Origin of the sequence: Pseudomonas sp. NCIMB 10586 (assembly GCF_023127895.1) — a bacterium.
In the GTDB taxonomy this organism is placed as follows: Bacteria; Pseudomonadota; Gammaproteobacteria; order Pseudomonadales; family Pseudomonadaceae; genus Aquipseudomonas; species Aquipseudomonas synxantha_A.
On sequence record NZ_SPKQ01000053.1, the window covers coordinates 151,050 to 207,504 of the forward strand.

At 60.6% G+C, this 56,455-nt stretch carries 53 protein-coding genes, 3 tRNA genes and 1 riboswitch (1 of these 57 running past the window's edge); of the genes, 20 read left to right on the top strand and 36 right to left on the bottom strand.

Annotated elements, in window-relative coordinates:
- Window positions 1-52: 52 nt before the first annotated feature.
- From E4P01_RS27755 to leuC, 17 genes are all read right to left on the bottom strand, one after another.
- Window positions 53-128, bottom strand: a tRNA-Val gene (locus E4P01_RS27755).
- Window positions 129-235: 107 nt separating this feature from the next.
- Window positions 236-1,000 carry an SDR family oxidoreductase gene (locus E4P01_RS27760; RefSeq protein WP_032880253.1) on the bottom strand — a complete coding sequence of 255 codons (765 nt, stop codon included), beginning with the start codon at window positions 998-1,000 and terminating at the stop codon, window positions 236-238.
- Window positions 1,001-1,011: 11 nt separating this feature from the next.
- Entirely contained in the window at window positions 1,012-2,223 is a 1,212-nt protein-coding gene (locus E4P01_RS27765) for an O-succinylhomoserine sulfhydrylase (RefSeq protein ID WP_005789748.1), read from the bottom strand.
- A gap of 65 nt (window positions 2,224-2,288) precedes the next feature.
- Window positions 2,289-3,794, bottom strand: a complete 1,506-nt coding sequence (purF, locus tag E4P01_RS27770; RefSeq protein ID WP_003192537.1) for an amidophosphoribosyltransferase — start codon at window positions 3,792-3,794, stop codon at window positions 2,289-2,291.
- Between the two features lie 41 nt (window positions 3,795-3,835).
- On the bottom strand, window positions 3,836-4,393 hold the full coding sequence (locus E4P01_RS27775) for a CvpA family protein (protein ID WP_005789751.1): 558 nt from the start codon (window positions 4,391-4,393) through the stop codon (window positions 3,836-3,838).
- Between the two features lie 249 nt (window positions 4,394-4,642).
- Window positions 4,643-5,299: an SPOR domain-containing protein gene (locus tag E4P01_RS27780; protein ID WP_032880251.1), complete on the bottom strand. Its 657-nt coding sequence runs from the start codon at window positions 5,297-5,299 to the stop codon at window positions 4,643-4,645.
- Window positions 5,283-6,590: a bifunctional tetrahydrofolate synthase/dihydrofolate synthase gene (folC, locus tag E4P01_RS27785; RefSeq protein ID WP_216091817.1), complete on the bottom strand. Its 1,308-nt coding sequence runs from the start codon at window positions 6,588-6,590 to the stop codon at window positions 5,283-5,285. Before folC ends, E4P01_RS27780 begins: the two co-directional genes overlap by 17 nt.
- Window positions 6,587-7,507 (bottom strand): acetyl-CoA carboxylase, carboxyltransferase subunit beta, encoded by a 921-nt coding sequence (gene accD, locus E4P01_RS27790; RefSeq protein WP_005789754.1) that lies wholly within the window; start codon window positions 7,505-7,507, stop codon window positions 6,587-6,589. The genes folC and accD overlap by 4 nt, the downstream gene beginning before the upstream one ends.
- 244 nt (window positions 7,508-7,751) lie before the next feature.
- Complete coding sequence (locus tag E4P01_RS27795; RefSeq protein ID WP_005789755.1) at window positions 7,752-8,384, bottom strand: phosphoribosylanthranilate isomerase; 633 nt, start codon at window positions 8,382-8,384, stop codon at window positions 7,752-7,754.
- 63 nt (window positions 8,385-8,447) lie between these two features.
- A complete protein-coding gene (gene truA, locus E4P01_RS27800) occupies window positions 8,448-9,272 on the bottom strand; it encodes a tRNA pseudouridine(38-40) synthase TruA (protein ID WP_005789756.1) in 825 nt (274 codons plus the stop codon).
- A gap of 183 nt (window positions 9,273-9,455) precedes the next feature.
- A complete protein-coding gene (locus tag E4P01_RS27805; RefSeq protein WP_216091818.1) occupies window positions 9,456-11,963 on the bottom strand; it encodes a FimV/HubP family polar landmark protein in 2,508 nt (835 codons plus the stop codon).
- 161 nt (window positions 11,964-12,124) lie between these two features.
- On the bottom strand, window positions 12,125-13,135 hold the full coding sequence (locus E4P01_RS27810) for an aspartate-semialdehyde dehydrogenase (protein WP_103733783.1): 1,011 nt from the start codon (window positions 13,133-13,135) through the stop codon (window positions 12,125-12,127).
- Between the two features lie 252 nt (window positions 13,136-13,387).
- Complete coding sequence (asd, locus tag E4P01_RS27815; protein ID WP_005789767.1) at window positions 13,388-14,500, bottom strand: aspartate-semialdehyde dehydrogenase; 1,113 nt, start codon at window positions 14,498-14,500, stop codon at window positions 13,388-13,390.
- 64 nt (window positions 14,501-14,564) lie between these two features.
- On the bottom strand, window positions 14,565-15,647 hold the full coding sequence (gene leuB, locus E4P01_RS27820) for a 3-isopropylmalate dehydrogenase (RefSeq protein WP_032880245.1): 1,083 nt from the start codon (window positions 15,645-15,647) through the stop codon (window positions 14,565-14,567).
- Between the two features lie 53 nt (window positions 15,648-15,700).
- The gene (locus E4P01_RS27825) at window positions 15,701-16,465 is read right to left on the bottom strand and encodes a class I SAM-dependent methyltransferase (RefSeq protein ID WP_078821854.1); all 765 of its coding nucleotides are present in this window, start codon (window positions 16,463-16,465) and stop codon (window positions 15,701-15,703) included.
- Between the two features lie 137 nt (window positions 16,466-16,602).
- Window positions 16,603-17,247, bottom strand: coding sequence for a 3-isopropylmalate dehydratase small subunit (leuD, locus tag E4P01_RS27830; RefSeq protein ID WP_003192559.1), 645 nt, complete (start codon window positions 17,245-17,247; stop codon window positions 16,603-16,605).
- A 10-nt stretch (window positions 17,248-17,257) separates the two neighbouring features.
- Complete coding sequence (gene leuC, locus E4P01_RS27835; RefSeq protein WP_005789773.1) at window positions 17,258-18,676, bottom strand: 3-isopropylmalate dehydratase large subunit; 1,419 nt, start codon at window positions 18,674-18,676, stop codon at window positions 17,258-17,260.
- 140 nt (window positions 18,677-18,816) lie between these two features.
- On the opposite strand from leuC, the gene E4P01_RS27840 reads away from it, so the two are divergent.
- Window positions 18,817-19,707, top strand: a complete 891-nt coding sequence (locus tag E4P01_RS27840) for a LysR family transcriptional regulator (protein WP_005789775.1) — start codon at window positions 18,817-18,819, stop codon at window positions 19,705-19,707.
- A 66-nt stretch (window positions 19,708-19,773) separates the two neighbouring features.
- Window positions 19,774-23,094, top strand: a complete 3,321-nt coding sequence (locus tag E4P01_RS27845; RefSeq protein WP_248130197.1) for an EAL domain-containing protein — start codon at window positions 19,774-19,776, stop codon at window positions 23,092-23,094.
- On the opposite strand, the gene E4P01_RS27850 is transcribed toward E4P01_RS27845, so the two are convergent.
- The 7 genes from E4P01_RS27850 to uvrB all read right to left on the bottom strand — a co-directional run bounded on the left by E4P01_RS27850 (window position 23,033) and on the right by uvrB (window position 29,374).
- Window positions 23,033-24,013 carry a tRNA-dihydrouridine synthase gene (locus E4P01_RS27850; protein ID WP_005789777.1) on the bottom strand — a complete coding sequence of 327 codons (981 nt, stop codon included), beginning with the start codon at window positions 24,011-24,013 and terminating at the stop codon, window positions 23,033-23,035. The genes E4P01_RS27845 and E4P01_RS27850 overlap by 62 nt on opposite strands.
- Window positions 24,014-24,068: 55 nt before the next feature.
- Window positions 24,069-24,503, bottom strand: a complete 435-nt coding sequence (locus E4P01_RS27855) for a thioesterase family protein (protein WP_032880241.1) — start codon at window positions 24,501-24,503, stop codon at window positions 24,069-24,071.
- An 87-nt stretch (window positions 24,504-24,590) separates the two neighbouring features.
- Window positions 24,591-25,130, bottom strand: coding sequence for a TetR/AcrR family transcriptional regulator (locus tag E4P01_RS27860; RefSeq protein ID WP_005789779.1), 540 nt, complete (start codon window positions 25,128-25,130; stop codon window positions 24,591-24,593).
- A 182-nt stretch (window positions 25,131-25,312) separates the two neighbouring features.
- Window positions 25,313-25,388, bottom strand: a tRNA-Glu gene (locus tag E4P01_RS27865).
- A gap of 79 nt (window positions 25,389-25,467) precedes the next feature.
- A tRNA-Ala gene (locus tag E4P01_RS27870) sits at window positions 25,468-25,543 on the bottom strand.
- Window positions 25,544-25,690: 147 nt separating this feature from the next.
- Window positions 25,691-27,172 carry a glutamate--tRNA ligase gene (gene gltX / locus E4P01_RS27875; RefSeq protein ID WP_005789780.1) on the bottom strand — a complete coding sequence of 494 codons (1,482 nt, stop codon included), beginning with the start codon at window positions 27,170-27,172 and terminating at the stop codon, window positions 25,691-25,693.
- A 186-nt stretch (window positions 27,173-27,358) separates the two neighbouring features.
- Window positions 27,359-29,374 (bottom strand): excinuclease ABC subunit UvrB, encoded by a 2,016-nt coding sequence (gene uvrB, locus E4P01_RS27880; protein ID WP_078821857.1) that lies wholly within the window; start codon window positions 29,372-29,374, stop codon window positions 27,359-27,361.
- Between the two features lie 343 nt (window positions 29,375-29,717).
- Between uvrB and E4P01_RS27885 the strand changes: the two genes are divergently transcribed.
- Window positions 29,718-30,914, top strand: a complete 1,197-nt coding sequence (locus E4P01_RS27885; protein ID WP_216091819.1) for an amino acid aminotransferase — start codon at window positions 29,718-29,720, stop codon at window positions 30,912-30,914.
- A 102-nt stretch (window positions 30,915-31,016) separates the two neighbouring features.
- Window positions 31,017-31,226: a hypothetical protein gene (locus tag E4P01_RS27890; protein ID WP_005789784.1), complete on the top strand. Its 210-nt coding sequence runs from the start codon at window positions 31,017-31,019 to the stop codon at window positions 31,224-31,226.
- 24 nt (window positions 31,227-31,250) lie between these two features.
- Here E4P01_RS27890 and E4P01_RS27895 read toward each other — a convergent pair whose 3' ends face one another.
- A complete protein-coding gene (locus E4P01_RS27895; RefSeq protein WP_216091820.1) occupies window positions 31,251-32,123 on the bottom strand; it encodes a LysR family transcriptional regulator in 873 nt (290 codons plus the stop codon).
- A gap of 103 nt (window positions 32,124-32,226) precedes the next feature.
- Between E4P01_RS27895 and E4P01_RS27900 the strand changes: the two genes are divergently transcribed.
- The gene (locus E4P01_RS27900; RefSeq protein WP_216091821.1) at window positions 32,227-33,618 is read left to right on the top strand and encodes an aldehyde dehydrogenase family protein; all 1,392 of its coding nucleotides are present in this window, start codon (window positions 32,227-32,229) and stop codon (window positions 33,616-33,618) included.
- A gap of 18 nt (window positions 33,619-33,636) precedes the next feature.
- Here the strand turns inward: E4P01_RS27900 and E4P01_RS27905 are convergent, their stop codons facing one another.
- Entirely contained in the window at window positions 33,637-33,942 is a 306-nt protein-coding gene (locus E4P01_RS27905; RefSeq protein WP_032880234.1) for a protealysin inhibitor emfourin, read from the bottom strand.
- 29 nt (window positions 33,943-33,971) lie between these two features.
- Window positions 33,972-35,033, bottom strand: coding sequence for a M4 family metallopeptidase (locus E4P01_RS27910; protein ID WP_078821860.1), 1,062 nt, complete (start codon window positions 35,031-35,033; stop codon window positions 33,972-33,974).
- 136 nt (window positions 35,034-35,169) lie between these two features.
- Here E4P01_RS27910 and E4P01_RS27915 point away from each other — a divergent pair, with 136 nt between their 5' ends.
- From E4P01_RS27915 to E4P01_RS27930, 4 genes are all read left to right on the top strand, one after another.
- Window positions 35,170-36,099, top strand: coding sequence for a DNA/RNA non-specific endonuclease (locus E4P01_RS27915; protein WP_078821861.1), 930 nt, complete (start codon window positions 35,170-35,172; stop codon window positions 36,097-36,099).
- Window positions 36,100-36,121: 22 nt separating this feature from the next.
- Window positions 36,122-36,316, top strand: a riboswitch (cobalamin riboswitch).
- Window positions 36,317-36,430: 114 nt separating this feature from the next.
- The gene (locus tag E4P01_RS27920) at window positions 36,431-37,441 is read left to right on the top strand and encodes an ABC transporter substrate-binding protein (RefSeq protein ID WP_216091822.1); all 1,011 of its coding nucleotides are present in this window, start codon (window positions 36,431-36,433) and stop codon (window positions 37,439-37,441) included.
- Window positions 37,438-38,442 (top strand): iron ABC transporter permease, encoded by a 1,005-nt coding sequence (locus tag E4P01_RS27925; protein ID WP_032880229.1) that lies wholly within the window; start codon window positions 37,438-37,440, stop codon window positions 38,440-38,442. The genes E4P01_RS27920 and E4P01_RS27925 overlap by 4 nt, the downstream gene beginning before the upstream one ends.
- Window positions 38,439-39,203, top strand: coding sequence for an ABC transporter ATP-binding protein (locus E4P01_RS27930; protein ID WP_032880227.1), 765 nt, complete (start codon window positions 38,439-38,441; stop codon window positions 39,201-39,203). The genes E4P01_RS27925 and E4P01_RS27930 overlap by 4 nt, the downstream gene beginning before the upstream one ends.
- A gap of 153 nt (window positions 39,204-39,356) precedes the next feature.
- On the opposite strand, the gene E4P01_RS27935 is transcribed toward E4P01_RS27930, so the two are convergent.
- The 3 genes from E4P01_RS27935 to E4P01_RS27945 are packed head-to-tail and all read right to left on the bottom strand — an operon-like array spanning window position 39,357 to window position 41,207.
- Window positions 39,357-39,848, bottom strand: a complete 492-nt coding sequence (locus E4P01_RS27935) for a GNAT family N-acetyltransferase (RefSeq protein WP_078821863.1) — start codon at window positions 39,846-39,848, stop codon at window positions 39,357-39,359.
- A complete protein-coding gene (locus E4P01_RS27940) occupies window positions 39,838-40,767 on the bottom strand; it encodes an alpha/beta hydrolase (RefSeq protein ID WP_216091823.1) in 930 nt (309 codons plus the stop codon). The genes E4P01_RS27935 and E4P01_RS27940 overlap by 11 nt, the downstream gene beginning before the upstream one ends.
- The gene (locus E4P01_RS27945) at window positions 40,767-41,207 is read right to left on the bottom strand and encodes a TspO/MBR family protein (RefSeq protein ID WP_003192600.1); all 441 of its coding nucleotides are present in this window, start codon (window positions 41,205-41,207) and stop codon (window positions 40,767-40,769) included. Before E4P01_RS27945 ends, E4P01_RS27940 begins: the two co-directional genes overlap by 1 nt.
- 164 nt (window positions 41,208-41,371) lie before the next feature.
- Between E4P01_RS27945 and chrA the strand changes: the two genes are divergently transcribed.
- Window positions 41,372-42,571, top strand: coding sequence for a chromate efflux transporter (gene chrA, locus E4P01_RS27950; RefSeq protein WP_216091824.1), 1,200 nt, complete (start codon window positions 41,372-41,374; stop codon window positions 42,569-42,571).
- Between the two features lie 8 nt (window positions 42,572-42,579).
- Here the strand turns inward: chrA and E4P01_RS27955 are convergent, their stop codons facing one another.
- Entirely contained in the window at window positions 42,580-43,143 is a 564-nt protein-coding gene (locus E4P01_RS27955) for a nucleotidyltransferase family protein (RefSeq protein WP_216091825.1), read from the bottom strand.
- 430 nt (window positions 43,144-43,573) lie between these two features.
- Between E4P01_RS27955 and E4P01_RS27960 the strand changes: the two genes are divergently transcribed.
- Window positions 43,574-43,804, top strand: coding sequence for a DUF6124 family protein (locus E4P01_RS27960; protein ID WP_216091826.1), 231 nt, complete (start codon window positions 43,574-43,576; stop codon window positions 43,802-43,804).
- A 310-nt stretch (window positions 43,805-44,114) separates the two neighbouring features.
- Here the strand turns inward: E4P01_RS27960 and E4P01_RS27965 are convergent, their stop codons facing one another.
- The 4 genes from E4P01_RS27965 to E4P01_RS27980 form a co-directional block, all read right to left on the bottom strand.
- Window positions 44,115-45,488: a transposase gene (locus tag E4P01_RS27965; RefSeq protein WP_216092181.1), complete on the bottom strand. Its 1,374-nt coding sequence runs from the start codon at window positions 45,486-45,488 to the stop codon at window positions 44,115-44,117.
- A gap of 854 nt (window positions 45,489-46,342) precedes the next feature.
- Entirely contained in the window at window positions 46,343-47,503 is a 1,161-nt protein-coding gene (locus E4P01_RS27970; protein WP_216091827.1) for a hypothetical protein, read from the bottom strand.
- 48 nt (window positions 47,504-47,551) lie between these two features.
- Window positions 47,552-48,544, bottom strand: a complete 993-nt coding sequence (locus E4P01_RS27975; protein ID WP_216091828.1) for a DUF4917 family protein — start codon at window positions 48,542-48,544, stop codon at window positions 47,552-47,554.
- 256 nt (window positions 48,545-48,800) lie between these two features.
- Window positions 48,801-49,316, bottom strand: a complete 516-nt coding sequence (locus E4P01_RS27980; protein ID WP_216091829.1) for a GNAT family N-acetyltransferase — start codon at window positions 49,314-49,316, stop codon at window positions 48,801-48,803.
- 119 nt (window positions 49,317-49,435) lie between these two features.
- Here E4P01_RS27980 and E4P01_RS27985 point away from each other — a divergent pair, with 119 nt between their 5' ends.
- Window positions 49,436-49,930, top strand: a complete 495-nt coding sequence (locus E4P01_RS27985; RefSeq protein ID WP_216091830.1) for a GNAT family N-acetyltransferase — start codon at window positions 49,436-49,438, stop codon at window positions 49,928-49,930.
- 5 nt (window positions 49,931-49,935) lie between these two features.
- Here the strand turns inward: E4P01_RS27985 and E4P01_RS27990 are convergent, their stop codons facing one another.
- Complete coding sequence (locus E4P01_RS27990; RefSeq protein ID WP_003192651.1) at window positions 49,936-50,169, bottom strand: hypothetical protein; 234 nt, start codon at window positions 50,167-50,169, stop codon at window positions 49,936-49,938.
- 161 nt (window positions 50,170-50,330) lie between these two features.
- On the opposite strand from E4P01_RS27990, the gene E4P01_RS27995 reads away from it, so the two are divergent.
- The 8 genes from E4P01_RS27995 to E4P01_RS28030 all read left to right on the top strand — a co-directional run.
- Window positions 50,331-50,876 (top strand): GNAT family N-acetyltransferase, encoded by a 546-nt coding sequence (locus E4P01_RS27995; protein ID WP_216091831.1) that lies wholly within the window; start codon window positions 50,331-50,333, stop codon window positions 50,874-50,876.
- Window positions 50,877-50,988: 112 nt separating this feature from the next.
- Entirely contained in the window at window positions 50,989-51,756 is a 768-nt protein-coding gene (locus tag E4P01_RS28000; RefSeq protein WP_216091832.1) for a hypothetical protein, read from the top strand.
- Between the two features lie 201 nt (window positions 51,757-51,957).
- Complete coding sequence (locus tag E4P01_RS28005; RefSeq protein ID WP_103733754.1) at window positions 51,958-52,584, top strand: LysE family translocator; 627 nt, start codon at window positions 51,958-51,960, stop codon at window positions 52,582-52,584.
- A 28-nt stretch (window positions 52,585-52,612) separates the two neighbouring features.
- On the top strand, window positions 52,613-52,969 hold the full coding sequence (locus E4P01_RS28010) for a hypothetical protein (protein WP_216091833.1): 357 nt from the start codon (window positions 52,613-52,615) through the stop codon (window positions 52,967-52,969).
- 87 nt (window positions 52,970-53,056) lie between these two features.
- Window positions 53,057-53,437 carry a cupin domain-containing protein gene (locus E4P01_RS28015; protein WP_216091834.1) on the top strand — a complete coding sequence of 127 codons (381 nt, stop codon included), beginning with the start codon at window positions 53,057-53,059 and terminating at the stop codon, window positions 53,435-53,437.
- A gap of 89 nt (window positions 53,438-53,526) precedes the next feature.
- Entirely contained in the window at window positions 53,527-54,033 is a 507-nt protein-coding gene (locus E4P01_RS28020) for a sigma-70 family RNA polymerase sigma factor (protein ID WP_216091835.1), read from the top strand.
- The gene (locus E4P01_RS28025; protein ID WP_216091836.1) at window positions 54,030-54,992 is read left to right on the top strand and encodes a FecR domain-containing protein; all 963 of its coding nucleotides are present in this window, start codon (window positions 54,030-54,032) and stop codon (window positions 54,990-54,992) included. The genes E4P01_RS28020 and E4P01_RS28025 overlap by 4 nt, the downstream gene beginning before the upstream one ends.
- Window positions 54,993-55,088: 96 nt before the next feature.
- Window positions 55,089-56,455: the beginning of a TonB-dependent receptor gene (locus E4P01_RS28030; protein WP_216091837.1), read on the top strand. Its footprint extends 1,471 nt past the window's final position; the window shows 1,367 of its 2,838 coding nt (coding positions 1-1,367); its start codon is at window positions 55,089-55,091; its stop codon lies off the right edge, out of view.

Below are 56,455 nucleotides of genomic sequence, written 5' to 3' on the forward strand. Positions count from 1 at the left end.
CGGTGCAACCTTTAAAGTTGCGTCTTGCCACAAGTGCAAGACTCTCAAGAAGTGGTGGGTGATGACGGGATCGAACCGCCGACCCTCTGCTTGTAAGGCAGATGCTCTCCCAGCTGAGCTAATCACCCTTTGCTTCGTTGAGGCCGCGAAATTTACGCAGGTAGCGGACCTAAGTCAATAGCCTGCTTGAAGTTTTTCTGAAAAAGACAAAATCACTTCAAGACGGCTAACCGCCCTACTCGCTGTAAATCATCTTCTTGCTCATGCCACCGTCCACCACAAACTCTTGCCCGGTGACAAACCCGGCCTGACGCGACAGCAACCAGGCCACCATCGCCGCCACGTCCTCTACCGTACCGACCCTGCCCGCCGGATGCTGGGCATGATCAGCATCGGTGAGCGGCTCCGCACGGCGTGCAGCAGGATCACGCGCATCAATCCAGCCAGGGCTGACCGCATTGACCCGAACCTCTGGCCCCAGGCTCATGGCCAAGGCGTGAGTCAGGGCCAGCAAGCCACCCTTGCTCGCCGCGTAAGCTTCGGTATCCGGCTCCGATTGACGGGCCCGGGTCGATGCCAGGTTGACGATCGCACCGCCGTGGGCGCGCAGGTACGGCGCGCAATGCTTGGCCAACAGCATCGGCCCGCCGAGGTTCACCGCCAGCACGCGATTCCAGTACGCCAGATCGAGGCTTTCCAGGGTGATATTGCGCGGGTCAGCCACGGCGGCATTGCAGACCAGCGCGTCGAGTCGCCCGAACTGCCCCAACACCTCGGCAACCCCCTGGGCCACTTGCTTCTCGTCGGCCACGTCCATGGTGATGAACCAGGCGTTATCACCCAGCACCTTGGACACCTTGGCGCCGCGCTCGCGGTCAAGGTCGGTCAACACCACCTGCCAGCCTTCGCTGATCAGCCACGCGGCAATCCCCAGGCCAATGCCCCGCGCCGCGCCCGTTACCAGTGCAACGCGCCCGTTACTGGCCGCTGCGGCCTCCATGGACCACTCGATCACAAGGCCGCCAGCCCGCGGGCCAGGTCTGCCTGCAAGTCTGCTACATCTTCCAGGCCCACCGCGATACGGATCAGGCTGTCACGGATACCGGCCGCTTCACGCTCCTGCGGCGCCAGGCGCCCATGAGAGGTGGTGCTCGGGTGAGTGATGGTGGTCTTGCTGTCACCCAGGTTGGCGGTAATGGAGATCAAGCGCGTCGCATCGATAAAGCGCCAGGCGCCGTCTTTGCCGCCCTTGACTTCGAAACTCACCACCGCACCAAAACCACGCTGCTGGCGCTGGGCCAAGGCGTGTTGCGGGTGGCTCTTGAGGCCAGCGTAGTGCACCTTCTCGATACCGTCCTGCTGCTCCAGCCACTCGGCCAGGGCCTGGGCGTTGGCGCAATGGGCTTTCATGCGCAGGCTGAGGGTTTCCAGGCCCTTGAGGAAGATCCAGGCATTGAACGGGCTCAGGGTCGGGCCGGCGGTACGCAGGAAGCCCACCACTTCCTTCATCTGCTCGCTGCGCCCAGCCACCACGCCGCCCATGCAACGGCCCTGGCCGTCGATGAACTTGGTTGCCGAGTGCACCACGATGTCCGCACCCAGCTTCAGCGGTTGCTGCAAGGCCGGGGTGCAGAAGCAGTTATCCACCACCAGCATCGCACCCTTGGCGTGGGCGACTTCGGACAGCGCAGCGATGTCGACCAACTCGGCCAGCGGGTTCGACGGCGATTCGACGAACAGCAGCTTGGTATTGGCCTTGATCGCCGCATCCCAGCCGGACAAATCCGCCAGGGGCACGTAATCCACTTCGATACCGAAGCGCTTGAAGTACTTCTCGAACAGGCTGATGGTCGAGCCGAACACGCTGCGCGACACCAGCACATGGTCGCCAGCGCTGCACAGGCTCATCACCACCGCCAGGATGGCCGCCATGCCGGTCGCGGTCGCCACAGCCTGCTCAGCGCCCTCCAGGGCCGCGATACGCTCTTCGAACGCGCGCACGGTCGGGTTGGTGTAGCGCGAGTACACGTTGCCCGGCACCTCACCGGAAAAACGCGCCGCAGCGTCGGCCGCCGTGCGGAACACATAGCTTGAGGTGAAGAACATCGGGTCACCGTGCTCCCCTTCCGGGGTGCGGTGCTGGCCGGCGCGCACAGCCAGGGTATCGAAAGCTACGCCATCGAGGTCGCTGTCCAACCGACCGGCATCCCATTCCTGACTCATGCTGCGACTCCTTACTCAATACGTTATTTAAGATACAAAACCGGCCCCTCAGGGCCGGTATCTACTCAGTTGTTGTACAGGTCGATGATCGCGCTGACCGCCTGGGTCTTGATCTTGGACGAGTCGTTACGCGCCTGCTCGATCTTGTTCAGATAAGCCTCGTCGACATCTCCGGTCACGTACTTGCCGTCGAACACGGCGCAGTCGAACTGCTCGATCTTGATCTTGCCCCCGCCAACCGCTTCGATCAGGTCCGGCAGGTCCTGGTAGATCAGCCAGTCGGCGCCGATCAGGTCGGCCACGTCCTGGGTCGAACGATTATGCGCAATCAGCTCATGGGCGCTCGGCATGTCGATACCGTACACGTTCGGGTAACGCACCGCAGGCGCCGCAGAACAGAAGTACACGTTCTTCGCCCCGGCTTCGCGGGCCATCTGGATGATCTGCTTGCAGGTGGTGCCGCGTACGATGGAGTCGTCCACCAGCATCACGTTCTTGCCGCGGAACTCAAGCTCGATGGCGTTGAGCTTCTGACGCACCGATTTCTTGCGCGCAGCCTGGCCGGGCATGATGAACGTACGGCCGATGTAGCGGTTCTTGACGAAGCCTTCGCGGAACTTGACGCCCAGGTGGTTGGCCAGCTCCAGCGCAGCGGTACGACTGGTGTCCGGAATCGGGATAACCACATCGATGTCGTGCTCTGGACGCTCGCGCAGGATCTTCTCGGCCAGCTTCTCGCCCATGCGCAGACGCGCCTTGTAGACCGACACACCGTCGATGATCGAGTCGGGACGCGCCAGGTAGACGTGTTCGAAGATGCACGGGGTCAGCTTCGGCGCAACGGCGCACTGGCGGGTGTGCAGCTTGCCGTCTTCGGTGATGTAGACAGCCTCGCCAGGCGCCAGGTCGCGGATCAGGGTGAAGCCCAGTACATCCAGGGACACGCTTTCGGACGCGATCATGTACTCGACGCCTTCGTCGGTGTGACGCTGGCCGAACACAATCGGGCGGATGCCGTGGGGGTCGCGGAAACCGACGATGCCGTACCCGGTAATCATCGCCACCACGGCATAACCACCGACGCAACGGTTGTGCACGTCGATCACGGCAGCAAACACGTCTTCTTCGGTCGGCTGCAACTTGCCGCGCTGGGCCAGTTCGTGGGCGAACACGTTGAGCAGCACTTCCGAGTCGGAACTGGTGTTGACGTGGCGCAGGTCAGATTCGTAGATCTCCTTGGCCAGCTGTTCAACGTTGGTCAGGTTACCGTTGTGCGCCAGGGTGATGCCGTAAGGCGAGTTGACGTAGAACGGTTGAGCTTCGGCCGAAGTCGAACTACCGGCAGTCGGGTAACGCACATGGCCAATGCCCATGTGCCCGACGAGGCGCTGCATGTGACGCTGATGGAACACGTCACGCACCAGGCCATTGTCCTTGCGCAGGAATAACCGGCCGTCGTGGCTGGTCACAATACCGGCAGCGTCCTGGCCGCGGTGCTGGAGGACGGTTAGCGCGTCATACAGCGCCTGATTGACGTTCGACTTACCGACGATACCGACGATGCCACACATGCGACGCAACCCCTACTTAATGAATCTTGACTGAACACAGCTTACTGAGGCGTTTGCGCCGGCAAGAGGTGTTCCTTGAACGGAAGATCAGCGGGTACGCTGATTCCGCTGGCCAGCCACTGACTGCTCCACCCCAATATGAGGTTCTTGGACCAATCTGCAACCAATAGAAATTTTGGCACGAGTACAGACTCCTGCCACCACGAATCCTGCTGTACCGGCCCCAGGCTCAACAGCCCGACCGCCACAACCACCAGCAACGCGCCACGCGCGGCGCCGAAGGCCATGCCGAGAAATCGATCGGTCCCGGAGAGGCCGGTGACACGTATCAATTCGCCAATAAGATAATTGACCATTGCCCCCACCAGCAGCGTGGCGATGAACATGATGGCGCAGCCCGCGATGACGCGAGCCGAAGGTGTCTCTATGTACCCGGCCAGGTAGACCGACAGTGAACCACCGAACATCCAGGCTACGACTCCTGCGATGATCCAGGTCAGCAACGACAGTGCTTCTTTTACGAAGCCGCGGCTCAGACTGATCAAAGCGGAGATGGCGACGATTGCAACGATCGCCCAATCAACCCAGGTAAATGGCACAGTGCAGCCTACGTACGGATAAGGCGGCGCATTTTAGCAGAGCGCCGGGCTATCGGTAAGCGGTGATTGCGGCTGCTTTGCAAATCAATAGATTGGGCGGTGTGAACGCCATTTCAAGCCCACCATAAACCAATGTGGGAGGGGGCTTGCTCCCGATTGAAGTGTGTCAGTATCAGATGTACTGACTGACCCACCGCTATCGGGAGCAAGCCCCCTCCCACACTTAGATTGCGTTAATGCCTGCTTGAATCAGCCGCGCTCTGGCTGGAAGCGCACCACAAACCCATTGAGGTTCTGCTGGCGGCCCAGCAAATCGCGCAGGCGATCAGCCTCCGCGCGCTCGATCAGCGGCCCGACAAACACACGATTCTTGCCATCGGCACTGCGGATATAGGCGTTATAACCCTGGGCACGCAGCTTTTTCTGCAAGGCGTCGGCACTTTCGCGATTGGCCAGGCTGGCGAGCTGGATCGACCAACTGATCGGCAGGCCATTGGGATCAATGCGGCTCTGGCCCACATCCGGTTTACCCGGCGCAGCAGGCTGCGGCGCCACAGGCTTGGGCGTTGGCGCCGGTGCAGGCGGTTTGGCAGCGACAGCCGGTGCCGGCGTCGGCTTGACCACCGGCACACTTGGCTGCACCGGCATCGAAGGAGCCGGTTGCGTGGCGACCTCCTCCTCGACAGGTACAGGTTCTTCCGGCAACGCCTGAGGCTCGGGCACCACCACCGGCTCGACCTGAACCTGGGGCACCACCGGCGCCTGGGGCGCAGCGGGCGCCTCAACCACCACCTGGCGCTGCTCATCCTGGCGGGAAAACAGCATCGGCAGGAAAATCACCGCCAACGCCACCAATACCAGGGCTCCAACCATTCGCTGCTTGTATGCGCTATCCAGTAATGCCATGTGCAGCTTCCTCCGTGGAGCGCCGGGCCAGCCATTCGAGCGCCTCGGCAACACAATAAAATGATCCGAACAACAGGATTTCGTCCTCTGCCGTAGCCACCGCACACTGCGCTCCAAGGGCGGCAGTGATGCTTGCATACGACGTCACGGGCGCGCCAAGGTTCTGCAAGGCGGTCTGCAGCTCAACCGCCGGCCGGCTGCGCGGCGTATCCAGCGGCGCAACAGCCCAAGACTGAACACTGCCAAGCAACGGCGCAACCACCCCATCCAGATCCTTGTCGGCCAACAGCCCGAACACCGCCAGGCGACGGCCGGCCGGTGACGTGCGCGCCAGGCGCTGCGCCAAATAGTGAGCCGCATGGGGGTTGTGCCCCACATCCAGCAACAGGTTCAGGCGCTTGCCTTGCCAGTCGAGCACCCGACGATCCAGGCGCCCCACCACTTTCGTCGCCCGCAGGGTTGCGCCGATCTGCTCGGCATTCCACGGCAGATCCAGCAGCAAATAGGCTTGCAGCGCGAGCGCAGCGTTTTCCATCGGCAGGTTCAGCAGCGGCAAATCAAGCAGCTCGACCACCTTGCCACGGGCATCACGCCCGCGCCATTGCCAATGGGTCGCACCGATATCGAGATTGAATTCACGGCCGCGCAGGTAGAACGGGCAATCCAGCTCGCGCACCTTGTCCAGCAAAGGTTGCGGCGGATCCACGTCGCCACACAGCGCCGGCCTGCCCTGGCGGAAAATCCCGGCCTTTTCATAGGACACGGACTCGCGGGTATTGCCCAGGTAGTCGGCATGATCAACACCGATGCTGGTGACCAGCGCCAGGTCGGCATCCACCACGTTGACCGTATCCAGGCGCCCGCCGAGGCCGACTTCCAGTACGACCACATCCAGTTGCGCACGCTCAAACAGCCAGAACGCCGCCAGGGTGCCCATCTCGAAATAGGTCAGGGAAATATCGCCACGTCCGGCATCCAGGGCAGCGAAGGCTGCGCACAACTGCTCGTCCGTGGCTTCGACGCCATTGAGCTGTACCCGCTCGTTGTAGCGCAGCAGGTGCGGCGAGCTGTACACGCCGACCTTCAGGCCCTGGGCCTGCAACAGCGCCGCGACAAAGGCACAGGTGGAGCCCTTGCCATTGGTGCCGGTCACCGTGATCACACGCGGTGCCGGCTGGCCCAACCCGAGGCGGGCCGCTACCTGTTGCGAGCGCTCCAGGCCCATGTCGATGGCGGACGGATGCAACTGCTCAAGGTAGGCGAGCCATTCGCCCAGGGTACGTTGGGTCATAGGTTTGCAGGCACCGGCGGCACGACGATTGGCTCGACTTTAGGCGCGACGTACACAGGCGTCGGCAGGCCCATCATTTGCGCCAGCAGGTTACCCAGACGTGGACGCAGTTCGCCACGCGGGATGATCAGGTCGATAGCACCGTGCTCCAACAGGAACTCGCTGCGCTGGAAGCCTTCCGGCAGCTTCTCGCGCACGGTTTGCTCGATCACACGCGGGCCGGCAAAACCGATCAGCGCCTTGGGCTCGCCGACGATCACATCGCCGAGCATCGCCAGGCTGGCGGAAACGCCGCCGTAGACCGGGTCGGTCAGTACCGAGATGAACGGAATGCCTTCTTCGCGCAGACGCGCCAGTACCGCCGAGGTCTTGGCCATTTGCATCAGGGAGATCAGCGCTTCCTGCATACGCGCACCACCGGAGGCGGCGAAGCAGATCATCGGGCAACGGTTTTCCAGGGCGTAGTTGGCCGCACGCACAAAGCGCTCACCGACGATGGCGCCCATGGAACCGCCCATGAAGGAAAACTCGAAGGCCGAGACCACCACCGGCATGCCCAGCAGCTTGCCGCTGACCGAGATCAGCGCGTCCTTCTCGCCGGTCTGCTTCTGCGCACCGACCAGACGGTCCTTGTACTTCTTGCTGTCGCGGAACTTGAGACGGTCGACCGGCTCCAGGTCAGCGCCCAGTTCGTTGCGGCCATCGGCATCCAGGAAGATGTCGATGCGCGCGCGCGCGCCGATACGCATGTGGTGATTGCACTTGGGGCAAACATCCAGGGTCTTTTCCAGCTCCGGGCGGTACAGCACCGCGTCGCAGGACGGGCACTTGTGCCACAGACCTTCAGGAACCGAGCTTTTCTTCACCTCGGAACGCATGATCGAAGGGATCAGTTTGTCTACTAACCAGTTGCTCATGCTTTCTTTCTCCAGTACCGGTGGCTTGAACACAGCCCCGCGTATGCCCTTGAGCTAAATTCATATGTGGCGATGATGCCTGCGGGACGGGGTCAGACGTTGGACCTGCCATTTCCCGCCTGCATCCTCAGCCTTCCAGACAACCTGCCAGCGCAAGGTTGCCACTTCATTTCCGGGCCACCCACAGGCGGCGCCGGGCTGTTTTACACAGTGGTAGTTATGGACGGCGGCAGACTGCCAGCCGTCACATCCCGCCACTGCTGTTGCGCACGGCCTGCATGAATGCGCGAATCCTGTTGTGATCCTTGATGCCCTTGCCCTGCTCCACCCCACCGCTGACGTCCACGGCATACGGCCGCACCTGCTCGATGGCAGCGCCGACGTTCGCAGGGTTGAGCCCACCGGCCAGGATGATCGGCTTGCTCAACCCTTCGGGAATCAGCGACCAATCGAACGCCTCACCCGTACCACCCGGTACGCCTTCGACGTAGGTGTCGAGCAGGATCCCGCGAGCGCCGATATACGCGGCACACGCCGCGGCGATATCGTCGCCCGTCTTGACCCGCAACGCCTTGATGTACGGGCGCTGATAACTTTCACACTCATCAGGCGTTTCATCGCCGTGGAACTGCAGCATGTCCAGCGGCACCGCATCCAGGGTTTCATTGAGTTCGCAGCGACTGGCGTTGACGAACAAGCCCACGGTGGTCACGAAAGGCGGCAGCGCCGCAATGATGGCCCGCGCCTGCAGCACATTCACCGCGCGCGGACTTTTGGCATAAAACACCAGACCGATGGCATCGGCCCCTGCCTCGACTGCCGCCAGCGCGTCTTCTATGCGGGTAATCCCGCAAATCTTGCTGCGAACGGCTGACATGTCGTAGGAACCTCAGGGTTGGACCGAGAAAGTCCCGGATGTTAACAAAAGCTTTTCCGGGCGTCAGCCGCCAAGTTCACTGAAACCTGTGAGGAAGTGTGGCCCGATAAAGCGTTCCGGCAACTGGAACTCGTCGCGGTACTCCACATCCACCAAATACAGGCCAAATGGGTGCGCCGTGACGCCGCCCGTGCGACGAATGCGGCTTTCCAGCACTTCCCTGGCCCACTCAACCGGGCGCTCGCCGGTGCCGATGGTCATCAGCACGCCGGCAATGTTGCGCACCATGTGATGCAGGAACGCTCCGGCGCGAATATCCAGCACGATCATCTTGCCGTGGCGAGTGACCCGCAGGTGGTGAACTTCCTTGATCGGCGACTTGGCCTGGCACTGGCCGGCGCGGAAGGCGCTGAAGTCATGCACGCCCACCAGGTGCTGCGCGGCCTCGGCCATGCGCTCGGCATCCAGTGGGCGGTGGTTCCAGGTAATTTCTTCATTGAGATGCGCGGGGCGGATCTGATCGTTGTAGATCACGTAGCGGTAACGCCGGGCGATGGCCTTGAAGCGTGCATGAAAATGCGCAGGCATGACCTTGGCCCAGCTCACACTCACGTCGTGGGGCAAATTGATATTCGCCCCCATCACCCACGCCTTCATCGACCGCTCGGCCTGGGTGTCGAAGTGCACCACCTGGCCACACGCGTGTACGCCAGCGTCGGTACGCCCGGCGCACATCAGCGACACCGGCGAGTCAGCGACTTTGGACAGGGCGTTTTCGAGGGTTTCCTGCACCGTCAGCACGCCGGAGGCCTGACGCTGCCAGCCGCGATAGCGCGAGCCTTTGTATTCCACGCCCAGGGCGATGCGGTAAAAGCCGGCGGCCGCCATTTCGGCGGCCGCGTTATCTATATTTGCCAAGAACTGAGAGCCTGATGAGTTGCGCAAAGGCGGGCATTATAAAGGCGTCGGATGCCTGACGGGCGTTTTGTTATGGATCGATGCCAAACAAATGTGGGAGGGAGCATGTCGAATCGTCGCACCGCCCCTCCCACACTGTTATAGCGCCTGGCTTTAGATTCGGCCGAGCATTTCCTTGGCTTCGCCACGCTGGTCTTCGTTGCCTTCGACCAAGACTTCATCAAGGATGTCTTTAGCGCCATCGGCATCACCCATGTCGATGTAAGCCTGGGCCAGGTCGAGCTTGGTAGCGACTTCATCCGTGCCTGAGAGGAAATCGAAATCCGGTTCATCATCACCGCCCAGCGCGGCATCCTCGGCCGTGAAGGTCGGCTCGATCGGCGGGTGCTCCAGGCTCTGGGACAATCGGTCCAACTCGGCATTGACGTCGTCCAGTTCCGAGGCAAACGCATCGGGCTTGGCTGCCGGGGCCGTCGGCTCATCAGCCAGGGACAGGTCAAAGTCTTCCGGCAACTCGAATTCGTCCAGCGCGGCAGGTGTCAGGGTGGGCGGCTCGACAGGCGGCACGTCCTTCATCTGCTCCTCAAGTCCCGAGAGGAAGTCGTCATCGGATTTCGACGCTGGCGGATCCAGTTGCAGGTCCAGATCAAAGTCCGAGAGATCCTGCGCATCGGCCTTGGCCTCAGTCTGTTGTTGCAGCAGCGCTTCAAAGGTTTGCTGGTCCCGGGCGATCTCGGCCGGCGAGGCAGCTTCCAGCTCATCCAGGCTAAGGTCAAAATCGTTGTCGAAGGTGTCCGCCGGCTCAGGCGCGGCCGGCTTGTCATCGAGCAAATCCTTGACGTACTGCGCATCGAGAGCCGCAGCAGCCACGGCGGCGCTGACGCCCGCTGCCAGCACGGCCATGGCCGGGAAGCGGCTCTTGAGCTGCTCGACCTGGGCGTGGTTCTCACCGTTGGCGACCAATTGGCGCTCCTGGGTGACGAAGCCGTCCTTGTCGTTCTGCAGGCCGTAGACTTCCATCAGCTTCAAACGCAGGTCGCTGCGCTTGGGCTCATGCTTGATGGCTTGTTCAAGCACATCAGCCGCCTGGTTCAGGTGGCCGCGGTCGATATGGGACTGGACCTGAGCCAATGCATCGCTGGAATTCTCCTGGGCAACAGCGACGGCCAGGGGTGCGAGCACTGAAGCGACAGTCGGCACGACAACCGGCTCAGCCACCGGGGAAGGCGCTGGCGCGGCGCCCAGCTTGACGCTCGGCGGCGGCACTTCAAGGCCTTCAAAACTGTCGGGCGGCAGGTCCTGGTCAATATTGGGTGTGAACTCAGGCTCTTCGGCCAGCGCCCGCGCCATGCGCAGATGCTTTTCCTCTTCGCGGCGGGCATTGCGATGGCGCGCCCACAGCAACAGAAGCAGCAGCACCACCAGGATGCCTGCCCCGCCAATGATGCCGAGGATAATAGGGTTGGTCAGCAAGTCATTGAACTTGCCTTCGGTGGTAGCAGGTGCCGCGACCGGCTTGGGCGGTTCAGCGGCGGGTGCAGGGGTTGCAACGGGCGCCGCAGGCTCTGCTGCGGGCTCACCTGCCAGCTGCGCAGGGATTGCAGCCGTAGCCGGCTCACCGTTTTGCGCCTGCAAGCGAGCCAACTGGTCATTCTTCAACTGAATCAGCTTTTGCAACTTGTCCAACTGGCTTTGCAAGTCGGCGGCGCGGCTCTTCAGTTCTTCGTTATCGCGGCGGGTGGTGTCCAGCTCTTCCTGGGTCATCGCCAGCTTGTCGCTCAATGCGCGGTTATCACCGGCCTTGCCCTTCGTACCTTGCTTGGCGGCTTCGGCCGAGACCAGGCTCAAGTTGTCCCTGGCCTGGGTGCTCGTCGGCGCATTGCCGGCCTGGGTACGCTTGGTCGCATCCAACTGCGCCTTGCCGGCCACTTGGCCCTTGGGGGTACGACGGCCCTGACGCCATGCGGCGTTCTGCGCGCTGACTTCGGCGATCGCTTGAGGCTGCGCCAGCGCCGTACTTTGCGTGACATCTGGCAGGCGCAGGACCTGGCCGGTTTTCAGGCGGTTGATATTGCCATCGATAAAAGCGTCAGGGTTGAGCGCCTGGATCGCCAGCATCGTCTGCTGGACCGAGGCGCCGTTACGATTCTTCGCGGCGATTTCCCACAAGGTGTCGCGGGACGTGGTGGTGTGCTGGGCGGGCGTGCCGGCGGCAGGTGCGGTAATGGCCGGCGCGCTGGCAGTCGGTGCCGGCTGGTCGAACTTGGCCGGGTCGAGCAGTACGCTGTAGTCACGCATCAAACGGCCATTGGGCCATTGCACCTGCAGCAGGAAACGCACATAGGAATCGGGCAGCGGCTTGCTGGAGGTCACGCGCACCACGCTGCGACCTTCGGGGTTGATCACCGGGGTGAACGTCAGGTCGTCGAGAAACGCCTGGCGGTCAACGCCCGCATCCACGAAGGCCTGAGCAGAAGCCAGGCTCGGAGTGATCTCGGCCGCCGTGAGGCCGCCCACATCACGCAATTCGATTTCCACCGACAGCGGCTGGTTCAACTTCGACTTGAGGGTCATCTCCCCAAGTTGCAGCGCCTGCGCCATACCGGAGGACAGCGCCGAGGCGGCCGCTATTGCTAACACCAGTTTGCGAACTTGAACCATAGCCTCATCCTTTGTTTGAACGCTCCCCGCCCTGCGAGAAGGTTGGTAACCGCTGCCATAAGGCATGGCGAGCCGATAGGTCACCGACGCGCTTGTGTTTCACTTGGGACCAAGCATAGCGCCTGGCTAGAATCAATCTACAAATTGCCGCCAAGTATCTTTTACACAAGGCCTTTTATCAACAACTGCGCCAGCTCCACAGCGTTCAGGGCCGAGCCCTTGCGTACGTTATCTGACGTCAACCACAGATTTAGTTCCGCGGGGTCGTCGACACCTGCACGTACGCGTCCTACGTAAACCACATCCTGGCCGACCGCATCGCCTACAGCCGTTGGGTAATCGCCCTCCTCAACCAGCTCGATACCCGGCGCAGCATCGAGTGCACGGTTGACTGCGGCCAGATCGACCGGCGCGGCCAATTGCAACGACACTGTCAGGCTATCGCCGAAAAACACCGGGGCTTGAACGCAGGTTGCGGAAATCTTTAGCAAAGGTGTTTCCAGCACGGCACGCAGCTCGTGTACGAGGCGCTTCTCCAAGGCTGTATGACCTTGGGCGTCTGGCGTACCGACTTGAGCCAGCAAGTTGAACGCCATTTGCCGATCGAAGAACTTCGGCTCCAGTGGACGCACGTTCAATAACTCAGCGGTCTGCCGCGCCAACTCGCTGACGGCCTCCCGGCCCTGGGCAGAGACCGCCAGGTTGGCGGTGACATTCACGCGCTGGATGTCCACCAAACCCCGCAACGGCGCGAGCACTACCGCCAGGTAGGTGGCAGACGGGCTTGGGCTGGCGAGCTGGAAAGGCTTTTTCAAACCGTTCAACACCTGGGCGTTGGCCTGCGGCACCACTGGCGGCGCCTGTTCGGCAGGCAATGCACCGGACAAGTCGATCACCGAACAGCCAGCGGCTGTGGCGCGCGGGGCGAAACTCAGGGTCACCGCCGGGCCTGCTGCGAAGAACGCCAACTGCGCCTTGCTGAAATCGAACTCGTCGACCTCTTTGACCCGCACGTTCTTGCCACGAAACGGCACCGAAGCCCCCGCCGAGTTGCTGCCCGCCAGCAAATACAGTGTGCCTACCGGGAAATCCAGTTCTTCGAGGATCTGCACCAGCGTTTCACCCACGGTGCCGGTGGCACCGATTACGGCGATTTCAAAGGTCTGGGTCATGGGGGCTGCCTCGGGCATTGCAGGGGGGAGCGGCACTTTACCGGGTGGCTGGGGGTGAGGCAATTAGCCTGGGCCTTGTGGTGTGGCTGATGGCGCTATCGCAAGCAAGCCCCCTCCCACACTTGCCCTCCATTTCAAGGTTGGAACTGGGTTGAATGTGGGAGGGGGCTTGCTCCCGATAGCGCCCGACAGAACAATAAAAAACCCCGCGCCTGTCACCAGAGCGCGGGGTTCTTCAATGCAAGAAAGCGATCAACGCTCCAGCAAAATCCGCAACATGCGACGCAGCGGTTCAGCCGCGCCCCACAGCAGCTGGTCGCCGACGGTGAACGCACCGAGGAACTGGCTACCCATGTTCAGCTTGCGCAGACGGCCCACCGGTACATTCAGGGTGCCGGTGACCTTGGTCGGGCTCAGCTCCTGCATGCTGATATCGCGGTTGTTCGGCACCAGCTTGACCCAAGGGTTGTGCTGGCTGATCAAGCCTTCGATATCGGCGATCGGCACGTCTTTGTTCAGCTTGATGGTCAACGCCTGGCTATGGCAACGCATGGCGCCAATGCGCACGCAGATGCCGTCCACCGGAATCGGGTTCTTGAAGCGACCGAGGATCTTGTTGGTCTCGGCCTGGGCCTTCCACTCCTCGCGGCTCTGACCGTTGGGCAGTTCCTTGTCGATCCACGGGATCAAGCTACCGGCCAATGGCACGCCGAAGTTCTCGGTCGGGTAGGCGTCGCTGCGCATGGCTTCGGCCACACGACGGTCGATGTCGAGAATCGCGCTGGCCGGGTCGGCCAGTTGATCGGCGACAGCGGCATGGGTCGCGCCCATCTGCTTGATCAGCTCGCGCATGTTCTGCGCACCGGCACCGGAAGCAGCCTGATAGGTCATGGCACTCATCCACTCGACCAGGCCGGCTTCGAACAGGCCACCGAGCCCCATCAGCATCAGGCTGACGGTGCAGTTGCCGCCCACGTAGTTCTTGGTGCCGGCATCCAGTTGCTGGTCGATGACCTTACGGTTGACCGGATCAAGGATGATCACCGCGTCATCCTGCATACGCAGGCTGGAAGCGGCGTCGATCCAGTAACCCTGCCAGCCGGCTTCGCGCAGCTTGGGGAAGACTTCGCTGGTGTAGTCGCCACCCTGGCACGTCAGGATCACGTCGAGGGTCTTCAACTCTTCAATGCTGTAGGCGTCCTTGAGCGGGGCAATATCCTTGCCCACGGACGGCCCTTGGCCACCTACGTTCGAAGTGGTGAAAAACACCGGCTCAATAAGATCGAAATCCTGCTCTTCCAGCATCCGCTGCATGAGCACGGAACCGACCATACCGCGCCAACCGATCAGACCTACACGTTTCATCGCAACTACACCTTGTTAAAAAGTGGGCCGCCTTGCAGCAACAACTGCAAGCGGGCCCGAGAGATTACAGATTCCGCAGCGCGGCGACTACTGCGTCGCCCATTTCTTGCGTTCCGACCCTGGTGCAGCCCTGGGACCAGATGTCCCCGGTGCGCAGGCCCTGGTCCAGTACCAGGCTGACGGCTTTCTCGATCGCGTCGGCCGCTTCACTCAGGTTGAAGGTGTAACGCAGCATCATCGACACCGACAAAATGGTCGCCAGCGGGTTGGCAATGCCCTGGCCTGCGATGTCCGGCGCCGAACCGTGACACGGCTCGTACATGCCCTTGTTGTTGGTGTCCAGGGACGCCGACGGCAACATGCCGATGGAACCTGTGAGCATGGACGCCTGGTCGGACAGGATGTCGCCGAACAGGTTGTCGGTGACGATCACGTCGAACTGCTTGGGCGCACGCACCAGTTGCATCGCGGCGTTGTCGACGTACATGTGGCTCAGTTCGACGTCCGGGTAATCCTTGGCCACTTCCTCAACGATTTCGCGCCACAGTTGGCTGGAGGCCAGCACGTTGGCTTTATCCACCGAGCACACCTTTTTGCCACGCACACGGGCCATATCGAAACCGACCCGGGCAATACGGCGGATTTCGCTCTCGCTGTACGGCAGGGTGTCGTAGGCCTGGCGCTCGCCATTTTCCAACTCGCGCACGCCCCGTGGCGAGCCGAAGTAGATACCGCCGGTCAGCTCACGCACGATCAGGATATCCAGGCCCGCCACCACTTCCGGCTTGAGGCTTGAGGCATCGGCGAGTTGCGGGTAGAGGATCGCCGGGCGCAGATTGCCGAACAGGCCCAGTTGCGCGCGGATTTTCAACAGGCCGCGCTCCGGGCGGATGTCACGCTCGATCTTGTCCCACTTCGGGCCGCCCACGGCGCCGAGCAACACGGCGTCGGCCGCCCGGGCACGGTCCAGGGTTTCGTCAGCCAGGGGCACGCCGTGTTTGTCGATAGCGGCGCCGCCGATCACGTCGTGGCTCAGCTCGAAGCCCAGGCTGTACTTGGCGTTTGCAAGCTCCAGCACCTTGACCGCTTCGGCCATGATTTCCGGACCAATACCGTCGCCAGGGAGAATCAGAATCTGCTTGCTCATGGGTTCCTCATTTCATCAAGCGACCCGCCCGTGGGCAGGTCGGGAAAAATCAATCAACGCTGGGCAAAGACCACCAGCACGTCGGTGCTGAAGGTGCCGTCGGCCTGAATTTCGTAATAATCGCGCACTTCCTGGCCCATCGCCCTTTGCAGCTCAAGGATTGCCGCACGCAGCACCTCTGGCGTGCGCATGCGCTCGACCCACGAGGTGTACTCCAGGCGCAGGCGCTGGCGCAGACTGTTACGCACATGCAGACCGGACTCGCTGAGTTGCTGCATCCACTCGGCGGCGGCGTAATCTCGCACGTGGCTGGTGTCGCGCAGCACTTCGACGGTTTGCAGGTAAGTGTCCAGCAATGGGCTACCCGGTGACAAGACATCCACAAACGCCGCCACCCCGCCCGGCTTGAGCACGCGGCGCACTTCCCGCAGGGCCAGGCCCAGGTCACTCCAGTGGTGGGCCGAATAACGGCTGAACACGAAGTCGAACTCGCCATCGGCGAACGGCAGACGCTCGGCGGCGCCGTGGACGGTGCGGATATTGTGCAGGCCGCGATCTTTCGCGGCGGCGGTGACCACGTCGAGCATCTGCCGGGACAGGTCATAGGCCACCACTTCTTTAACCAGAGGCGCCACCTGGAAACTCACATGACCGGCACCGCAACCCAGGTCCAGCAGCCGTGCAGCGCCCTGCCCGGCCAGCTCGGCCTGCAGCAGCGCAAACTCGGTGCCCTGGGCGTGCACGGCACTGCTCAGGTAGGCCGCAGCCTGTTCGCCGAATTGTTTTTGCACGACTTGGGTGTGGGCGGTGGTAGTCATGGGCTTTCCTCAATGGACCTTGTGGTGTTTGTTCTGGCCCTATCGGGAGCAAGCCCCCTCCCACATGTTGATATGCGAACGCATTCAAATGTGGGAGGGGGCTTGCTCCCGATGGCGGCGGTCCTGCCTACCGCAAATCAGGCATCGCGAAACAACCAAGGCTGGCTCGCCCGATGTTTGGCTTCAAATGCCGCAATCGCATCGCCGTCCTGCAAGGTCAGGCCGATATCGTCCAGGCCGTTGATCAGGCAATGCTTACGAAACGCATCCACCTCGAAGTGATACACCTTGCCATCCGGACGGGTGACGGTCTGCGCGGCCAGGTCCACGGTCAGCTGATAACCCACATTCGCTTCCACTTGCTGGAACAGCTCATCCACTTCGGCATCGCTCAAGATGATCGGCAACAGGCCGTTCTTGAAGCTGTTGTTGAAGAAGATGTCGGCATAGCTGGGCGCGATGATGCTGCGAAAGCCGTACTCTTCCAGGGCCCACGGCGCGTGTTCACGGCTGGAGCCGCAACCGAAGTTTTCCCGGGCCAGCAACACACTGGCACCCTGATAGCGCTCGGCATTGAGCACAAAGTCTTTGTTCAGCGGGCGCTTGGAGTTGTCCTGGTAGGCGTAGCCCACATCCAGATAGCGCCACTCATCGAACAGGTTGGGGCCAAAACCGGTGCGCTTGATCGACTTCAAGAACTGCTTGGGGATGATCTGGTCAGTGTCCACGTTGGCACGGTCCAACGGCGCTACAAGACCTGTGTGCTGGGTAAAAGCTCTCATCGGGTATTCCTCAGATCAATTCGCGAACGTCGATGAAACGACCGTTGACGGCAGCGGCGGCGGCCATGGCCGGGCTGACCAGGTGGGTGCGGCCACCGGCGCCCTGACGCCCTTCAAAGTTACGGTTGGAGGTGGACGCGCAATGCTCGCCCGACTCCAAACGGTCCGGGTTCATCGCCAGGCACATCGAACAGCCTGGTTCACGCCATTCAAAACCGGCTTCGAGGAAGATCTTGTCCAGGCCTTCAGCTTCGGCTTGCGCCTTCACCAGGCCGGAACCCGGTACCACAATAGCTTGCTTGATGGTCGAGGCAACCTTGCGGCCCTTGGCGATCACCGCCGCGGCGCGCAGGTCTTCGATCCGCGAGTTGGTGCAGGAGCCAATGAACACGCGATCCAACTGGATGTCGGTGATCGCCTGGTTGGCTTTCAAGCCCATGTACTTCAAGGCACGCTCGATGGAGCCGCGCTTGACCAGGTCGGCCTCTTTGGCCGGGTCCGGCACGTTCTGGTCAACGGCCAGGACCATTTCGGGCGAAGTGCCCCAGCTGACTTGCGGCTTGATCTGCGCAGCGTCGAGTTCGACCACGGTGTCGAACACCGCATCGGCGTCGGACACCAGGTCTTTCCAGGCTTCGACGGCGGCGTCCCAATCGGCGCCTTGCGGGGCAAACGGGCGACCTTTGACGTACTCCACGGTTTTCTCATCCGCCGCCACCATGCCCACACGGGCACCGGCCTCGATGGACATGTTGCAGATGGTCATGCGCCCTTCGATGGACAAGTCGCGAATGGCGCTGCCGGCGAATTCGATGGCGTGGCCGTTACCGCCGGCGGTGCCGATCTTGCCGATCACGGCGAGCACGATGTCCTTGGCGGTCACGCCAAACGGCAATTGGCCTTCGACGCGTACCAGCATGTTCTTCATTTTCTTGGCGACCAGGCACTGGGTGGCGAACACATGTTCCACCTCGGAGGTGCCGATGCCATGGGCCAGGGCGCCGAACGCACCGTGGGTGGAGGTGTGGGAGTCGCCGCAGACCACGGTCATGCCCGGCAAGGTCGCACCCTGCTCCGGCCCGATCACATGGACGATGCCCTGGCGCACGTCATTCATCTTGAATTCGGTGATGCCGTATTCGTCGCAATAGTCGTCGAGGGTTTGCACCTGCAAACGCGAAACCTGGTCGGCAATGGCCTCGATACCGCCCTTGCGCTCAGGAGTGGTCGGCACGTTGTGGTCCGGCGTGGCGATGATGGAGTCGACGCGCCAAGGCTTGCGCCCGGCCAGTCGCAGGCCTTCGAACGCTTGGGGCGAGGTCACTTCATGGATGATGTGACGGTCGATATAGATCAGCGACGATCCATCATCGCGACGTTTCACTTCATGGGAATCCCAAAGCTTGTCGTAAAGCGTTTTGCCGGCCATCAGTCGGTCCTCATCAGCGGTGTTTCTATACGCCGGGCTTTTCAATAACCCTTTGGCTTGTGAGGCTGATGGTATGGCGCTACATTAAATAACTCAAATTCATATTTTTTATGCTTTGGATTACCAACTGGAATAGCACCATGGATCTGGCCAACCTCAATGCTTTTATCGCCATCGCCGAGACCGGCAGCTTCTCGGGGGCCGGCGAACGCCTGCACCTGACGCAGCCCGCCATCAGCAAACGCATCGCGGGCCTGGAGCAGCAATTGAAAGTGCGCTTGTTTGATCGCTTGGGCCGTGAAGTCGGCTTGACCGAAGCCGGCAGGGCCTTGCTGCCGCGCGCTTATCAAATCCTCAACGTGCTGGACGACACCCGCCGCGCCCTGACCAACCTTACAGGGGAAGTCAGCGGGCGCCTCACTCTGGCCACCAGTCACCATATAGGCCTGCACCGCCTGCCACCGATCCTGCGCACCTTCACACGGCAATACCCAAACGTGGCACTGGATATTCAGTTCTTGGATTCAGAAGTGGCCTACGAAGAAATACTCCATGGTCGCGCCGAAGTGGCGGTAATCACCCTGGCGCCCGAGCCCCACCATCTGGTGCGCGCCTCGCCGGTATGGGATGACCCGCTGGACTTTGTGGTAGCGCCGGAACACAGCCTGATCAGCAACGGCTCCATCAGCCTGGCCGATATCGCCAGGCACCCGGCGGTGTTTCCCGGCGGCAACACCTTTACGCACCATATTGTCAGCCGCCTGTTCGAAGCCCAGGGGCTTGCGCCAAATATTGCGATGAGCACCAACTACCTGGAAACCATCAAGATGATGGTGTCCATCGGCCTGGCCTGGAGCGTGTTGCCGCGCACCATGCTCGATGATCAAGTGGCAAGTATCGCTTTGCCGGGCATACAACTCAGTCGCCAGCTAGGCTATATCGTGCATACAGAAAGGACGCTATCGAACGCTGCGCGGGCTTTCATGAGCCTGCTGGATGCACAGGTCGATCTGCCAGGGTTACCGGCATGACACTGTGCGGCCTCGGGTTTCAAGGAAAACCGCGCTGTCTTCTCACCGAGCCAAGGCCCATTGACAATGCGCAACCCCGGCGACCCCGTACCCCCCCTGCCCCGCATCTACGCCCTGGACCCCCAAGCGGCGGAGCAAAGCTGGGACAGTGCCCCGCAATTGCTGGCAGCCCTGAATGCCGCCCGGCTGGGCGCCTGGTGCTGGGAAATCGACACGGGAAGAATCAGTTGGTCACGGGGTACTCAAGCGTTATTCGGCTTTGACCCGCATCAACCCTTGCCCAAGGACCTCGACTACCTTGACTTGCTGGCCCCGCAAGACAGCGCACGGGTGGTGCGTGGTTTTCACGCGGTCCTGGCAGGAGAGCCGTTCGAACGGGCCATGCACCATCGCATCCAGTGGCCCGATGGCAGTCTGCACTGGCTGGAAATCAGCGGCAGCCTCGCGCCGGAAAAAGCCGGACGGCGCCGCATGATCGGAGTGATCCGCGAGATCACCCATCAGCGCGACCGCGAACACGCCCTCAGCCACTCCGAAAAGCGCTTCGCCACATTGTTCCATTTATGCCCGAACATGGTGCTACTGACCCGCCAGGCCGATGGCTTGATCAGCGAAGCCAACCAGTATTTCGAAATGCTGTTCGGCTGGCCGGTGGCCGATGCCATCGGCCGTACCACCCTGGAACTGGGCCTGTGGCGCCATCCGGAGCAGCGTGCACTGCTGGTCAAGGCCACCCAGCGCAAAGGCGAACCCATCACCATGGAGGTGCAGTTCTGCGCCAGCAACGGCCAGATCCACGACGGCACGCTCAGCGCCCAGAAGGTGGAACTGGACGGTGAGGCTTACCTGATCAGCACGTTCCTGGACACCACCGAACGCAAAAACGCAGAGCAAGCGCTCAAAGACAGCCAGGAGCGCCTCGACCTGGCCCTGGATTCCGCGCAACTGGGCACCTGGGATTGGCACATCCCCAGCGGTATGCTCTACGGCTCGGCCCGCGCCGCCCAACTGCACGGGCTCGAACCGGCGCCCTTTCATGAATCCTTCGATGCGTTTTTCGAAGGGATGTCCGACCAGGATCGCGAGGGTATGCGCAATGCCTACCGCAGCTTGCGTGAAGGCCCGGACGGCAACTACCAATTGACCTACCGCGTGCAGTTGGAGGACGGCAGCCCACGCTATCTGGAAAGCCGTGCGCGCCTGTACCGCGATGAAGCAGGCAAACCCCTACGCATGGCGGGCACCTTGCTGGATATCACCGACCAGGTCGAACGCGAGCAACGCCTCACCGCCTCCGAGGAAAAATTTGCCAGCCTGTTCCAGGCCAGCCCCGACCCTATCTGCGTGACCTGCCTGGAAAGCGGCGCCTTTATCGAGATCAACCCGGCGTTTACCCAGACCTTCGGCTGGACAGCCGCCGAAGTACTGGACAAAAGCGCCGAACAAATCGGCCTGTGGGACGACTCCAGCAAGCGCCTGCAACGCATCGAGCAGGTGATTCGCGAGCAGGCCCTGAGCAATGTGGCCATCGTGGTGCATCACAAGGACGGCCAAAGCCTGACCTGCGTCATCTCCAGCCGCTTGATCAAGGTCAGCGACCAGCCCTGCATCGTCACCACTCTTCGGGACATCACCCAGCAGCAACGCTCGGAAGCCGCCCTCAAGGCCAGTGAAGAGAAGTTCGCCAAGGCGTTTCACTCCAGCCCCGACGCGATTTCAATCACCGAACGCGACACCGGCCGTTATGTGGAGGTCAATGACGGTTTTTGCCGCCTGACCGGTTACCGCACCGAAGAAGCCATCGGCCTGACCCTGTACCAGATCGGCATCTGGGCCGATGAAAACCAGCGCGCGGCATTATTGGCCGAGTTGCAGATCAAGGGCCGCATCCATCATCTGGAAATGCTCTGGCACAACAAACGAGGCGAGGTGCTGGCGGTGGAGGTCTCGGTCGAGCCGATCACCCTGAACGAAACCCCCTGCCTGCTGCTGACCGCACGAGACGTCAGCCTGCTGAAAAACGCCCAGGCGCAGATCCGCCACCTGGCCTATCACGACCCGCTCACCAACCTGCCCAATCGCGCACTGCTGATGGACCGCCTGAGCCAGCAGATCGCCCTGCTCAAGCGCCACAACCTGCGCGGCGCCCTGCTGTTCCTCGACCTCGACCACTTCAAGCACATCAACGATTCCCTCGGCCACCCGGTGGGCGATACCGTGTTGAAAATCGTCACCGCACGCCTGGAAGCCAGCGTACGCATGGAGGACACCGTGGCACGCCTGGGCGGCGATGAGTTTGTGGTGCTGCTCAGCGGTCTTGAGGGTAAGCGCCAGGAGGTCAGCGACCAGGTGCAAAGCGTGGCCGATACATTGCGTGAGTTGCTGTCGGAGCCGATGTTCCTTGACGGCCATCGCTTGCAGGTCACGCCCAGCATCGGCGTGGCGCTGATTCCCGACCACGGCACCACGCCAGCCGATTTGCTCAAGCGTGCCGACATCGCCCTGTACCGCGCCAAGGATTCAGGGCGCAATACCACGCAGATGTTTCACAACAGCATGCAAAAAACCGCCAGTGAGCGCCTGCGCATGGAGACCGACCTGCGCCTGGCCCTGTCACGCGGCGAGTTCAGCGTGCATTACCAACCCCAGGTAGATGCGCGCGGCAACCGGATTATCGGGGCCGAAGCCTTGGTCCGCTGGCATCATCCGCAGTTGGGCGCGCAGTCGCCGACGGAATTTATCAAGGTATTGGAAGACAGCGGCCTGATTCTGGAAGTTGGCACCTGGATTCTCGATGAAGCCTGTGGCGCGTTTGCCCAGCTGATTGCCGACGGTCTGGTGGACCCGCTCACTTTCAGCCTGTGCGTGAATATCAGCCCGCGGCAGTTTCGCCAGAATGATTTTGTGGAACGGGTAGAACACTGCCTCAAACAACATCAACTGCCCTCCAGCCTGCTGAAACTGGAGATTACCGAAGGCATCGTGATCCAGAATCTGGACGATACCGTGGCGAAAATGCGTCGCCTGAAACGACTTGGGGTGAGCTTCGCAATGGATGACTTCGGCACCGGCTACTCATCCCTGACCTACCTCAAGCGCCTGCCGGTGGATGCGTTGAAAATCGATCAGTCGTTCGTGCGTGATGCCACTCACGACCCCAATGATGCAGAAATCATCCGCGCTATCGTGGCCATGGCGAACAGTTTGAATCTGGAAGTGATCGCCGAGGGCGTGGAAACCCCGGAACAACTGGCGTTCCTGCAAAAGCTGGGCTGCCATTTATTCCAGGGTTATCTGCACAGCCGTCCGCTGCCGATAGAAGGCTTCAGGCGGTTGCTGGAACAGGGTCGAGCGGGACCGGATGCTGCATGCCCAGCAGACGGCTGACGCATTGCAGGTCGGTCTCGCGGCGCAGCGCGGTGAACAGCTCCACCGCCTGCGGGTAGTTGCGCGTCAGCATCGCCAGCCATTGCTTCAAGCGGCCGGGTGCCTGTTTTTCAGTCAGTTGCGCCACCGACTGGCGCCAGAACTCCTGAAGCATCGGCTGCATCTGCGCCCAGGTCATCTCGACCACTTCCTCACCGGCCTTGGCCGCCACAATCTGCCTTGCCAGGTCAGGACGCGCCACCAGGCCACGGCCGAGCATGATGTCTTCGGCGCCACTGATTTCACGGCAACGCTTCCAATCTTCGACGCTCCAGATATCACCATTGGCAAATACCGGCACCTTGACCACGTCCTGCACCCGCGGGATCCACTCCCAGTGGGCCGGCGGCTTGTAGCCATCGGCTTTGGTGCGCGCGTGGACGACGATATGCGCAGCACCGCCCTCGGCCAACGCGGTGGCGCATACCAGCGCGCCATCCGGACTGTCGAAGCCCAGGCGCATCTTGGCGGTCACGGGAATGTGGGCGGGCACGGCACGGCGCACGTGCTCGACGATCTGGTTGAGCAGCTCCGGCTCCTTGAGCAGCACCGCGCCACCCCGGGACTTGTTGACGGTCTTGGCCGGGCAACCAAAGTTCAGGTCAATCACCTCAGACCCCAGCTCGCAGGCCAGGGCAGCGTTTTCGGCCAGGCACACCGGGTCGGAGCCGAGCAGTTGCACACGCAGCGGCACACCCGCAGCGGTATGGGCACCGTGCAGCAGTTCCGGCGCGAGCTTATGGAAATACGCAGGGGTGAGCAGGCGGTCGTTGACGCGAATAAATTCGGTCACACACCAATCGATACCGCCCACGTGGGTCAACACGTCCCGCAGGATGTTGTCGACCAACCCCTCCATGGGCGCCAAAGCAATTTGCATGGAAAACACTCAACAAAAATCGTGGCGCAGTTTACTGGGTTTCCGGCGGCGACCGTTAACCCCCCGTCAGGGCGGGACCGTAACCGTCAATAAACTCGGCAGGCATGCGCTTGGGTTTGCCGCTGGACAACTCGATGCACACAAAGGTGGTTTGCGCGCGCAGCAGCGTCGCGCCGTCGCGAGGGCGTACCAGCTGGAATCGACGGGTCATTTTCAGGCGCTGGTCCCAGTCGACGATCCAGGTGGCCAGTTGCAGCTCATCGCCTTCATAACCTGCCGCCAGATAATCGATCTCATGGCGTACGACCGCCATGGCACGGTCCAGGCGACGGTATTCGGTGAGGTCCAGACCCAGGCGCTGGGAGTGGCGCCAGGCGCAACGCTCCAGCCAGGACACGTACACCGCGTTGTTGGCGTGCCCGAGGCCGTCGATGTCTTCAGGCGCAACCTGCAGATCGATGATAAACGGCGTTGCCAAATCCCAGCCCATGCCTTGCTCCAGTCGATTGATGTCGGCGGGGCAGTGTATCAGGCGGTTTGCCGCTGCTGTAGACGGCGGCAGTCGAGGCGCGCCTCTTCAGCGCACCGCCGACTTGGCCGCTCGGATTACGCGGTCCGACAACTCACCCGGCCCCAGTGCGCGAGCCAATGTCAGGCCACCCACCATCAAGGCCATGTCCGCCAGCGCCTTGTCGATGTCTTCAGGGCTGTCGGCCAGCTGCGCAGTCATCAGCTCCACGTGCTCGCTCAAGACCTCGCGAAATGCGTCGGGCAAGCGACCCATCTCGCCAACTGTGGCCGGCAAGGGGCAGGCCTGGGAGGTTGAATCACGATGCTTGCGTGACAGATAGAAGGCCGCCACCAGCGCCCGACGCTCTTCGCCGGTGAGCTGCGTGTCCAGATCGTCGATAGAGGCCCGGCGCTGCGCCAGCAACTGGCTGAACGCCTCCAGCATCAACGCGTCCTTGCTTTCAAAGTGCGCGTAGAAACCACCGACGGTCAGCCCTGCCGCCCCCATGACCTCCCCCACACTCGGCTCAGCCGGGCCGCGCTGGATCAATGCCGCGCTGGCAGCCTGCAAAATACGTTCGCGGGTTTGCGCTTTTTTATCGCTCATCAAGGCCTCCGACTTTCATGGGTTGGATATTATTACCATAATAATATTGCGCAAGCGAAAGGTACGACCGCCGGTCAGAACAAAAAAATGGAATCAATCAAGAAAATGGCCGAACGCCAGACAAACAAAAGGGCCATTCAATAATTGAATGACCCTTAAAAATCCCGCAAAGCGGGTAATCGTGGCGTCCCCTAGGGGACTCGAACCCCTGTTACCGCCGTGAAAGGGCGGTGTCCTAGGCCACTAGACGAAGGGGACAAAACCTTCTGTACATCTGATCAGAGCTGAGACCTGATCAATTCAAGGACGGTGTGGCCGGAACCTTGAACCTGTAAATTGGTGGAGCTAAACGGGATCGAACCGTTGACCTCTTGCATGCCATGCAAGCGCTCTCCCAGCTGAGCTATAGCCCCTCATCGGTGAGGACGGGGCGAATCTTAATGGCGGTTTGGAAACGTGTCAAATTTATTTTCAACAATTTTCAAAATTTTTTGCCGGGATAACAATCACTTACCGACGAAACCCCGGAAAACCGGGGTTTCGTCACTGCAACGGCCTGCTTAAGCGATGGCGCCCAGCAGCTTTTCCCATTCCTTGTTTTCTTTCTTCGACACACCACCAAGCAAATCAAGGGCTTGGCGCAGGCGGAAACGGGTCAGGTCCGGGCCGAGGATTTCCATCGCATCGAGCACCGACACCGAACTCGCTTGCCCGGTGATCGCGGCAAACATCAGCGGCATGGCATCGCGCAGTTTCAGCTCAAGGGATTCCACCACCGCCTGGATCGTGGCCGTGATCGCATCTTTTTCCCACTGGCGCAGGCTTTCGAGCTTCCACAGGATCAACTGCATCAGTTGGCGAACCTGGTCGCCGGAGAGCTTTTTGGATTCAAACAGCTTGGCATCCGGGTTCACGCCGCCGGCAAAGAAGAAACTGGCCAAGGGCGCGACCTGGCTGAATGTCTCTACCCTGCCCTGCACCAACGGCGCAATCTTCATCATGTACTCGGGGTTCAACGCCCATTGCTGCACGCGGCTGGCAAACTCTTCCACGGGCAAGTCACGCAGCCACTGGCCGTTGAGCCACGACAGCTTCTCGATATCGAAGATCGGCCCGCCGAGGGAGACACGGGAGAGATCGAAGTTGTCGACCATTTCCTGCAACGAGAATTTCTCGCGCTCGTCCGGCATCGACCAGCCCATGCGGCCCAGGTAGTTGAGCATCGCCTCAGGCATAAAGCCCATGCGCTCGTAGAACGTTACCGACGTTGGGTTCTTGCGCTTGGACAGCTTGCTCTTGTCCGGGTTACGCAGCAGCGGCATGTAGCACAGCTGCGGTTGCTCCCAGCCGAAGTATTCGTACAGCAGGATCAGTTTCGGCGCCGATGGCAGCCACTCTTCACCGCGTAGCACATGGGTGATGCCCATCAGATGGTCGTCGACCACGTTGGCCAGGAAGTACGTCGGCAAGCCGTCGGTCTTCATCAACACTTGCATGTCCATGCGGTCCCACGGGATTTCGACGTCACCGCGCAGCATGTCCGGCACCACGCACACGCCTTCGCTCGGCACTTTCATGCGGATAACGTGGGGTTCGCCAGCCGCCAGGCGTGCGGCCACTTCCTCCTTGGACAACAACAGCGCGCGACCATCGTAGCGCGGGGTCTCGCCACGGGCCTGTTGCTCGGCACGCATCTGGTCCAGCTCTTCGGCGGTGCAGAAGCACGGAAAGGCGTGGCCCATGTCGACCAGTTGCTGGGTGTATTGCTTGTAGATGTCGCTGCGCTCGCTCTGGCGATACGGGCCATGCGGGCCGCCGACGTCCGGACCTTCAGCCCAGGTAATGCCCAGCCAGCGCAAGGCATCGAAAATCTGCTGTTCCGACTCACGGGTGGAGCGCAGTTGATCGGTATCTTCGATCCGCAGGATGAATTCACCACCATGCTGCTTGGCAAAGCAGTAGTTGAACAAGGCGATGTAAGCAGTACCGACGTGGGGATCCCCAGTAGGCGATGGCGCAATGCGCGTGCGGACGGTGGTCATGGCAGGTCTCGAATGGGCGATAAAACTGAAAATTGAAACAAGGGGCGAATGGTAACAGCCTGGGTGATTTCTGGAAAACCGCGGCACGGCTATCGGGAGCAAGCCCCCTCCCACATTTGACTGTATTCACAAATCAACATGTGGGAGGGGGCTTGCTCCCGATGAGGCCAGTAAAGCCAGTGCAAATCAGACAGTCAGCAACCGCTCGCGCAACTTGCCAATCTCATCCCGCGTCTGCGCCGCCGCCTCAAACTCCAGGTCCCGAGCCAGCTGGTACATCTTCTCTTCCAACTGCCGAATCCGCTTGGTGATCTCACTCGGCGAGCGCAGTTCGTTCTCGTACTTGGCACTTTCCTCGGCAGCCTTGGCCATGCCCTTGCGCTTCTTGCTGCGCGAGCCGGGCACGGTGGCGCCTTCCATGATGTCGGCAACGTCCTTGAACACGCCCTTGGGGGTGATGCCGTGTTCCAGGTTGAACGCGATCTGTTTGTCGCGACGCCGCTGGGTCTCGCCAATCGCCCGCTCCATGGAGCCGGTAATGCGGTCCGCATACAGGATCGCCCGGCCATTGAGGTTACGCGCCGCCCGGCCGATGGTCTGGATCAACGAGCGCTCGGAGCGCAGGAAGCCCTCCTTGTCCGCATCCAGGATCGCTACCAGTGACACTTCGGGCATGTCCAGGCCTTCACGCAGCAGGTTGATCCCCACCAGCACATCGAAGGTCCCCAGGCGCAGGTCGCGGATGATCTCTACCCGCTCCACAGTGTCGATGTCCGAGTGCAGGTAACGTACGCGCACGCCGTGGTCGGCCAGGTAGTCGGTCAAGTCTTCGGACATGCGCTTGGTCAATGTGGTAACCAGCACCCGCTCTTCCAGGGCCACACGCTTGTTGATCTCCGACAGCAGATCGTCGACCTGGGTCAACGCCGGGCGGATTTCAATCTCCGGGTCCACCAGGCCAGTAGGTCGCACCAACTGCTCGATCACGCGACCAGCGTGCTCGGCTTCATAGTTGCCGGGCGTCGCCGACACAAAGATGGTCTGCGGGCTGATGGCCTCCCACTCGTCAAAGCGCATTGGCCGGTTGTCCAGCGCCGACGGCAGGCGGAAGCCGTACTCCACCAGGGTTTCCTTACGCGAGCGGTCGCCCTTATACATGGCCCCCACCTGCGGCACGCTGACGTGGGATTCGTCGATCACCAGCAAGGCGTCCGGCGGCAGGTAATCATAGAGGGTCGGCGGCGGCGCCCCGGATTCGCGACCCGACAGGTAGCGCGAGTAGTTTTCGATGCCGTTGCAGTAGCCCAGCTCCAGGATCATTTCCAGGTCAAAACGGGTGCGCTGCTCAAGGCGCTGGGCTTCCACCAGCTTGTTGTTGGAACGCAGGTATTCCAGACGCTCGGCCAACTCGACCTTGATACCCTCGATGGCGCCCATCAGGGTTTCACGCGGGGTCACGTAGTGGCTTTTCGGGTAGAAGGTAAAGCGTGGCAGCTTGCGGATCACCTCGCCGGTCAACGGGTCGAAGGCCGACAGGCTTTCGACTTCGTCATCGAACAGCTCGATGCGGATCGCTTCCAGGTCGGATTCGGCCGGGTAGATGTCAATCACATCGCCGCGCACCCGGAAGGTGGCGCGGGCGAAGTCCATGTCGTTACGGGTGTACTGCAGGCTCGCCAGGCGGCGCAGCAGTTCGCGCTGGTCGAGTTTGTCGCCTCGGTCAACGTGCAGCACCATCTTCAAGTAGGTTTCGGGGCTGCCCAGACCGTAGATGCACGACACCGTGGTGACGATGATCGCGTCCTTGCGCTCCAGCAACGCCTTGGTCGCCGACAGCCGCATCTGTTCGATATGGTCGTTGATCGATGCATCCTTCTCGATAAAGGTATCGGAGGACGGCACGTAGGCTTCGGGCTGATAGTAGTCGTAGTAGGAAACGAAGTACTCAACCGCGTTGTTGGGGAAGAACGCCTTGAACTCGCCGTAAAGCTGCGCGGCCAGGGTCTTGTTCGGCGCCAGCACCAGGGTCGGGCGGTTGGTCTGGGCGATCACGTTGGCGATGCTGAAGGTCTTGCCGGAACCGGTCACCCCAAGCAGCGTCTGGTGCGCCAGGCCGGCCTCGATGCCTTCGACCATCTGGCGAATGGCTTCCGGTTGATCGCCGGCGGGTTCAAAACGGGTAACGAGCTGGAAATCCGACATAACGTACCTCGTGAAGTCACCCCAGACTCGACACCGCCAGGGACGAAATAGCTCAGCAACCCGCGAATAATCATCGCAGGTTGCAGGAAAAAACCATGATAGCTGTAGAAGTGGTGGCGAATGTGACGGGTTTCAAGGCTGACGTCCTACATGTCCTTTCCCTTCAAGGTTGCAATAAGACTAACGGTCAGCAAATAAACCGAAAAACTTGGCCGAAAAGCCATTTCGGCTGTCGCCCTGCGCGGTGATGGCCTCTATACTAGCTCCCCGTTTGTGCACCGCTCTAGTGCATTCGGCTGGAGCGCGACACGTCCCTCCCTTCCCCCATAGAGCTGCCGCAAAAATGAGCCTGTTCTCCGCTGTCGAAATGGCACCACGCGATCCTATCCTGGGCCTCAACGAAGCATTCAACGCCGATACACGAACCACCAAGGTCAACCTTGGCGTGGGCGTTTACTGCAACGAGGAGGGGAAGATTCCACTCTTGCGTGCCGTTGCCGAAGCGGAAGCCATTCGTGTGGCGCAACACGCCGCCCGTGGCTACTTGCCGATCGACGGTATCGCGGCCTACGACCAGGCCGTGCAGAAGCTGCTGTTTGGTGCGCAGTCGCCGCTGCTGAGCGCCGGCCGTGTGATTACCGCCCAGGCCGTCGGCGGCACGGGTGCACTGAAAATCGGCGCCGACTTTCTCAAGCAACTGCTGCCCGACGCCGTTGTCGCCATCAGCGACCCAAGCTGGGAAAACCACCAGGCGCTGTTCGAAAAAGCCGGTTTCCCGGTGCAGACGTACCGTTATTACGACGCGGCCACCCATGACGTGAACCGTGCCGGCCTGCTCGAAGACCTCAACGCCCTGCCACCACAGTCCATCGTGGTGCTGCACGCCTGCTGCCACAACCCGACCGGCGTCGACCTGAGCCCGGCCGACTGGCAAGACGTGCTGGAGGTGGTCAAGGCCAAGAACCTGGTGCCGTTCCTCGACATGGCCTACCAGGGCTTTGGCGATGGCATCGACGAAGACGCCGCCGCAGTGCGCCTGTTCGCTGAGTCGGGCCTGACCTTCTTTGTGTCCAGCTCGTTCTCCAAGTCGTTCTCGCTGTATGGCGAGCGCGTAGGCGCGCTGTCGATCGTCAGCGAGTCCAAGGAAGAAAGCGCGCGCATCCTGTCCCAGGTCAAGCGCGTGATCCGCACCAACTACTCCAACCCGCCCACCCACGGCGCAGCCATCGTTGCCGCAGTGTTGAACAACCCTGAGCTGCGCGCTCAGTGGGAAGCCGAGTTGGCCGAAATGCGCCTGCGCATCCGCGGTATGCGCGAGCAGATGGTGGCCGAGCTGGCCAAGGCTGCGCCAGGTCATGACTTCAGCTTCGTCGGTCGCCAGCGTGGGATGTTCTCCTACTCCGGCCTGACCGTTGAGCAAGTCACACGCCTGCGTACCGAGTTTGGCATCTATGCACTGGACACCGGGCGTATCTGTGTGGCGGCGCTGAACCAGTCGAACATTGGTGCGGTGACCAAGGCGATTGTCGAGGTGCTGTAAGCCGGCAAGCGTTAGACGAAGGGGGGAAGCCATTGGCTTCCCCCTTTTTATTGGCGAACACACTAGACTGAACGTCGACTGCCTCCTTGCTGCGAGAACCCTATGAGAAACGATGACCTGGACCTGCGCGCCGACCGCGACGAATTGCACGACTATGCCCCACGCGCACCGCAAGCCAAGCGCCAGAAGAGCCTGGTGCTGCAAGTGGCGCTGGGAGTATTCCTCGGTGGGTTGGCGTTATGGCTGGTACAACTGGGCGCAACGGCGATCATGGCCAAACTGGCGATGGGCACCCTGCAATTTGGTGGCTGATGCAAGCCAGCTCCCACATTTGATCTAGGATGCTGGCAGATTGCGTTCTTCCAGCAGTTTTACGAAACTGTTCAAACTCTGCGAAACCGTGCCCCGCCGCCAGATCAGCCAGGTATTGAGCAGTCGAAAGCTGTCCGTCAACGGCCACACACTCACCGCCGCACACCCCGGCATACTCTCCAGCATACTGCGCGGCATCAGCGCCAGCCCGGCCCCGGCGCTGACACAGGCCAACATGCCATGGTAGGACTCGATCTCGAAGATCTTGCCCGGCACCGCGCCATCCTGTGAGAACCAGCGCTCGAAGTGGTGCCGGTACGAACAGTTGGAGCGAAACGTATAGATGTTTTCGCCATTCACATCCCGCCCCCGGCTGATCGACGCGTGATGCAGCGGCGCGATCACCACCATCTCCTCCTCAAACACCGCCACACCCTCCAGCGTGGAATGCAGCACCGGACCATCGACAAAGGCCGCCGTCAGCCGGCCCGACAGCACGCCTTCGATCATGGTGCCCGAGGGGCCCGTACTCAGGTCCAACTCCACCTTGGTGTATTGCTGGTTATACGCCGCTAGTAACGCCGGGATACGCACCGCCGCCGTGCTCTCCAGCGAGCCCAGGGCAAAGGCGCCTTGGGGCTCCTCCCCCGCCACCGTGGCGCGGGCTTCCTGCACCAGATCGAGAATACGCCGCGTATAGCCGAGGAAATTCCACCCGGCCGGGGACAAACGTAAGCGACTCTTCTCACGGATGAATAACTCCACGCCCAAATCCTGCTCCAGTTGCTTGATGCGCGTGGTGAGGTTCGACGGCACCCGATGAATCAACTGTGCGGCGGCGCTGATGCTGCCTTGTTCGGCAACCGCCTTGAAGATTTCCAGCTGCACCAGATCCAAGTCATTCTCCATTCATGAACGTATTGCTTAATATTATTCAGTTTCAAGAAAAGATACAGCCCCGTACCCTGGCCGTCATTCACTCTTTCAGCCGGACGGTGCCATGAACGCTATTTCCCACCAGACCCACGCCTTGTCGATCAACCCCGCCAACGGTGAAACCGTTGCCAGCTACCCCTATGAAAGCGCAGCACAACTGGATGCCGCCCTCACCCGCGCGACCGGTGCCTTCCGTACCTGGCGCCACACCCCGGTGAACCAGCGTGCCGACTATCTGCTGGCCCTGGCTGTCGCCCTGCGTGAGCAAGCTGAAGACATGGCACAGATGATCACCCTGGAAATGGGCAAGCCTATCGCCCAGGCCCGCGCCGAGATTGAAAAATGCGCCCAGCTCAGCGAGTGGTACGCCGCCCACGGCCCGGCCATGCTCGCCCCGGAACCTACCTTGGTGGACAACGGCAGCGCCCGGATCGAATACCGCCCACTGGGCCCGATTCTCGCGGTGATGCCGTGGAACTTCCCGGTGTGGCAAGTGCTGCGCGGCGCCGTGCCGACCCTGCTCGCCGGCAACACCTATGTGCTCAAACATGCGCCCAATGTAATGGGCAGCGCCTACCTGATCCAGCAAGCGTTGCGCAAAGCCGGTTTTGCCGAAGGCGTGTTTGAAGTGATCAACGTGACCCAGGACGGCGTGTCCACCGCCATCGCCGACACGCGCATCGCCGCCGTGACGCTCACCGGCAGCGTTCGCGCCGGTATCGCTATCGGCTCACAGGCCGGGGCCGCATTGAAAAAATGCGTGCTGGAACTGGGTGGCTCCGACCCGTTTATCGTGCTCAACGACGCCGACCTCGACGCCGCCGTACAAGCCGCCGTCATCGGCCGCTTCCAGAACAGCGGCCAGGTCTGCGCAGCCGCCAAGCGCTTGATCATCGAAGCAGGCGTGGTTGAAGCCTTCACCGCCAAATTCCTGGAAGCCAGCCGCGCCCTGGTGATGGGCGAACCCACCTCGACCGCCACCTATATTGGCCCCATGGCGCGTTTTGATCTGCGTGACGAACTGCACGGCCAGGTCCAGGCGACCCTGGAAGAAGGCGCCAGGCTGCTGCTGGGCGGCCATAAAGTCGCGGGCGCGGGCAATTACTATGAGCCGACCGTACTGGCCGACGTCACCGACCAAATGACGTCGTTCAAACAGGAACTGTTCGGCCCCGTGGCGTCGATCATCACCGCCCGCGACGCCGACCACGCCGTGGCCCTGGCCAACGACAGCGAGTTCGGCCTGACCGCCAGCATCTTCACGGCCGACTCGGCAAAGGCGCGAACGGTCGCCGACCAGCTGGAAACCGGCGGGGTCTTCGTCAACGCGTTCAGCGTGTCAGACCCGCGGGTGGCGTTTGGCGGCGTGAAGAAGAGCGGGTTCGGTCGCGAGCTGTCGCACTTCGGTGTACGCGAGTTCTGCAATGCGCAGACGGTGTGGCTGGATCGTAAGTAGCCTGCCAGCCTTGGCGCTTCAACAATTAATATGTCGTCGCACGCACTGCACCAAACCATCCAGGGCCTGGGATTTTACCGGCGCGAGCACACAGACCGTGTGCTCGCGCGCGCCTTCCGTCACTGTCAGGGTGTAATGCACCTGGCCGGGGTTGCCTGGTTCAGGGCGAGTGCTTTGCGGCAACCGAAAGAAACCCGAGTCTTCGATCAGTTGCCGTAACTCTTGCTGGTCCTGCTCGGGCAGCGCGTCCAGTTCGACGCTGCGCGGTTTGGCCAACCCTGGAAAAAACGCCGCCCCGCCGCTTTCCTTGATTGAAATTCGCATGGCTGTTCCTCGCCGCACAGGCGGCTTCGTCAAACGTTAATGCCCACCGCTTTCCAGCCTGCCTTGACCGCCTTCTGCTCATCCTTGTTTACGCCATAAAGCTGACCGGCAATATCATGGGTGATACGCGCAAAACGCAAAAAGCCGGAATTGGGCCGCAGCCGCGAATCGCGCAGTGCGTCATACCAGATCCGCCCTGCACGCTCCCAGGCGAACCCGCCAATCTTGGTCGCCACCTGATAGAACGCGTGGTTGGGAATGCCGGAATTGATATGCACGCCACCATTGTCCTCGTAGGTTTGCACAAAATCATCCATATGCCCCGGCTGCGGGTCTTTGCCCAGCAGCTTGTCATCAAAGGCGCTGCCCGGGGCTTTCATCGAACGCAGAGCGGTGCCTTTGATCTTTTTGGTAAACAGCCCCTTGCCGATCAACCAGTCGGCGTCCTCGGCCGTTTGCTTCAGCGCGTACTGCTTGATCAACGAACCGAATACATCCGACAGCGACTCGTTCAGCGCGCCGGACTGGTTGAAGTACATCAGCTTGGCCTCATCCTCGGTCACGCCATGAGCCAACTCATGGCCAATGACGTCGAGTGCCACGGTGAAGCGATTGAACAACTGCTGGTCGCCATCGCCGAACACCATCTGGGTCGAATTCCAGAACGCGTTGTTGTAGTCCTGGCCGAAGTGCACCGTGGCGTCCAGCGCCATGCCCGCATCGTCGATGGAGTTGCGGTCGAATACCTGGTCAAAAAAATCGAAGGTGGCGCCCAGGCCGTCATAGGCTTCGTCTACTGCGGCATCGCCACTGGCGGGCTGCCCTTCGCCGCGAATCAGCTTGCCGGGCAGGCTGTCGGTGTTTTCGGCGCTGTAGATCGAGCGTTGCTTCTCGGCGCCCATGGCCAGTGCCATGCGGGCCGGGCCCTTGGCGGGTACCGCGACCATACGCAACGACCGGAACGTGCTGTCCTTGGCGCGCGTGCGTAATGCGACCTCCCGCTGGGCTTTATCCCCGTGGCGGGCGATCTGGTCGAGCATGTACGGCGGGATCAGGCAGAAAATCGGGTTGCGCAGTTGGCGAACACACATGAGCTGGCTCCTTTTTGGCGTGTGATGAACGTCCGGGTAACGGTTTTCAGGATAGCCCTGTGTTCGCACCCTCGGCCAAATTGTCATGAGTTTGTGTTTCAGTGGTGTTTATCCGAGGCCCATAAGGAACATGCCCATGCCCGCCCGCACAGCCCAAATCGACCTTTCCCACCGCCCAAGGCTCGCCGACCTGCGTCCATTGGTCGCGGCCAGCCCCACCCTGCTGGAAGCCAGAGCCGCGACGCCGCGTGTCACAGCGGCCAAGGACTTCAAAAACCGCGCGGGCTATGCCGACGATTTCCTCAGCGATTTCGTGGTGCCATGGCCCACGGTTGGCGAGCCACTGGCGGGCGACGTGCAACCCAAGCGCCTGGACTACACGCATTTCTCCATCACCATGTCGCGCTCCCGACGATTGGCGCTCTACGTGGGGGTCAATATCGACGGCGCCAAGCATGTGGACATCACGCGCAGCAACGACACCTGGGCCTACGATGGCCGCCTGCCCCTGGACGCCCAAGTAGGTGAAGACCTCTATGCCGGCAATGGCCTGGACCGCGGCCACCTGGTACGGCGCCAGGACCCCAACTGGGGCGACGAGGCGAACACCGCCAACTTCGACACCTTTCACTTCACCAACTGCTCCCCTCAAATGAGCGGCTTCAACCAGAAAACCTGGCTGGAGCTCGAAGACTACATCCTCGACAACACCCAGCGCTGGAAAGCCCGGGCCACGGTGTTTACCGGGCCAGTGTTCGCCGATGACGACCGGCTTTACCGTGGCGTGAAAATCCCCAAGGCGTTCTGGAAAGTGGTGGCTTACCTCAGCGACGATGGCAAGCCCTCGGCCAGTGCCTACACGATTGACCAAAGCCGCGAACTGGGCCAACTCGACCTGGTATTCGGCCCGCTTCGAACCTACCAGCGCAGTGTGATTGCGATCGAACAACTGACCGGCATCCGCTTCGCCAACCTGGCCGACTACGACGGGTTCAGCAACGAAGAGCGCGCCACAGGCACCCGGATCGAAGCGCTGATCCGCGGGCCGCAAGATATTCGACTCTGATTCGCGCCTACAGGGCGCGATCGCTTACCATACCGCCGCCGGTTCCCGTATGGGACTAACAGGGAATTCGAAACGCCGCACGCGACGTGAACCGAAACTGCCCCCGCAACTGTAGATGCCGAGCCTGCTCCCCACTGCCACTGGACCGCGTCCGGGAAGGCGGGAGCAAGGCGACGACGCATCAGTCAGGAGACCTGCCGGCCCAGCTAATTCACTAACCGGCGGGGTGTCCGGGAAGGACATCCTGGCCCTGCCCATCAGCAGCGTCCATGGGCGTATTTCCGAGCCGTACCTCCCCTGCTGCATCTACGGTTCACAAGGAGATCGCCTCATGCTGCCACGCGTTACCGCCCTGATCGCAGGCTTGGGTATGTGTGCCCTGGCGCAAGCCGCGCCCACTCAGTACCCGTTGACCGTGCAAAACTGCGGCAGCACCCTGACCTTCCAGCACGCCCCCGCCCGCAGCGTGACCATCGGCCAAGCCGCCACCGAGATGCTCTACGCCCTGGGCGTGGGCGACAAGGTGGTCGGCACTTCGCTGTGGTTCAACAACGTGGCGGCGCAGTACAAGGCCCAGGACGACCGCATCGAGCGCCTGGCCAACAACGAGCCAAGCTTCGAAGCCGTACTCGCCAAGCGCCCGCAACTGGTGGCCGCCGAGCTGGAATGGGTGGTAGGGCCCCAAGGCGTGGTCGGCACCCGTGAGCAGTTTCATGAACTGAAGATCCCCACCTACCTGTTGCCGTCCGACTGCGAAGGCAAGGACAACCTGGTGGGCGCCGATGGCACCCGGTTGGAGCCCTTTCGCATCGAGACGATCTACCAGAGCCTCCAGCAACTGGCGCAGATTTTCGACGTACAGGATCGCGGCCAGCAACTGACCGACGAACTCAAGGCGCGCCTGGCCAAATCCGTCGCTACGGCGCAGGGCAAAGGCTTGAAGCAGGCCAGCGCACTGGTGTGGTTCTCCAGCGCCGAAATGGCCAGCGACCCTTACGTAGCCGGCCATAAGGGCGTGCCGCAATTCATGCTGCAAACCCTAGGCCTGCGTAACGTCGTGCAGTCCGATGAAGAGTGGCCCGCCGTCGGCTGGGAAACCATCGCCAAGGCCAACCCCACCTTCCTGGTGATCGCACGCATGGACCGCCGCCGCTACCCGGCCGACGACCATGAAAAGAAACTCGCCTTCCTGCACAGCGACCCCGTGACCCGCAACATGGACGCGGTGAAGAACAACCGCATCATCATCCTCGACGCCCTGGCGTTGCAGGCGAGCCTGCGCACCTTCGAAGGCCTTGAACAACTGGCCGCCGCCATCGACGGCTATAACCTGGGCCAATGATGCGCACCCTACTCGCCCTGGCGTTGCTGCTGCTCGCCCTACTCGCTGGCGTCGCCATCGGTGAAACTGCCATCGAACCGCAGGTGGTGCTGCAGGTGCTCGCCAATAAACTCTGGGGTGCAGGCTTCGTGCTGGACCCCATCGACGAAGGCGTGGTGTGGAACTATCGGCTCACCCGTGCCCTGGTGGCCGCAGCCTGCGGCGCAGGGTTGGCAACGTGCGGCGTGATCCTGCAATCACTGCTGCGTAACCCGCTGGCCGATCCGTACCTGCTGGGCATCAGCGCCGGCGCGTCAACCGGCGCGGTGCTCGTTGCCTTGATTGGCGTGGGCGGTGGCTTGGTATCGTTGTCGGCCGGCGCGTTTGTGGGGGCGATGGCGGCGTTTGCGCTGGTGACGCTGCTGGCGCGGGCCAGCGGTTCGTCCAGCGGTACCGGGCAGATCATCCTCGCGGGCATCGCCGGCTCGCAGTTGTTCAATGCCCTGACCGCGTTCCTGATCACCAAGTCCGCCAGCTCCGAACAAGCCCGCGGCATTATGTTCTGGCTGCTGGGCAACCTCAGCGGCGTGCGCTGGCCGTCGGTGTGGTTGGCGGTGCCGGTGGCGGTCGTGGGGCTCGCGGTGTGCCTGTGGCACCGTCGCGCACTGGATGCGTTTACCTTCGGCAGCGACTCGGCGGCCTCCCTCGGCATCCCGGTGCGCCGCGTGCAATTTGTGCTGGTGGCCTGCGCTGCGCTGGTGACGGCGGTGATGGTGTCCATCGTCGGCTCCATCGGGTTTGTCGGTTTGGTGATTCCCCACGCGGTGCGCCTGTTGCTTGGCACCGGGCATTCGCGCTTGCTGCCAGCCAGCGCCTTGGGTGGCGCGCTGTTTTTGATCGCTGCGGACGTGCTGTCGCGCACCTTGATCAAGGGCCAGGTGATTCCGGTGGGTGTGGTGACCGCATTGGTGGGCGCGCCGGTGTTTGCGCTGATCCTGATTGGCCGGAGGAATGCGCGATGAGCGTGCTCAGTTGCAGCGGCCTGGGCTTCAAAGTGCGTGAGGCGCAGTTGCTGCGTGACATTGACCTGGACGTGCAGTTGGGTGAAACCCTCGGCATCGTCGGGCCCAATGGTTCAGGCAAATCCACCCTGCTCAAATTGCTGGCTGGATTACGTGTGCCGGCCAGCGGCGATGTTCGCCTGGGTGGCAAGTCGCTGGGTGAGTTGCCGCGCCGCACCATCGCGCAACAATTGGCGGTCGTGGAGCAACAGGCCGACACCGACGACGCCATTCGCGTGTTCGATGCCGTGGCCCTGGGCCGCACGCCGTGGCTGTCGGCGCTGAGCCCGTGGTCGCGCGAAGACGATGCCATCGTGCACCAGGCCCTGCACGACGTAGACGCCACCCACCTGAGCCAACGCGCCTGGCGCAGCCTCTCCGGTGGCGAGCGTCAGCGCGTACACATCGCCCGCGCCCTGGCGCAACGGCCGCAGATTTTGTTGCTGGACGAGCCGACCAATCACCTGGATATCCAGCATCAACTGGCGATCCTCAAAGGCGTGCAAGGCTTGCCGGTGACGACCTTGATTGCGCTGCATGACCTGAATCAGGCGCTGACCTGTGATCGCCTGGCCGTACTGGATCGCGGGCAACTGGTGGCGCTGGGCGCGCCGCTGCAAGTGCTGACGCCGCAGCGTTTGCAAGAGACCTTCGGGGTGCAGGGGCATTACCTGACAGACCCGTTCGACGGTGCGCAAATCCTGCGTCTGCGCTCCAACTGAACCTGTAGGTTGGAGCAGCTTGTTCTGGTGACAGCCTGACAGCCAACTGTGATCAAAATGTGGGAGGGGGCTTGCTCCCGATGTCGGTGGGTCAGTCATAGATGTGTTTGCTGACACTCCCTCATCGGGAGCAAGCCCCCTCCCACATTGGTTCTACAGAGGCAGGTGCATATGGGTTGTTTGCCAGATCGGGTCGGCCTCGACATCCACCACTTCGAACCCCTGCCGCCGCCAGAAATCAATCGCGCCGGGCAGAAACGGATGGGTGTGCAAGTACATCACCTCCACGCCATTCGCCCGCGCCAGCGCCTCCAGCGAGCGGTACAACTGGCCCGCCAGGCCCAAGCGTCGCACTGCCGGGAGCACATACAGGCGCACCACTTCCACCGTCTTGCGACCCTGATAGTTCAACTGCGGGAAGCGGCCGTCGTAGGGCCGATAAGCCACCGAGGCAACTATCCGGCCTTCGGCACGAGCAATCAAAAACCGCCCGCCGCCCTCAAGATAGATGGCTTCAAACTGCGCCAGATCCTGGGGTACTCCGGTGGCACTGAGCGACGGAAACAGTTCATCACGCGCCTGCAAAGCGAAGCTCAGCACCTGGGGAATGTCAGCGGCCTGCACCGCCTCGATACTAACGCTCATCGCCAAGGATCCGACCCGCTATCCACTGGCGAGCGTAAGCCAACACGCGATCGGCCATCGCCACCTGAAAATGAATAAACCCATGGGCCGCTTCCGGCAGTAGATGGGCCTCAACCGCCGCCCATCGCTCGGCGATAAGCAGGGTGTCATCCTTGAGCGGGTCCAATTCGCCCACGAACATCAGCGCTGGCGGCAGCCCCTCAAAGTCCCCATACAAAGGGGACAACGGCGGCTGCCGGCGCGTCTGGTCGCTGATCCCCGGCGTCAGCAGGCGCAGCGCCTGGACCATGCCCGGACCGTCCAGCAACAAGGTGCCCGGCCCGGCCGTGCGCACACTGGGCGTGCCGGTCAAATCGTAGACGCCGTAATACAACACCGCGCCGCTTACCCGCTGGAGTAACTCGGGCCATTGCTTGAGCGCCAACAAGGTGGCCGCCGCCAAGTGCCCGCCGGCCGACTCGCCAACGAAAAACACCGGCAAACCGGCAAACTCCGGGCAGTCCGCCAAAAGCCAGCGCGCAGCCGTCAGGCAGTCGTCCAGCAACCCTTCGATCGGCGTATCCACCGCCAGCCGATAATCCACCGACACCACCGCCACATCGCAAGCGTTGACCATGCCGAGGTTAAGGTCGTCATTCATTTGCGCATTGCCGATCACCCAGCCACCGCCGTGGATATCCAGCACCACGCCTTTGAGCTTGCCACTGGGGCGCAAGATGCGCACGGGCACCGTGCCCAGCCTTTTCAGCTCAACCACGGGCGCCTTCTTGAACGTCTGGCTGGCGCGTAGCAGTGCCTGGATCATGCGCGGCGTCACGCGGTTGCGGATTTTAAAGCGCGGCATCCACGCCAGTTTCTGATTGAAGCGGCGCATCTGGGCCAGTTCGGGCTCACTGGCGGGCCAATGCTGGTAAGCCATCAGCGATTATTACGCAGGATCGAGAAGTTCAACGCCGCGGCCACGCACAGCCACGCCAGATACGGGAACAGGATCAGCCCGGTAATCAAATCCAGGCGCACGGCCAGCACCACCATCGCTGCCACGGTGAGCCACAAGAGCACGATAATCACCATCCCGGCGAACAACCGATGGGCCCCGAAGAACACCGGCGTCCACAGCGTGTTCAATGCAATCTGCGCCGCCCACAAGGCCAACACCATTTCGCTGCCGGGGATCAGGGTCAAGCGGTAACCGGCCCAGGCCAACAGCAGGTAGATGATCGTCCATGCCACCGGGAACAGCCAGTTTGGCGGGGTAAAGCTGGGCTTGACCAGGGATTCGTACCAGGCACCGGGTTTGAAGATCACGCCGGTACTGGCGGCGGCGGCGCAGGCGAGCAGGAAGATGAAAAAGGTCATGGTCGGTCCTTGAGGTCCTGTGGATGGAAAAACAATGCACTGCTTTGAGTGACTCAAGCAACCGCGGATAAATTCAATGGGAGCAGCAAAATACCCGCTCTTCTGCGCGTCATGAAAATTGGTTATGGTCGGCAACATCCAGCATCGTTGCCCGAGACGCCCCCTTGCCCAAGCTTGCCGATCACCGCAGCAGCCCCTGGTCAGTGTTCCTGATCTTCCTGCGCCTGGGCCTCACTTCCTTCGGCGGGCCGATTGCGCACCTGGGCTATTTTCGCCAAGAGTTCGTCAGCCGCCGCCGCTGGCTCAGCGAGCGCAGCTATGCCGAACTGGTCGCCCTGTGCCAATTCCTGCCCGGCCCGGCCAGCAGCCAGGTCGGTATCGCGTTGGGCCTGTCCCGCGCGGGTTACCGGGGCGCGGCGGCAGCCTGGGCCGGGTTCACCTTGCCGTCGGCCATCGCCCTGATCCTGTTTGCCCTGGGGCTGGCCCACTACGGCGGCGCCCTCCCCCATGGCGCGCTGCACGGCCTCAAGGTCGTCGCCGTAGCGGTGGTGGCCCAGGCCGTATGGGGCATGGCACGCAACCTGTGCCGAGGCGTTTTACGGGTGGCGTTGATGTTGATCGCCGCCTGCGTGGTGCTGCTGCAACCCTCCGCCTGGGCTCAAGTCGGGGTCATGGTGGTCGCAGGCGTGGCCGGCCTGTTGCTGTTCAAGCCCCAGAGCAGTGCCGAGCCCGACGCGCTGCTCATCGCCATCAGCCGCCGTGCCGGGGCCCTGTGGTTGATGCTGTTTTTGTTGTTGCTGGTGGGCTTGCCACTCCTCGCCGCATGGGCGCTCAACCCCACGCTGGCGCTGGTGGACGCCTTCTACCGCAGCGGCGCGCTGGTATTCGGCGGCGGCCACGTGGTGTTGCCGTTGCTGCAAGCCGAAGTGGTACCCAGCCACTGGGTCAGCAACGATGTATTCCTCGCCGGTTACGGCGCCACCCAGGCTGTGCCCGGCCCGCTGTTCACCTTCGCCGCCTTCCTCGGCGCCTCCATGACCCACGCCCCGAGCGGTTGGCTTGGCGGGGTGATCGCGCTGCTGGCGATCTTCACCCCGTCGTTTCTACTGATCTTCGGCGCCTTGCCCTTCTGGGCCAACCTGCGCAAAAGCCCGCGCACCCAGGCGGCGCTGGCCGGGGTGAACGCGGCGGTGGTGGGCCTGTTGTTGGCGGCGCTGTACCAGCAGGTGTGGACCAGCGCGATTTTCAACGGGTATGACGTGGCCCTGGCGTTGCTCGCACTGGTCGCGCTGATGGTGTGGAAGCTGCCGCCATGGTTGGTGGTGATAGGCTGCGGCGTACTCGGGGGGTTACTGGATTTGTGAGCGGGGGCTCAGCCCGGCTCGACAATCTTGAGCCACGGCCAACGCGCCTGATAACTCCTGGCCTTGTGCAAAAACAGCTCGGGCTCTGCGTGCAAAGGGTTGATCCGCAACACCCCCTGCTCCACATCCTCCAAGCCATAAGGCGCATACACCTCGCCGGAGGCAATCTCCAGCGCAATGCACGTGCCCGCCACCAGGTACCGATCAACGCCCTGCCTGGCCGAATGCAACTGTGGATAGGGCCGGCCAAACCGCTGCCCATACCAAAGGTGCACCCGCGCCTGATTCCTGACCTCCACATTCACCCCCAGGTCTTGGAATAGCACCTGCGCCGCACGAATTACCGCGTCTTCCGCCTCGTAGGACAGGTCCTCGTCAAAGTAAAAAACGTCATAGTCCTTCACGCCCTGAGCCGCCGGCAGATTCGCCTGATGGTTCCACACCGCCTGGAACAAACAGCCCGCCGTGAGCATGCACTGCTGCACACCCAGATCCGGCAGGCGCGCGGTGATTTGCGCATTGATAGGGTTGGCCATGGCCAATTCGAGCAAGGTGTCGACAGTCAATGTCATGTTCAGTCCTCCATCGTCAGCGCCAACCATAACACCGGAATATGGCACTTCTGTAGGAGCGAGCTTGCTCGCGAAAAACCCAAACGATAACGCAGCGCCTGAAGGCAAAATCCGATTTCCACACCGCGCCTTGCTCCATTGCCTACGCGTGCGTCAGAATCCGCCGGCTTGTGCGCTGGGGTGGCCGTCTCTAAGGTGGCTCGGTCGCTGAATTGTTCAGTGATTCGGGTTTAGTAGCCCACCTTTAGACCTAACAAGTGCACACGCTTCATCCATCAGACGTTCCCGTCTGTGCTTGATGGTGGCTGTGCGTAGGGCGTCCTCGGACGCGCCGGTTTTGTTAGGTTCCACCGGTCTACTAACCTGCGTACAGCTACCGCCCCTATTGTTTAGTAGCGATGGGAAAGTGGCCCAAGCAAGGAACTTAACCATGGTTAACGATTCAATCACCCTCTTCACCGTCGCCCCCAACGCCAGCAACGAAACCCTCATCACCAACAGCTACGAAACCTTCACCAGCGTCAGCACCCTGCTGCTCGACCTGTCCGAAGACCTCAACGGCAAACACCGCGACATCGCTCTCGCCATCCACCAACTGAGCGAACTGGGCGTACTCCTTACCGCCAGACTCCTGGACCGCGAAGCACCCTGCCCTGGCTGATGATTAGCTCTTCAGCTCATTAGACCGATGACTCGTCGCGTCGTTGTAAGCCATGTACAACGACTCGGCGAGTTGGCGCTTGATGGCATTGGGGGATTCAGCCTCGGCACAAAGCCCTCTGCGATGACGAGAGCGGCGACTGCTATCGGCCGATTCTGTTGAAAAAGTCGGATTTTCAAATGGCCTGAACTCAGGCACGACCACCACCGGAGAGCCTACTCACCACATTGAGTGGTTTTTCGGCCCTTCGGTGACCTTTGCTGCTCTGTTATTGGGTTAATTTTAGGTTTTTTACTTGGTGCAGGCGCACCTATCCCGTGACTGGTGGCCCTTGAGATGAAAATTTGGCCAGACGTCGCAGGTTCTGCACCGCGGCGGCCAACGTGAACTCATCGGACGCGCCACTCATGCCACGTAGTCGCAAGCGATCCAGTTTCAGGATGCGCTTGAGGTGGGCGAACAACATTTCGACCTTTTTACGTTCGTGGCGAGAGCGCTGATACGCCGGCGTCGCTGCGATGCGTCGAGCCACATCACGAGCGGCTTCATGGACGCTGCGGACGATCTTGCGAAACGCAGTGTTGGGGCAACACTTGGCCTTCATCGGACAGGCTACGCAGTCGGCCTGTCGAGATCGGAAGATGATGGTGTTGGCTTTGGTGACGTGCGAACGCTCGTTTTTGAAGGCTCGCCATTCGCTGCGTAATGCATTGCCGGCCGGGCAGCGGTATTCCTCAGCCTCTTCATTCCAGTGGAAATCGTTGCTCGAAAAACTGTCGTTCTTACGCTCGGTTTTGTCCCACACCGGCACATGCGGCTCGATGTCTTTTTCCTCCACCATCCAGGCCAGCATCGGCGCGGTACCGTAAGCGGTGTCGCCAATAAGGCGCTCTGGCTTGATGTCGAACTGCGCTTCGACCCGATCGATCATTGTCTTGGTGCTCTCGACTTCTGCGGTTCGATGAGCCGGTGTGGGTTCCACATCCATGATCACGCCGTGCTCGGTATCGATCAGATAATTCGTGGAGTAGGCGTAGAAAGCTGGGCCGCCTGGAGCTGCGGTCCAGCGGGCTTGAGGATCAGTCAGCGATAGGCGCTTCGGTAGCGTTTCGGCCAGAGCCTCTTCATCGAGTGCCTCGAGATACTCACGCACGGCGCGGGTGCTCAGGGCCAGATCGCTCCAGTTGACCTGTTCATCACCCGGTACACCGCGCTGCCGGCTGGCATCCGCTTTGATGATGCTGGCGTCTACGGCAAAGCCTTCACCTTTGACCAAGCCTGCGTCCATGCAACGACGCAGCACTTCATTGAACAGCCAGCGAAAGAGATCGCTGTCCCGAAAACGGCCGTGTCTATTTTTGGAAAAGGTCGAGTGAGTGGGGACTTCATCTTCAAGGCTTAACCGGCAGAACCACCGATACGCCAGGTTCAAATGGGCCTCTTCGCACAACCGCCGCTCGGAGCGAATGCCGTAGCAATAGCCCACGATCAGCATGCGGATCATCAGTTCGGGATCAATCGACGGACGCCCAATCGGGCTATAGAAATCGGCGAGGTAATGGCGCAGGTCGCTCAGATCGAGACACCGATCAATGCTACGCAGAAGGTGATTGGCTGGAATGTGATCTTCAAGGTTGAACGAGTAAAACAGCCGATCCTGCCCACTCGATAACTGTCCCATCATGCTGTGTGCTTCCCTGCTGGCCAATGCAGATATTTTGCCGCAGGCCAGATAGGGGAGCTACTTTTTCAACAGAATCGGTCGAAAGCTGCCGGTCATGTGTTACTGCTTTCGCCCCATACGACTCTCGGCAGTGATTACGAAAGCCGACGCGACTCACTCATTTGGTCCGGCGGTACGAAAAAGGGGACAGATTTATTTTCCTAGAAATAAATCCGTCCCCTTTTTTTTCCGTAACAGGCACCACAGAGAGGTCGTTTAAAATTTGCTACAGGGCGGGAAAGACAGTTGTCAGATTACGTATGGTCAGCGCATGTGTGGACCCCTGGTATCAAATGCCAAATACGTACGTATGCCCTAGTCGGACGCGAAAAAATTAACAGTTTAGAGAGACGAGTAGCCGGCGCCGGTACAAAACTGGTACGGGGCAAATCGTTGTCGGCTACAGGCTAGATAGAGAAAGGGGGGTAATCAGTAGTCAGTCCAATCCAGCACCGATAAAGCCGTTGGTATTGCTCCTGCCTGGCAGCAATCGCCCCAAAGCGGATCTTTGCCACGATCCGCTTTTCGGCCAGACGGTATCCACGCATCGGTGATGTAATATTTAGACAACAATGTGCTCAGGGTAGATTTGAAGGTTTTCGAATTGCTCTGAATTATCGTGCAGACGTAGCCGCATCTCTCGACTGATATAGCCAGGACTTGCTCTCTCGAGAGTCGCTTTGGGCCGAGTCAACCATGGCACTCTCTGCAGAGCCCGAGATATTTTTCTCTTCATCCATCAGCTCGGATTTAATGATGAGAAGCCCTAGCCCTCCACCCTTATTAATTAGGGCGCAAGGGGGATTACCATACCTTCAGAACAGCGCAAGTCTGGAAGGATTGAAGAACGGCAACGGACCAATAATCGAGCCGTCTCGAAGCATACTCACGCCACTGTAGACCCCGTCGACAGAATTCACCTCTGGCATGGAGTCTTCGAGTAAGCGATCAGCACCTCTGCACACCTGCACCAAATGTTTGAACACCGATAGTTCAAGACCTACGAACGTCCCGCTGTGAGCCCCCAGTCTGAATAGGTCAGACCGATGATGAACGATCCGATCGTCAACAAGCTCGATTAACTGATGATCTGGTCGCCCTCCATGATAGCCACCTACGAATAGCTTAGATCCCAACTTTCCTAGGCTGAACTCCCAGATTGTTGCCGTAATCCGAATCTGCGACTCCATGGATAATTGATTTCTGAGGGCGTGAGACATATGTGGCTGATCGAGCTTTAAAAGGACATCAGCATAATGGCTAGCGGCAATTTGCTTTGAAAGCAGCACCTCAGTTTGCTGGGAAATGGGCTCTTGACCTTCGGTGATCGGATCCTCTGCGTAGAGCTTGCTGTCAACTCGGGCACGATACTCGGTGGCAAAGCGGGTCGCTACGATATGCCCCTTAACACTCACCGGCGTACCTGTTTTGTCTAGTACTCTGATTCTGGTGAACTGTTGCCGCCAGCTGTCAAATTCTTTGTTTTTGAAGTTGATCGGCGTGTAGCGACCTTTCGCCTCTGCGACTGCGACTGAACCCGAACCGGCGCTACATAGATAATCTGGAGTGTCTCCCGGTTGAGAGCGTTCTACGGCGAACCCATGAAATGACGGGCTATGGGTTCCAATCAGGCTGCCCATGTGCGCGAAGTATTTGATACCAAGATGCTCATGCATGAACCATCTACAAAACGCTTGCCCGAGTTGGGTAGACGTGCTGCGTCTCGCGCTGGTTGAGATCGTTAAACCTCCACCCTGGAAGCGGAAATCCGTATCCGGCATTAGGAATCTAAGATACTCGAACTGTGCGGGATCAGGTGACGGTGGCTCGATACCATAATTGTCCATGTAATAATGGTGATACAGGCCAGCCAAGTCCACGTCGAGATCATTGACTGTCTGCCCGATGTGCGTCCCTCGCAGTGTTTCGGGAATTGGATTGTACTTGCTTAATGCCAACAACAGCGACTTCTTCATGCAACTCTCTCGATTCGTCTTGATCTTTTTACCTAGAGCGCCTTTCCGTTACACGCCAACAGGCCAACCGGCACTCGTGCTGTCGAAGAATGCAACATCGATCTCTCCAAGGTTGTCCCTTAGAGTCCGATAGGCGTGATCACATGTCCTTTGGCTCCGTCCATAAACCGAACATCCAACCCGTGTCACTTTTGCCAAGGTCAGTCGCTGAAGCAGATGAGCTTCCTGCTCACCAAGGCCCCACCCGAAAATCGTAAGGGGGCCAGAGAGCGAAGGGATGACTTCCCGATACACGGTGGACAGGTAATAACTGTTGCGGATTGCTGCGAGTTTTTGTGTCGCAGTACCCTCGCTCACAAAGAGAGGAATGCTCCGTCCCGTAGCCCAGGTGTTCAGGATGGCTGAGAGCAAGCCCGCGCCCTGATCATGAATTTTGGACTCATTATCCACAACGTCGCGCGTTAAGGCCAAGCTACCGTGAGGATAAAAAACCAAAGTGTTTGTTCTTTCCCTGTACGGCTCCCTGAACCGAGTCCAGTCGTCATCAAATCTAGAATTCAAGAAACAGTCTTTGAGTAGATGCTGGTCGTCGACGCTCATTCCATAGGTCATCGCCCAGTACACAAGAAGATCGTAGTTCAACGACAACACCGTTTGAAACCGCTTCAAAAAGCGATACATGCTGGGCAACCGGGCAGCCACATCACCATGTTCTGGGTGGACAGCGCGTACCGTTTCGATTAACGCTCTCCGGATATCTTGATAGACCTGCCGAGTTCGGTAATCGGGTATGGTAAGAGCACCATTAACCTTGGTAGCATGCCAGACCAATCTCAACACCAACTCGAAATCGACCGTCTCAAACGACTTGAAGAGCTCTTCTACTTCCTGAGTGAAGTGACCGAGGATTCGCGCCTGTTCTAAAAGGCTCCCGTAGCCGAACCCTCTATCGACAGCCATGCTCGCACCGTTTCCGACGATGAGGCTGCCTCCGTCGAAATCATCCGCGATGTCATCCCAACTATGAATTACGTAAACCATTTTTCCTTCCTTGGAGCTAGGCGCCACCGACTGGTCGTACGAGGCTTTGAATGGAAGACAGCTTCATGCCATAACGCTTGAGCCGCTGCAATAGCATCTGGCCATCCACATCTCGACAGTCCTATTTCCTGTCGCATAAGAAAATACCCGCAGGAGACTAGGGCAATGTCGCTGCCATGTCGCTGGAAGAGGCCGCTTTTGGCCGATTTCTGCCGTTCGTGAAGGACAGCAATCGGCCAACCTGATACCCAGAGAGCTAAACCACCGGTATCCGGTACACAACCGAATCATATTTCTCCGCCATCCGCCTCTCAATGACAACTCCCCCCAAAGCTTCGGCGATACGTCGACTCGCACGATTCTGCGTCGCAACAGGATAGATGAAGCTCTCTGCCATTACCCACTGGCTAGCCCACTGAACAACCGCCCGCACCGCTTCACCACCAAACCCCAACCCATGTTTATCTTCACGAATCCAGACACCCAACTCCGGTGTTTCACTGCCGGTATGGTGCAGCCCGACCAAGCCGGCAAAACGAGCATTCACCCGCTCCCTGACCGTAAACACAATATCGCTGCCATCCGCTATCGCAGGCAGCCACTGCCCCCAGACTTGCGCGTACTCTTCTAGCGAGACAGGCGGTTCCCAGGACATGTAGCGAGTCAGAGACGCAGTGATACAAGGGAAGGACTCAACAGCGTCCTGCTCGCAGAAGGGCTCGATGCTAAGGCGTTGCGAGAGAATGCGGATTGGGTGGGTGTCCATTGGCATCGCAATTTCCTTCCTGAGGTCCGTTACTCCATGTATGCCGTGAACATACCATGCAGGTCGCTTCATCAGTATCAGGCTCTCTATACTGAGCCCCCAGGATGGTAGTTGGAGCACACAATATGCCCGTCGCACCCAATCAAAATTCCCCCATCATTTTGGTCCCCGCTCAACATAGCGACTTGGATAATCTGGTAGCCATTCGAATCGAGGCCATGCGCGAAAGTCTGGAGCGTGTTGGGCGATTTGACCCAGTGCGTGCGCGGGAGCGGTTTCTTGGCGGCTTTGAAGCTCGCGACACACGCTATATTGAGGCAGCTGGAGAGAGGGTGGGTTTCGTCGTGGTCAAACATCACCCCAATGAACTCTTGCTCGACCACTTGTATGTCAGGCCGGGCGCGCAAGGGTCAGGGGTAGGGTCTGCTGTTCTCTCTCAGATTTTCAAAGAGGCGGATGCGGCTGCGCTTCCTATTAAAGTGGGGGCTCTCAAAGAAAGCGCTTCGAATCGCTTTTATACCCGCCATGGCTTCCAGTTCATCGAAAGCAGTGAATTCGACAATTATTATGTTCGTCAGCCTATTCCGGCGATTGGCGCTCATTCCGGAACCATGGGCTGACTGCACTAGCCCTTCAGTTCACCAGCCCGATTGCTCGCCGCATCGTCATACGCCACATACAACGACTCTGCAATTTGGCTTTTGATCGCCTTGGTGGCCTCCAGCCCCAGCACAAAACCCTCGGCTTTACCGCCAGCACGGTTAAGTTCTTCATGGGTCGAGGCGCCAGTAATAGCGTCAAGCAGCTTGGCGGCGTGAGGGCCGACGCCTTTGGGGAGGGAGATCTGGTCGATGGACATTATCGCTACCTTGAAAAATGGAGTTCGGGAGCGAGTGAAACCACTGCCGGGGCTGGCATGGTAGACCTGTTTGCAGTGAAAGGGGTCGCTTTACGCGCAGCGGCGCTATTCTTTGCGGCTACGCAGTGAGGTGGGGGCCATTGGTAAATCTGGAGGGGCTTATGGATTATTGCGTTGAGGGCTACTGCCTTCGGCCATTGTGCCGCGACGATTTCGAGAGGATCAGCCGTTACGAAAGCGTCAACCGCAGGCATCTGCAACCCTGGGAGCCGCTCAGGGATGAGGAATACTTCACCACTGGCAACGCCAAGGCCAGGGTCGAGCAGCAGGTAAACAATATGCAGGCTGGCAACGCTCTGTGTTTCCTCTTGCTTGAACCCGAGAGCGGAGAGGTTCTAGCGCGGTGTAACTACACGAACATTGTGAGGGGCGTTTTTCAGGCCTGTCATCTCGGCTTTTCGTTGGCGGAATCTGCCCAGGGCCGTGGCCTGATGAAAAGAACACTTCAGGTCACCAACCGTCATTGCTTTGAGCAGTTGGGGCTTCATCGGATCATGGCCAATCATCTGCCCCGCAATGTGCGAAGTGAACGCCTTCTGGAGTCGCTGGGGTTTGAGAAGGAAGGACATGCGCGAGCCTATCTGAAGATTGCTGGTGTTTGGGAGGACCATACGTTGAGATCGTTGATCAACACTTATAATAAATGAGCCCCCTACAACCCATTTCCACGATTCACGACCGTGGTTGCTCCAGCCGCTCATCCTACGAATGGAATCGACAGAATGCCAAGCAACCGGCAGATAACACCCAAGGAAAGCCATGACCTCTGAAATTGAAAAATACCTGCACATCAACGCCCAAATCGAGCAGACCTATAAACAAACGATCCGCAACAGTCGCAAGCAAAATCAAGCTGGCTGGGATTACCGATTTGGCGTTCTTTACTTCTGGCTCGCAGTGGTAGGTCCCTCAATCCTTGCGATTGTGCTGGCCGGGCTAGGGAAAGCCTTTCAAGCGTACTGGTGGTTCAGCGTGAGCTGGGGGCTGATTGCGTTCTCTTACCTGGCGATGTTTCTTTACCCTTTGCTAGGGGTGCTGCTGTACCGCCATTCATTAATGAAAATGTTCACCGCCCCATTCGCCAATCTTTTGGAGTGGAACGTAAAAACGGTCATGCAAGTGGAAGCACGGCATTTGCCAGAGCTCGTAGCACTGTCCAGAGAAACCCTGAAGCTTGGGGCACTGGAACTGAAAAGCGAACGCGACAGTTTCGAAAAGCGCACCTATATGGTCACTGGGGCTTTGGAAAAAGTCGGTATTTTACCCGGAGCCCTCGCTTTGGTTATCGGCCTCTCAAGCTTTGCCAAAACCCTGGACAGCGCCGGGATCACCGCCCACATGGATTGGATATTTGCCGTAGCAGCGGTCAATATTTTTTTCTTCCTGATGTGTTGTTACGTGCAAATGATGCTCGTGCGCTACGATCGAATGATCGCGCTCACCGAACTGGCCGTGGACTGTAAGGCGAACCCAACATCCCCTCAGGAACGCCCCCAGTTCGTTCATCTGCATGATTCAATAAAATAGATAGACACGCTGTGTTTGAAAGACTCATGGCGCCCCCACCCAATAGTCGGCGGCCTCCAGGCAGTCACGGGACCAAGCTCCCTCGCCGCAGGTGCTGGGTCGCGCCACAGTCGCATCGTCATGGCGCACGCCTGGGGCGCCGTTGCATTCGTCCTTCAGATAAGGATTACTGTAGGCCACGCCTACACCGAGACAGCCCCCATGTTCGAACTCGCCTCGCTCATCACCTATGTCGCCGTGGTGATCGGCCTATTCCTGATTCCCGGCCCTTCCGTGCTGCTGGTGATCACTCGTACCGTGCAAGGTGGCCGCAAGGTCGGCGTTGCCACCGGGCTGGGTGTGGCATGCGGTGATCTGGTGCATACGCTGTGCGCCGCACTGGGTCTGTCGGCGATTCTGATGACCTCAGCGACTGCGTTCAACGCCGTGAAGTGGGCCGGTGCCGCTTACCTGATCTACCTGGGCGTGCGCGCGTTCATGGCCAAGTCAGGCACCTCCGGGCGGCTTGAGCTGCCTGCGGTCTCGCCGCGACAGGCGTTTTTCCAGGCGGTGGGTGCCGAGGTGCTGAACCCGAAGACGGCGATATTCTTCCTGGCGTTCCTGCCGCAATTCGTCCACCCGGAATCGGGCTCGTCGCTGGTGCAGTTCGCGGTACTGGGCTTGATCTTCTCGGGGCTCAGCGCGGTCTACACCAGCCTGCTGGCCATCGCAATTCGCCCCTTGAGCCGAGGCATCAAGGGGCTTTCCCGGCTGCGCCGCTGGGAAGGGAAAATCATCGGCACGTTGTTTATGGGCCTTGGGTTGAAAGTAGCCTTCCAGCAGCGCTAAAAACCCGCCGTACCCTGAGGAGCCACTGATGCCTTCATCCAAGCGCGACAACGCACGCATTGAGCGCCGCCTGGTCGCCAGCCTGACTGAGGCCTGCGAGACCGCCAAGGGCGAAATCATCGGTTTCGCCTGGCTGACCCACACCGTCGATTACACGGCCTTCCCCCAAAGCCTGCGTGTAACCTGGGTATTCGACACCCGCGCCAACAAGGACCGGGCTCTCGCAACCGGCGCCGATCAACGCATGCGTGAGCTGGCTGCGGCTGCGTTGCACGAAGCCGATATTCCGCCCGTGCCTATCAATCGCTGTGTACATTTTGACTGTGAAGAAGACTGCCAACGCCAGCACGGTGGCGACTGGCGCGTACGGTTGGCACGGCACTGACGTTTTAGGTGAACCCCTTGCAGGATCGTACAAGCCCGCTGATCGTTCGCCCGGATACTCTGGCTCCTCCCAAAAAGAGGATCCAGCATGACTCAATTACAGCACCCCGCCCAGCCTGTAAACCTCGCGCACAAAGCCTCGCTCATCGACCAGCAATGGAGCCCAAGAGTGGTTGCCGAAATGAACGACTACCAGTTCAAGGTGGTGCGCATCGAGGGCGAGTTCATCTGGCATTCGCACCCCGAAACCGATGAAGCGTTCCTGGTGCTCGAAGGCACGCTGCGTATCGACCTCCCGGACGGCCCGGTGTATGTGAAGCCGGGTGAGTTGTATGTTGTGCCGCGTGGCATTGAGCACAGGACCGCCGCCGAAGGAGAAGCCAGGCTGATGATGATCGAGCCAAGGGGTATCTTGAACACCGGACACGAAGGCGGAGAGCGGACGGCAGTCAACGATCAGTGGATTTGAGCGCAGGCGTACGCTGCTTAGCGCTGTACAACCCTTAACCAAAACCCATAAGATGAGAAGAGTTATCATTTAAGCCAAGCGAATCTCACATGTTCAACGACAGCACCGCCTCGCCGGTCGAGCAGTTGTATACCCGCCACCGCACCTGGTTGCGGGGCTGGTTGCATCGACGTCTGGGGCACCGTGCCGATGCCGAGGACCTGGCCCACGACACCTTCGTGCGCGTGTTGTGTTCGCGCCAGGAGGTGGACGAGCTGCGCCAGCCCATGGCGTTTCTGGCCAAGATTGCCAATGATTTGCTGATCAATCGCTGGCGGCGTCAGGCGATTGAACGCGCTTACCTGGAGGCACTGGCCGCTCGGCCCGAAGCGTTGGAGCCCTCGCCGGAGGAGCGACTGCTGACCATCGAGACCCTGCTGCAACTCGACTCATTGCTGGTGGGGCTGTCGATGCCGGTGCGGCGGATTTTCTTCTTGTCCCAGCTCGACGGCTTGACCTACCCGCAAATCGCCGCGCAGCTGAACCTCAGCGTGGCTCAGGTGCAGAGGGCCATGGGCAAGGCGTTCAGCGTGTGTTACGCGAGTCGTTTTGAATGAGCCTGCCGGTTGATCCGCAGGTCCGCGACAGCGCCATCAACTGGCTAGTCAAAAGCCAATCCGGGCTGATGAACGCTGCCGATTGTTTGGCTTTGCAGCAATGGCGCCAAGCCAATACCGAACATGAATACGCCTGGCAGCGCGTCAGCAGTTTGCCGTTGTCGTTGCAACCGGGAGCGAAGCTGTTGGCGGATGCCACCACGCGACGGGCGCTGGAAGCTGCCGGCAATGATCCACAACAGCGCCGCCAGGTGCTCAAGGCACTGCTCTCCGTCGGCCTGCTCGGCGGGCTGTCGTGGCAGGGTGCGCAGTCCACCGTGGTGCGTTCGGCGTTGGCCACTTATAGCACTGGCACCGGCGAGCGGCGCGAATGGCGGTTGGCCGACGGCGGTTCGTTGTGGCTGAACACCGCCAGCGCGGTCAACCTGGACTTCAACGCCGCACAGCGCAGCGTGCAGTTGGTCGAAGGCGAGATGGCCCTGGACGCGCCCGTCGAATCGCGGGCGCTGCAACTGCTGACACCCGACGCGACGCTGCATAGCCCGGGCGCTCATCTGCTGGTGCGCCACGACCGCCGGGGTACCCAGGTGACGGTCCTGCGCGGTTTGGTGCAGGTGCACGCGCGAGGCCACCAACTGCCCCTGCGGCTGGACGCGGGCTGGCGTACCCAGGTCAATAGCCAGGGTATCGCCGCGCCGGCTCCTGTCGATGGGTTCCTCGCCCAGGCCTGGCTGCGGGGTTTGCTGCCCGCCGAACGCATGCGCCTGGACACGCTGCTGGCCGAACTCTCGCGCTATCGCCCAGGGATTCTGCGCTGTGGCGAAGCCGTTGCAGGCTTGCGCGTCACCGGCAGTTTCCAGCTCGACGACACCGACGCCGCCCTGGCCCTGCTGGCCAAGGCGCTGCCGGTGCGCATTGAGCGGCGCACGCGTTATTGGGTGACCGTGGTGCCGGCCTGAAAATATTTTCGTAATACAGCGCAGTTTTTTCCACGTCGCTTGGCCTATGGGAACAACCCATCGAAACAGGTGGGCCTTCACCCTCAGGAGCCCTGCATGACCTCCCCCCTCCATGTTCTGCGCAGCCGCACGCTCGGCCTGCTGTTTCTTGGCTTGCAACCGCTGTACGGCGCGGCGGTGTTGGCAGCCGATGAGCGCCAGCACTTCCACATCGACGCCGGTACGCTGGACCAGGTGCTCTCGCGCTTCGGCGTACAGGCGGGCATCAGCATGGCGGGGCGCGCCACGCTGACTGCCGGCAAGAGCAGCCAGGGCCTGACCGGCGACTTCACCACCGAAGCCGCGTTGACACGGCTGCTGGAAGGCACGCGCTTGAGTTATCAGCGCCTGGCCGATGGCAGCTACGAGCTGTACCCGGGCGGCACGGCGCTTGCGCTGCCCACGCAGAAAGTCACCGGCGAAGACCCGCAGAAACAGCAGGTGTATTCGGCGCCGCGTTCCTCCGTGTATATCTCCGGTGAGGACATGCAACGCTTCGGCGTGATCTCCGCCGGCGACCTGCTCAAAGGCCAGCCCGGCGTGCAGGTGGGCGACAGCCGCAACGGCGGCGGTTTGGATGTGAACATCCGCGGCATCCAGGGCCAGAGCCGCGTGGCGGTTACGGTGGATGGCGCGCAGCAAGCGCTGGATGTGTATCGCGGCTATGCCGGCACCCAACAGCGCAGTTACATCGACCCGGATTTGATCAGCGACGTGACCATCGACAAGGGCCCCAGCGTTGACTCCAGCGCCATCGGCGGCACGGTTAAAATGCGCACCCTGGGGGTTGAAGACATTCTGCGCGATGGGCAAAACATCGGCCTGCGCCTCAAGGGCGAGGCGTGGAACAACGGCGTTGCGCCCGCCTACCGCGACGGTCACTCATCCGAGGGCAGCCTGTACGCCGAACCGCACCGAAACCGTGGCGGGTTGTTCGGCTCCCAAGCCGAATCCGGCAGCGCCGCGTTTGCCTACACCCATGACCTGTTCGATGTGGTCGCAGCCTACGCTCACCGCAATCAAGGCAACTATTTTGCCGGCAAAAAGGGCCAGGATCGCTACCGTACCTACGACCGCTATGGCGACGAAGAAAGCACGGTGGCCAGCACTTATAACGCCGGCGAAGAAGTACTCAATTCGTCGGCCGAGACTGAATCCTGGTTGCTCAAGACTACGATCCGCCCCACCGACGAGCACACCTTCGACCTCGGTTACCAGCGCTACAACGGGCACATCGGCGAGATCATGCCGTCGGATATTTTTCGGTTCGGCACCGGCGGCATCTACCAGTACCCGCTGGGCCATACCCGGATCGACACCTATACCGCGCGCTACCATTACCTGCCCACCAACAACCCGCTGGTGGACCTTACCACCAGCCTGTGGATGACCGATGCGCAAACCAGCCAACTGACTTCAGTGCT

What these genes read in the sequence shown, in the direction of transcription:
- E4P01_RS27760 (WP_032880253.1), bottom strand. Translation starts at nt 1,000, where the DNA reads ATGGAGGCCGCAGCGGCCAGTAACGGGCGCGTTGCACTGGTAACGGGC.
- E4P01_RS27765 (WP_005789748.1), bottom strand. Translation starts at nt 2,223, where the DNA reads ATGAGTCAGGAATGGGATGCCGGTCGGTTGGACAGCGACCTCGATGGC.
- purF (WP_003192537.1), bottom strand. Translation starts at nt 3,794, where the DNA reads ATGTGTGGCATCGTCGGTATCGTCGGTAAGTCGAACGTCAATCAGGCG.
- E4P01_RS27780 (WP_032880251.1), bottom strand. Translation starts at nt 5,299, where the DNA reads ATGGCATTACTGGATAGCGCATACAAGCAGCGAATGGTTGGAGCCCTG.
- folC (WP_216091817.1), bottom strand. Translation starts at nt 6,590, where the DNA reads ATGACCCAACGTACCCTGGGCGAATGGCTCGCCTACCTTGAGCAGTTG.
- accD (WP_005789754.1), bottom strand. Translation starts at nt 7,507, where the DNA reads ATGAGCAACTGGTTAGTAGACAAACTGATCCCTTCGATCATGCGTTCC.
- E4P01_RS27795 (WP_005789755.1), bottom strand. Translation starts at nt 8,384, where the DNA reads ATGTCAGCCGTTCGCAGCAAGATTTGCGGGATTACCCGCATAGAAGAC.
- truA (WP_005789756.1), bottom strand. Translation starts at nt 9,272, where the DNA reads ATGGCGGCCGCCGGCTTTTACCGCATCGCCCTGGGCGTGGAATACAAA.
- E4P01_RS27805 (WP_216091818.1), bottom strand. Translation starts at nt 11,963, where the DNA reads ATGGTTCAAGTTCGCAAACTGGTGTTAGCAATAGCGGCCGCCTCGGCG.
- E4P01_RS27810 (WP_103733783.1), bottom strand. Translation starts at nt 13,135, where the DNA reads ATGACCCAGACCTTTGAAATCGCCGTAATCGGTGCCACCGGCACCGTG.
- asd (WP_005789767.1), bottom strand. Translation starts at nt 14,500, where the DNA reads ATGAAACGTGTAGGTCTGATCGGTTGGCGCGGTATGGTCGGTTCCGTG.
- leuB (WP_032880245.1), bottom strand. Translation starts at nt 15,647, where the DNA reads ATGAGCAAGCAGATTCTGATTCTCCCTGGCGACGGTATTGGTCCGGAA.
- E4P01_RS27825 (WP_078821854.1), bottom strand. Translation starts at nt 16,465, where the DNA reads ATGACTACCACCGCCCACACCCAAGTCGTGCAAAAACAATTCGGCGAA.
- leuD (WP_003192559.1), bottom strand. Translation starts at nt 17,247, where the DNA reads ATGAGAGCTTTTACCCAGCACACAGGTCTTGTAGCGCCGTTGGACCGT.
- leuC (WP_005789773.1), bottom strand. Translation starts at nt 18,676, where the DNA reads ATGGCCGGCAAAACGCTTTACGACAAGCTTTGGGATTCCCATGAAGTG.
- E4P01_RS27840 (WP_005789775.1), top strand. Translation starts at nt 18,817, where the DNA reads ATGGATCTGGCCAACCTCAATGCTTTTATCGCCATCGCCGAGACCGGC.
- E4P01_RS27845 (WP_248130197.1), top strand. Translation starts at nt 19,774, where the DNA reads ATGCGCAACCCCGGCGACCCCGTACCCCCCCTGCCCCGCATCTACGCC.
- E4P01_RS27850 (WP_005789777.1), bottom strand. Translation starts at nt 24,013, where the DNA reads ATGCAAATTGCTTTGGCGCCCATGGAGGGGTTGGTCGACAACATCCTG.
- E4P01_RS27855 (WP_032880241.1), bottom strand. Translation starts at nt 24,503, where the DNA reads ATGGGCTGGGATTTGGCAACGCCGTTTATCATCGATCTGCAGGTTGCG.
- E4P01_RS27860 (WP_005789779.1), bottom strand. Translation starts at nt 25,130, where the DNA reads ATGAGCGATAAAAAAGCGCAAACCCGCGAACGTATTTTGCAGGCTGCC.
- gltX (WP_005789780.1), bottom strand. Translation starts at nt 27,172, where the DNA reads ATGACCACCGTCCGCACGCGCATTGCGCCATCGCCTACTGGGGATCCC.
- uvrB (WP_078821857.1), bottom strand. Translation starts at nt 29,374, where the DNA reads ATGTCGGATTTCCAGCTCGTTACCCGTTTTGAACCCGCCGGCGATCAA.
- E4P01_RS27885 (WP_216091819.1), top strand. Translation starts at nt 29,718, where the DNA reads ATGAGCCTGTTCTCCGCTGTCGAAATGGCACCACGCGATCCTATCCTG.
- E4P01_RS27890 (WP_005789784.1), top strand. Translation starts at nt 31,017, where the DNA reads ATGAGAAACGATGACCTGGACCTGCGCGCCGACCGCGACGAATTGCAC.
- E4P01_RS27900 (WP_216091821.1), top strand. Translation starts at nt 32,227, where the DNA reads ATGAACGCTATTTCCCACCAGACCCACGCCTTGTCGATCAACCCCGCC.
- E4P01_RS27905 (WP_032880234.1), bottom strand. Translation starts at nt 33,942, where the DNA reads ATGCGAATTTCAATCAAGGAAAGCGGCGGGGCGGCGTTTTTTCCAGGG.
- E4P01_RS27910 (WP_078821860.1), bottom strand. Translation starts at nt 35,033, where the DNA reads ATGTGTGTTCGCCAACTGCGCAACCCGATTTTCTGCCTGATCCCGCCG.
- E4P01_RS27915 (WP_078821861.1), top strand. Translation starts at nt 35,170, where the DNA reads ATGCCCGCCCGCACAGCCCAAATCGACCTTTCCCACCGCCCAAGGCTC.
- E4P01_RS27920 (WP_216091822.1), top strand. Translation starts at nt 36,431, where the DNA reads ATGCTGCCACGCGTTACCGCCCTGATCGCAGGCTTGGGTATGTGTGCC.
- E4P01_RS27925 (WP_032880229.1), top strand. Translation starts at nt 37,438, where the DNA reads ATGATGCGCACCCTACTCGCCCTGGCGTTGCTGCTGCTCGCCCTACTC.
- E4P01_RS27930 (WP_032880227.1), top strand. Translation starts at nt 38,439, where the DNA reads ATGAGCGTGCTCAGTTGCAGCGGCCTGGGCTTCAAAGTGCGTGAGGCG.
- E4P01_RS27935 (WP_078821863.1), bottom strand. Translation starts at nt 39,848, where the DNA reads ATGAGCGTTAGTATCGAGGCGGTGCAGGCCGCTGACATTCCCCAGGTG.
- E4P01_RS27940 (WP_216091823.1), bottom strand. Translation starts at nt 40,767, where the DNA reads ATGGCTTACCAGCATTGGCCCGCCAGTGAGCCCGAACTGGCCCAGATG.
- E4P01_RS27945 (WP_003192600.1), bottom strand. Translation starts at nt 41,207, where the DNA reads ATGACCTTTTTCATCTTCCTGCTCGCCTGCGCCGCCGCCGCCAGTACC.
- E4P01_RS27955 (WP_216091825.1), bottom strand. Translation starts at nt 43,143, where the DNA reads ATGACATTGACTGTCGACACCTTGCTCGAATTGGCCATGGCCAACCCT.
- E4P01_RS27960 (WP_216091826.1), top strand. Translation starts at nt 43,574, where the DNA reads ATGGTTAACGATTCAATCACCCTCTTCACCGTCGCCCCCAACGCCAGC.
- E4P01_RS27965 (WP_216092181.1), bottom strand. Translation starts at nt 45,488, where the DNA reads ATGATGGGACAGTTATCGAGTGGGCAGGATCGGCTGTTTTACTCGTTC.
- E4P01_RS27970 (WP_216091827.1), bottom strand. Translation starts at nt 47,503, where the DNA reads ATGAAGAAGTCGCTGTTGTTGGCATTAAGCAAGTACAATCCAATTCCC.
- E4P01_RS27975 (WP_216091828.1), bottom strand. Translation starts at nt 48,544, where the DNA reads ATGGTTTACGTAATTCATAGTTGGGATGACATCGCGGATGATTTCGAC.
- E4P01_RS27980 (WP_216091829.1), bottom strand. Translation starts at nt 49,316, where the DNA reads ATGCCAATGGACACCCACCCAATCCGCATTCTCTCGCAACGCCTTAGC.
- E4P01_RS27985 (WP_216091830.1), top strand. Translation starts at nt 49,436, where the DNA reads ATGCCCGTCGCACCCAATCAAAATTCCCCCATCATTTTGGTCCCCGCT.
- E4P01_RS27990 (WP_003192651.1), bottom strand. Translation starts at nt 50,169, where the DNA reads ATGTCCATCGACCAGATCTCCCTCCCCAAAGGCGTCGGCCCTCACGCC.
- E4P01_RS27995 (WP_216091831.1), top strand. Translation starts at nt 50,331, where the DNA reads ATGGATTATTGCGTTGAGGGCTACTGCCTTCGGCCATTGTGCCGCGAC.
- E4P01_RS28000 (WP_216091832.1), top strand. Translation starts at nt 50,989, where the DNA reads ATGACCTCTGAAATTGAAAAATACCTGCACATCAACGCCCAAATCGAG.
- E4P01_RS28005 (WP_103733754.1), top strand. Translation starts at nt 51,958, where the DNA reads ATGTTCGAACTCGCCTCGCTCATCACCTATGTCGCCGTGGTGATCGGC.
- E4P01_RS28010 (WP_216091833.1), top strand. Translation starts at nt 52,613, where the DNA reads ATGCCTTCATCCAAGCGCGACAACGCACGCATTGAGCGCCGCCTGGTC.
- E4P01_RS28015 (WP_216091834.1), top strand. Translation starts at nt 53,057, where the DNA reads ATGACTCAATTACAGCACCCCGCCCAGCCTGTAAACCTCGCGCACAAA.
- E4P01_RS28020 (WP_216091835.1), top strand. Translation starts at nt 53,527, where the DNA reads ATGTTCAACGACAGCACCGCCTCGCCGGTCGAGCAGTTGTATACCCGC.
- E4P01_RS28025 (WP_216091836.1), top strand. Translation starts at nt 54,030, where the DNA reads ATGAGCCTGCCGGTTGATCCGCAGGTCCGCGACAGCGCCATCAACTGG.